The sequence below is a fragment of the Mesorhizobium sp. WSM4813 genome, assembly GCF_055811555.1.
In genome coordinates this window covers 1-57671 of record NZ_JBVVQU010000010.1, presented here as the reverse complement: position 1 = coordinate 57671, position 57671 = coordinate 1, and the positions used below count along the sequence as shown (strand labels likewise).

Here is a 57671-nt window from a genome sequence, read left to right as displayed (position 1 = left end):
GATACGGCGCTGTGGGGCTGAACGCGCCGCAAGTGCAATCAACGCAAGGCCGATAAGGGCGATCGGGATCATGGCAAAAAAGCCGTCCACGCCGAAGCGGTCATACAGCGGGCCGGACATCAGCGTCACCACAGCCGTGAAAAAGCCGTTGGAGAAATAGGCGATGCCTTGCGCGGCTCCGGTGCGTTCCTCCGCGACCGTCTCACCGATCATTTTCTGCAGGCCGATCAGCACCAGCGCCACGGAAACCGCATGCAGCGTCTGGACTGCGAAAAATCCGGTGACGCCAAGGCCGAGCGGCCAGATCATCGGGAAGGCAATCCATCGCACGATCGCGCCTATCCCGGCCATCACCATGATCGACACGACCGAGAAGGAGCCGAAAACCCGGGTAAAGACCATGAACATGCCGATCTCGGCCACCACACCCCACCCCCAAAGCAGCCCGATGACCTGATCGCCGATGTCGATCGATTTCCAGTAGATCGACACGAAGCCGTAGAGAAACGCATGGCTGGCGGTGATGACGCCGACGCCGATGGAGAAGTACAGGAAATAGGCGTTGAGGAGTTTTGGCGCCGATTGCTGGATGTCGGCCGCCGAAAGCGGCGAGGCACGGCGGGGGCGGCCGAGCCGCGGCGCGATCAGTGCGACGACAAGCGCCGCGCCAAACGCCACGAAGATGATCATCGGAACAGCCTGGGCGCCGGTCGCCGACAGGATGAAGCCGCCCACAAGATTTGCGCACAGATAGGAGATCGATCCCCATTTGCGCATGCTTGCATAATTCGAGCCGAAGCGGCGTACCCCCGATAGCGCCAGCGAATCGGCAATCGGCGAATGTGGCGTCCAAACCACGGCGAGCGCCAGCGAAACGGCGAGCACCATGGCGTAGGTCGGCGTCAGGAAATAACCGGCGGACGCAGCGACAGATGCGGCCATTAGCGCGACATAGACGTGGGCGCGGTCGCTCGCCCTGTCGGCCAGCGCTGTAAGCAATGGCGTCGTCACCACGCGCAGGAACATTGGTGCTGCGAGAATGACGGCTATCTGCTCGGCATCGAAACCCTCTGACTGCAGCCACAGCGGGAAATATGGCAAATGTATCCCCAGCGGCACGAAAAGCGTCAAGAAAATCAGGCCCATGCGCAGTTCGAAATGACGCGGCTTGACGAGTTGTTCGGGGGAAAGCGGCGGCAGGGAGGACATCAGCAGGCAATCCGTCGGCGCGGCGTTCGGCCGAGTCGGCTGCAGCGCACGCCAATTCCATAACACGCTAAAAAAGTCGGTGGAACCGCTTGGACTAATCGATTAAAGCCGAGGTGAGGTCGCGTTCGGTCAGGCAGCCCGGACTGCCCTGCCCGTGATGTCGATCGGGACCAGCACTTCGCTGCCCGCCGGAGCCTCCGGCAGGACATGCGCCCAGTGCAGGATCTCCATCCGGCCGTCGAAATGCTCGACCACCGCGGTGCAGCTCTCCACCCAGTCGCCGGTATTGATGTATTGCACGTCCTCATAATTTTCGATCGCGGCATGGTGGATGTGACCACAGATCACGCCGTCGACATGCGAGCGGCGCGCTTCCTCGGTCAGCATGGTCTGGAACGAGCCGATGAAATTCACCGCCTTTTTGACGTTGACCTTGGCCCAGGACGAAAACGACCAGTATGGCAGGCCAAGCAGTTGGCGAAGCCGCGTCACCCCGCGGTTGACGAGCATGGCCGCGTCATAGGCGTAGTCGCCAAGATAGGCCAGCCAGCGCGCATTGTGGACGACAGTGTCGAACTGGTCGCCATGGATGACAAGAAGACGTTTGCCGTCGGCGGTCTCGTGAATGGCGCGGTCGGCGACGACGATGCCGCCGAAATGCACGCCTTGGAACTGGCGCGCGAACTCGTCGTGATTGCCGGCAATGTAGGTGATGCTGGCGCCCTTGCGCGCCTTACGCAGCAACTTCTGGACGACGTCGTTGTGGCTCTGCGGCCAGTGCCAGTTCCGTCTCAGCCGCCAGCCGTCGACGATGTCGCCGACCAGATAGATGATATCGGCGTCGTGATGGCGCAGGAAATCGATCAGGAACTCGGCCTTCGCCGCCTTCGATCCGAGATGGACGTCGGAGATGAACACGCTGCGGAAAGTGCGGGGCTCTGCGCCAGGCATTGGATTCTCACCGTTGCTCTCGTGCAGCCTATGCCCCGATTCATGCAACAGCCGTATGACGGTTGCGATTGGTCCAGCCTCAAGAGTAGGTTGCCGCGCCAATCAGAGGAGAAATCGCTATGGATCTCGGTATTCGCGGAAAAAAGGCCATCGTCTGTGCTTCGAGCAAGGGCCTTGGGCGCGGTTGCGCCATGGCGCTGGCCGAGGCCGGCTGTGATCTGGTCGTCAACGGGCGCAATGCCGACCAATTGGCGAAGACCGCCGCCGAACTGCGCGAAAGATTTGGCGTCGAGGTGACCGAGATCGTCGGCGACGTGTCGAAGCCCGAGGTACAGAAGGCGCTGCTTGCCGCCTGTCCCGATCCCGATATCCTCGTCAACAACAACGGCGGACCGCCGCTTCGCGATTTCCGCGAGCTCAACCGCGAAAAGATCCTCGAAGGCGTCACCCAGAACATGGTGACCCCAGTCGAACTGGTCCAGGCTGTCATCGACGGCATGGCGGAGCGCGGCTTCGGCCGCATCGTCAACATCACCTCGTTATCGGTCTATGTTCCAATTCCCGGCCTCGATCTGTCGTCCGGCGCGCGCGCCGGCCTGACTTCGTTCCTGGCCGGCGTCGCGCGGACGGTGATCGACCGCAACGTGACGATCAACAACATGCTGCCGGGCAAGATCGACACCGACAGGCTGCGCCCCCCACACGAGGCCGGGACCCCCGAAGATCCGGCCGCCGCGGCCGCGCGCAAGTCCCAGGCAGCAGCCAACGTCCCGGCCAAGCGGCTCGGCACGCCGGAGGAATTCGGCCAGATCTGCGCCTTCCTGTGCTCGGTTCATGCCGGCTACCTGACCGGGCAGAACATACCGGTCGACGGCGGCGCCTATGTCAGCGCGTTCTAGTGGTGGAATCCAAGGTTTGGCACCCGCTGGGAACGGCGGGGAACGACATTGCGAACGTTGGAGCCCGTAGGCATAAGGTCCGCAATGCAACACTCGTCTCTCATAGCCTTCCTCAACGGCGAGAAACCGCCCGACGAGCTTTGGCAGGAGATTGAAACCGAAGTGACCGAGTGCGTGACCGCCACGACTACGCTTGGCTGCGTGGGGCATGTCATCATCACTGACGGGCCAGATACGATAATTAATCGTCGACATGTGGATGTGCTGGTTAGTCGGCTGGCGGACGGCATCCTACCGGTCCAAGCAGCCGCTTACATTGCCGATGCACTGATCATGAGCGACGACTTTACCTTTGCGGACGATGGCGTCTCGGAGGTTCTGTTCTTCCTGTCAGACGAGAGCGCGCGCCTTTCGCGAGAAGATGTGCGAGCCCTGCGGAGCCGCCTTTCGACGGGAGCGTAGCGTCTTTATCGGAAGAGCATGGATCATAACTGTGGGTACGGAATACGCCTCTGAAGAGATTTGGCGCACGTCGCTTGCGGCAGCGCATAGCTTATCTTCGTCACCTGCAAGCTCCTGAAAACCTGCCATATGCGGCGAAATCAATTTGTCACGCCATCCGCCGTATCGAGCGGATAAGAGCGGCCGGACTTCTTGAATGGCAGGAGCGAGACAAAAATACGCGTTTCCCCTGACCGCTTTCGACCCGTTACGGGCGCCCTCAGGCCAGCCGAGACACGACGACATTATGCTCAAAACGGCGCTCAGTTCACAAGGACTAGGCTTAATCCGCATGCTATGTCCTGCCTCGCAACCGAAAATGAGACCGGCGGATGGCGTCTTCTATCTATCGCTTTGTTAAGCAACAACTGCTGTCACACGGTGTTCGAAACACGGCCGACGGCAACTTTGCAATTACCGACAGGAGATTGTTCCTTGACTTCGTTCGTCTAGAACGAGCGGTTAGGCTAGAGGATTTTGCGACAGTCCAGTCTGCCGTGGTGGCGATTGAAAATTGTTGCTTATCAATGGGTAAACGTCACATTGCGGTGTTTGCATATATGTATCTCAGGTTTTCGGATGCGACCCCAAAGCTAACCCATCTGGACATCGAACTTGAGGAAGGAGGTGTCCGCCGAACAGTCGACTACCGGCGCAGGGTGTCGTCGACAGAGCGACTTGTCGGTGAGTGGGCTGCCGTGTGGTACGACCGCTATTCAAAGAGTTTCTTTCGTGCACTTTATGAGAGCAACAGCGCCACAGCGGACTAGCGAAAGAATACTTAATCGTCCGCAAACCAACCGACGCAGACATTCGGCGTCGCAGCTCGCCGCAGCACCCGCCCCCTCATCCCAACATTTCAATGGCAGACCACACAGCGGGACAGCGATGCGAAGCCATAAGCGTCGCACTTTGCGACTTATCACCTCTCGAAAAGCCACGGCTGCATGCTAAGAGACTCAAAACAGCAAACGGACTGAGGAGCGGCCGGCATGCAAGGCGAAAACAAAAAAGCAGCCCGGTCGGACCTCGACGAAGCCGCACTTTATTTCCACAAGCATCCACGGCCTGGAAAGCTTGAAATCCAGGCAACCAAGCCGCTCGGCAACCAGCGCGACCTGGCGCTCGCCTATTCGCCCGGCGTCGCGGCGCCCTGTCTGGAAATCCGCGACAATCCGGCGGCGGCCGCCGACTACACGGCGCGCGCCAATCTGGTTGGCGTCGTCTCCAATGGTTCGGCGGTGCTCGGCCTCGGCAATATCGGACCATTGGCCTCCAAGCCGGTGATGGAAGGCAAGGCGGTGCTGTTCAAGAAGTTCGCCGGAATCGACGTCTTCGACATCGAGATCGACGCGCCTGACATCGAGCGTATGGTCGAGACGATTTCGGCGCTGGAGCCGACCTTCGGCGGCATCAACCTCGAGGACATCAAGGCGCCCGAATGTTTTGAAGTCGAGGAACGGCTGAAAGCCCGCATGGCCATACCGGTCTTCCACGACGACCAGCACGGCACCGCGATCATCGTCGCCGCCGCCGTGCTCAACGGGCTGGAATTTGCCGGCAAGACGATCTCCGACATCAAGATCGTCACCTCCGGCGCAGGAGCTGCGGCCCTTGCTTGCCTCAACTTGCTGGTTTTGCTCGGCGCGCGCGTCGAAAACATCTGGGTCACCGACCGTTTCGGCGTCGCCTACAAGGGCCGCGTCGATGAGATGGACCGCTGGAAGGACCCTTATGTGAAGGACACCGAGGCGCGCACGCTGGCCGATGTGCTGCCGGGCGCCGACGTGTTCCTGGGGCTTTCGGCCGCCGGCGTGCTGAAACCGGAATTGCTCCAGCATATGGCGCCAAAACCGTTGATTCTGGCGTTGGCCAATCCCAATCCCGAGATCATGCCGGAAGCGGCACGGGCGGCGCGACCCGACGCGATGATCTGCACCGGCCGTTCCGATTTCCCCAATCAGGTCAACAACGTACTTTGTTTTCCTTACATTTTCCGTGGCGCCCTGGACTGCGGCGCCAGCGCCATCAACGAAGAGATGAAGATGGCCGCGGTGCGGGCGATCGCAGCCCTTGCCCGCGAGGAACCGTCGGATGTCGCCGCCCGCGCCTATTCCGGCGAAACGCCGATCTTCGGGCCCGACTTCCTGATCCCCTCGCCCTTCGATCCAAGGCTGATCCTGCGCATCGCGCCGGCGGTGGCCAAGGCCGCCTGCGACACCGGCGTCGCGACACGGCCGATCACCGACTTTGCCGCTTATATCGACACGCTCAACCGCTTCGTCTTTCGCTCCGGCCTGGTCATGAAGCCGGTGTTCACGATGGCCAAGACATCGAGCGCCAAGCGCGTCATCTATGCCGACGGCGAGGACGAGCGGGTGCTGCGCGCCGCCCAGGTGGTGCTGGAGGAAGGCATCGCCGAGCCGATCCTGATCGGCCGGCCGCATGTCATCGAAGTCAGGCTGAAACGCTACGGATTGCGCATCAAGCCGGGCGTCGATTTCGGCCTGATCAACCCCGAGGACGATCCCCGCTACCGCCACTATGTCGACCTTTTGATCGAACTCGCCGGCCGGCGCGGCGTCACGACGGAGGCCGCGCGAACCATGGTGCGCACCGACAACACCGTGATTGCCGCACTTGCCCTCAAGCGTGGCGATGCCGACGCCATGGTTTGCGGCCTGGAAGGACGTTTTGAGCGGCATTTGCGCAATGTCACCCTGATCATCGGCCCGCGCGCCGGTATCAAGGATCACGACCTGTCGACGCTCTCCATGCTGATCTCGCAGCGCGGCATCATTTTCCTCACCGATACCCATGTCACCGTCGATCCGACGGCCGAAGAGATCGCCGAGATGACGGTGCTGGCGGCCGAAGAAATCCAGCGCTTCGGCATCGAGCCCAAGGCCGCCCTGCTGTCGCATTCGGATTTCGGCTCACGCGATTCGCCAAGCGCGCTCAAGATGCGGCAGGCAGCGGCGATCCTGGCGCGCATCGCGCCAGACCTGCAATGCGACGGCGAGATGCATGCCGACTCGGCTCTGTCGGAGCCGCTGCGCCAACGGGTCTATCCGCATTCGCGGCTGAAGGGCGAAGCCAATCTGCTGGTCTTCCCCAATCTCGATTCGGCGAACATCACGCTCACCGCGCTGCGCGCGATGATGGACGCGCTGCATGTCGGCCCGATCCTGCTCGGCACCGACAGACCGGCGCATATATTGACGCCGTCGGTGACGTCGCGCGGCGTCGTCAACATGACCGCGCTTGCCGTGGTCGAAGCGGCCCACAAGGCGCAGGCGGTCGTGAATCTGGGCTAGAACGGCCTTTCGCGGTAAGCTAAGTAATAACTGCAAAGCGGTAGCTTTCGCGACGGGCGCTTAAACGGAGTTCACGGCGAATGACGGGCGGAGGGTGGAAGCTGACGCGTGCCGCAGCGCTGCTCGGTGCCCTGGCATTATCAGGCTTTGCCGTCACTGAGCCGAAGGCCGCCTCCGGTGTTTGCCGCCAGTTGCAGGCCGATCTCGCGACCGCTTCGCGCGGTGGCGGCGGCAAGCCGGCCCTGCTCCGGAAATACGAGGACGCGATCGTGCGGCAGCGCGAGCAGATTTCAAAGGCAGGCCGCCAGTCCGATAGCGCCGGCTGCGGCTTTTCGCTGCTCGGCCGCAATCGCAACGCTTGCGCCGCACTCGAGGCCACGCTCAAGCGCATGAACGCCAATCTCGATGACTTGCAGGCCAAGCGCGCGCAGCTCGCCGGCGGCGGCTCGCGCCGCGATCGCGCGCGCATATTGGCTTCGCTCGATGCGAACGGCTGCCGCGACAACACTATAGTTCCGAGGCGTGCGCCTGTCCTGGAAGCAAACCGTGAAAACGGCAAAGGAAGTCTGCTCGATCGGCTTTTGGGCGACGCCAGAAGTCAGCCCGATGCGCTGGACGAGCCGAGCGATCCCGACCAAGAACGCGGTGTCCGCGCCATGATCAATCAGCCCGATGGCATGATCAATCAGCCCGACGGTATGGACCTGCCACGCCTTGGCGGCGAATTCCGCACCATGTGCGTGCGCACCTGCGACGGCTATTTCTTCCCGATGTCGAATGCCGCCTCGCTGGGCGATTTCGAGCGCGACCAGAAGAACTGCGATTCAAGCTGCCCCGGCACCGAGATGCAGGTGTTTTATACGCGCGGCATTGGCGACGACTCGGCTCACATGACGTCTTCGGTAACCGGCAGGCCCTACAGCGAACTGCCGACCGCCTATCTCTACAAGCAGCCCGAAACGTCGCGTCCGCCGGCCTGCGGCTGCAACGCTGCACAGAATTTCGAGATCATTGCCGGCAATCCGCCAAGCCCGGAACAGACCGAGGCCGATGTAGAGACCACGCCGCTCAATCCGGTGCCTGTCGCCGATCCCGAGAATTTGGCTAATGTCGAAGGCGGGCTCGACCGCGAAGCCATCAAGCGCCTCGCCGACAAGCCCTCGCCGACGACCTTACCGCCTCCGGAACAGCGCAAGGTCAGGGTCGTCGGGCCAACGTTCCTTCCCGACCCAGCAGCGGCAACAGATCTGCAAGCTCCGGCCCCGAAGGCTGCCCCGTAAGCGCCAGCCTGAGCGGCATGAACAGCGCCTTGCCCTTGCGGCCGGTCGCTTCCTTGATCCTGCCCGTCCACTCCTTCCACACCGACCCGTTCCAGGGGTCTTCCGGCAAAAGGTCGAACGCCTGGCGAAGGAAATCGCGGTCGACGTCGGAAAAGTCCGGCTGCTCCTGCGGGCCGTCGCGAAGTGTGCGCCACCAGATTGCCGCATCGGCCAGCCTGTCGAGATTGCCGCGCACCGCCAGCCAGAAAGGCTCGGCCTGTTCGCCGGAAACGCCGAGCACGATCAGTCGGTCGCGCGCCTCGGAAAACGGCATATGGTGCAGCAGCGTGCGGTTGAGCACGAAGAGCTCGTCCGGGTCGAATTTGGCGGCGGATTTCGAGGTCGCGGCCGGATCGAAGCGCTCGGCAAGCTCAGCCATCGTCGGCACCGCCACGACGTTTTCCGAGGTGCCGACAAGCACCGCCAGCGAGGCGACGGCCATCGGCTCGATGCCGGTCTCCCGCAGGCTTTCGATGGACAGCGCGCCGCTCCTCTTCGACAGGCCCTCGCCCGATGCGGTGGTCAATAGATTGTGGTGGCCAAACACTGGGGGCTCGGCACCCAGTGCTTGGAACAGGGCGATCTGCACGCCGGTATTGGTGACGTGGTCGTCGCCACGGATGACATGGCTGACGCCCATCTCGATGTCGTCGACTACCGAGGGCAGAGTATAGAGATAGGTCCCGTCCTCGCGCATTAGAACCGGGTCGGAAAGCGAGGCAAGGTCGACGGTTTCCTCGCCGCGCACCAGATCGTTCCAGTGGATTTCGGTGCGCTCCGGCTGCAGCGGGTCGCTGGTGAAATTGGGCAGGAGGAAGCGCCAATGCGGCCGGCGGCCATCGGACTGGTATTCGGCGATCTGCTCAGGCGTCAGCGTCAGCGCTTCGCGGCCGTAGACCGGCGGCAGGCCGCGCGTGCGGCGCACCTTGCGCCTGAGATCGAGCTCTTCCGGTGTTTCGTAGCAAGCATAGAGAAGGCGCGCCGCCTTCAATTTCTCCATCGCCGCATCGTAGATCTCGAAGCGCCGTGACTGGTACTCCGTGGCGTCCGGAAAGATGCCCAGCCAATGCAGGTCGTATAGGATGGCGTCGGAGAATTCCTGCGTCGACCGCGCGACGTCGGTGTCGTCGAAGCGCTGGATGAAGCGGCCCTTGTTGTTCATGGCGAACAGCCAGTTGAACAGCGCAGTGCGCGCATTGCCGATATGAATGCGGCCGGTGGGTGATGGGGCGAAACGGACGGTAACTGTCATGGGCGGGGCGTACCGGATGGTTTTGCTGTTGACAAGACACGCCCCCGCGCTCTGCGGCAGACATAGAACATGACGAAGGCGATGAAAAGGCGGCAGCGCCGCGCGTCCATAAGACACACGGCGGCGCTGTAAGTGTCAGATCGCCAGCCCCTTGGTCAATTCGAGCGCCTGGCGCTCGAACAGCCGGCGGTAGATGCCGCCTTGCAGCCGGATCAGTTGATCGTGCGAACCCTCCTCGACGATGCGGCCGCGATCGAACACTAGAAGCCTGTCCAGCGCCCGCACCGTCGAAAGCCGGTGCGCGATGACCAGCGTCGTGCGGCCGACCATCAATCGCTCCATCGCCTGCTGGATCAGCACCTCCGATTCCGAATCGAGGCTGGATGTCGCCTCGTCCAGAATGAGTATCCGCGCATCGGCAAGGAAAGCCCGCGCGATCGCCACGCGCTGGCGCTCGCCGCCCGACAGTTTCACGCCGCGCTCGCCGACCAGCGTGCCATAGCCTTTCGGCAGGCCGACGATGAAGTCGTGCGCGCTTGCCAGCCGTGCCGCGTGCTCGATCTCGGCCTGCGTGGCGCTCGGCCGGGCATAGGCGATGTTTTCGGCCAGCGACCGGTGAAACAGGATCGGCTCCTGCTGGACGATGGCGATCTGCCCGCGCAGCGACGCCTGCGTCACCCCGGCAATATCCTGGCCGTCGATCAGGATCGTTCCCGCGTTCACGTCGTAAAGGCGCTGGATCAGCTTGACGAAGGTCGTCTTGCCCGAGCCCGAATGGCCGACCAGCCCGACGCGTTCGCCCGGCGCGATGTCCACCGAAAAGTCGCGATAGAGCGGCAGTCGGTGGCTGCCATAATGGAAGGTGACGTTGTCGAAGCTGATGCGGCCGTTGGTGATACGGATCGGCTTGACGCCGGGCACATCCTCGATGCCGAGTGGCTCGGACTGGAAGTCGACCAATTCCTCCATGTCGTTGATCGAGCGCTGCAAATTGCGGATATGTGTGCCGATGTCGCGCAAATAGCCTTGCAGCACGAAGAACGAGGTCAGCACAAAGGCGACGTCGCCGGCGCTCGCCTGTCCCCACGACCACAAAAGCAGCGAAAGTCCGATCACCGCTGTTCTCAGAAGCAGCAGCATCGACCCTTGCGTGGTGCCGTTGATGGTGCCGCGCACCCAGGTGCGGCGCGTACGCGCGCGCCATCTGGCGACGACTTTGGCAAGGCGCGTCTCCTCGCGTTCCTCGGCGCCAAAACCCTTGACCACGGCGTTGCAACTCACCGCATCGGCCAGCGAGCCGCCCAGGCGTGTGTCCCATGCGTTGGCGAGCCTTGCCGCAGGCGCGACATAGCCAAGCGACAGCAGCGCCGTCACCGCGATAAACAGCACCGAACCTGCGGCGACGACAGCACCCATCAGCGGCCAGAACCAGCCGAGCAGCAGCGTCGAGCCGACGAGCATAACGACGGACGGCAGCAGCGCGATCAGGATCGTGTCGTTGAGCAGGTCGAGCGCCCACATGCCGCGGGTTATCTTGCGCACGGTCGATCCGGCGAAGCTGTTGGCGTGCCAGTCGGTGGAGAAGCGCTGGACGCGATGGAACGCGTCGGCGGCGATATCTGCCATCATCTTCAGGGTCAGTTCGACGATGGCCATGAAGGCGAGGTTGCGCAGCACAACACCGGTGAGCGCCAGCGCCGCCAGCATCGAAAACGCCGCCATCGCCGCATTCCACGCGACAGCGTCGGCCGCAGCACTGCTGGCAACAGCGTCAACCAGCCGGCCGGAATAGAGCGGCGTCAGCACGTCGGCCAAGGTCGACAGCAGGAACGTGCCCATGATGAGCGAAAGCCGCCACGGCTGGCGCCGCCAATGGCTGAGCGTGAAGCCAAGGACGCTGCGAAAGGCGCCCGCGCGCAAATCTATCTGATAACGAGCCATGATGTCATTCGGGCGCAAACGAGCCCGGTCCCGGTAAGGTCGAAAATTGAAGAAACCGCGTGGGGCGAGTTAGCGCCCAGGAATGCGGAGGTTCGGCATTATTTGGCGGCTCGCCCGAAGGGCGGCGACCGGCATCGACGAAGGCCTGTTGTCAGATGGGCTTGGCCATGAAGATGAAAACCTTCCGGCGCGCCGTCTGAGACCTAGGCTTCGCGGCCTCGCATAACGATGTCAAATCCTGCCATTCGGTCCTCCCGTTAGAGCGACGTGCGTCCATTCGGACGCACAAAGTACGCTCTAACTTTGAATCTGCGCATCGTGCTTTCCGAAAATCGATGCCGATTTTCGGGCCGATGCGTAGGAATCGCGGAACCGTTTTTATAGAGATGCCTCAACGCGTCGCCAAGCCAGAGAGCGACCGAAAGCGCATCTGGTCCAACCAGTGAGACGATTTTGCAACAATCGCGGGTTGTGCGCCGTCGTCGTCCGCTCAGGCTGCTGGAGTACGATCGAGCCGCATGTAGCGGCCATCGGTGGACGGCCTGAAGCCAAGTTTTTCGTAAACCGCGTGGGCATCGTTGGTCGACAGGCCCCAGTGCGTCACTGTCTTGCAATCAGGATGATCGATAAGAGCCTGGACAAGCCGCGTGCCGATGCCTCGCCCGCGATATTCCGGCCAGATGATGACGTCGGCCAAATAGGCAAACACCGTGCGGTCGGTGATCGCCCGGCCGAAGCCGATCTGCTTGCCGTCGGCATAGGCGCCGACGCAAAGCGAGTTGGCAAAGGCGCGGCGGTGGAGTTCGTCGCTGCGCCCGCTGCCCCAGTAGCTTGCCATCAACAGGTCGGAGGTCGCCCGGAAGTCGATCCGTGACACGTCGAAGCTGATTTCACAGTCAGGCATGGCTGTCCCACTGATCGTCCGGCCGCAGCCATTTCACAGGAGCGAGAAACGGCGCTTACCCGCTATCCCTGAACCGGTTGGTGATGGGATAACGGCGGTCGCGGCCGAAATTCTTTTTGGTGATCTTCACGCCGGGCGCTGCCTGCCGGCGCTTGTATTCGGCGATGTAGAGCAGGTGCTCGACGCGCGTCACCGTTGCCCGGTCATGGCCGCGGGCAACGATCTCGTCGACCCCCATCTCGTTTTCGACCAGACACTCCAAGATGTCGTCCAGCACCGGATAGGGCGGCAGCGAATCCTGATCCGTCTGGTTCTCGCGCAGTTCCGCCGACGGCGCCTTGTCGATGATGTTGTTCGGGATCACCTCGCCGGATGGGCCCAGCGCCCCCGGCGGCACATGCGTATTGCGCCAGCGCGACAACGCATAAACCTGCATCTTGTAGAGGTCTTTTATCGGGTTGAAGCCGCCATTCATGTCGCCGTAGAGCGTGGCGTAACCGACCGACATCTCGCTCTTGTTGCCGGTGGTGACCACCATCGAGCCGAACTTGTTGGAGATCGCCATCAAAATGGTGCCGCGCGCGCGGCTCTGCAGGTTTTCCTCGGTGATGCCTTCCTTGGTGCCCTCGAAGAGCTGCGTCAGCGTATGCAGGAATCCCTCGACCGGCTCGAAGATCGGCACGATGTCGTAACGGCAGCCGAGCGCACGGGCGCAATCCTCGGCGTCTTTGAGCGAGTCCTTCGAGGTGTAGCGATAAGGCATCATCACGGCGCGCAGCCTCTCCTCGCCGAGCGCATCGACGGCAAGTGCTGCGCAGATCGCCGAATCGATGCCGCCGGAAAGGCCGAGCACAACGTTCTTGAAGCCGTTCTTGTTGACGTAGTCGCGCAGGCCCAGCATGCAGGCGCGATAATCGGCCTCCTCCTTTTCCGGGATTTTCGATATCGGCCCTTCGGAGCAGACCCAGCCGTCGGGATCATTTCCCTTTTGCGCGCCTGCGGCGACGCGGCTTCTCTTCCAGGTGGTGACGTTGACCGTCTCCTCGAATTGGCTCATCTGGAAAGCCAGCGTCTTGTCAGAACCTATGCCAAACGACGCACCATCGAAGATCAGCTCGTCCTGGCCGCCAAGCTGGTTGGCGTAGATGATCGGCAGTCCGCATTCGATGACCTGGCGGATGACAACCTGGTGGCGGACATCGACCTTGCCGCGATAATAGGGCGAGCCGTTCGGCACCAGCAGGATCTCCGCCCCGCTTTCGGCCAGCGTCTCGCAGATGCCTACATCGCCCCAAATGTCTTCGCAGATCGGAATTCCCAGGCGCACACCGCGGAAATTGACCGGCCCCTGCATTTCCGGGCCGGCCTGGAAGACGCGCTTCTCGTCGAATTCACCGTAGTTCGGCAAGTCGAGCTTGTAGCGCTCGGCAAGGATCTTGCCGCCATCGGCGAAAATGATCGAATTGTGCGTGCCGCTCTTGCGCTTCAGCGGCGTGCCGATGATGACGCCCGGCCCGCCATCGGCAGTATCGCCGGCGAAATCCTGCGCCGCCCGCTCGCAGGCCTTGAGGAACGCCGGCTTCAGCACCAGGTCTTCGGGCGGATAACCGGCGAGGAAAAGCTCGGTGAACAGCACGAGGTCGGCGCCCTGGCGGGCGGCATCCGCCCTCGCCTCGCGCGCCTTGGCGAGATTGCCGGCGATGTCACCAACCGTCGGATTGAGCTGGGCGACGGCGATGCGCAATATATCGGAAGCGGTGTTGTCGGTCATGCCAGCTGACTTAGCGCGACAGAATTCGCCGGGCAATGGCGTTCATTTGAACCACCCCAGACCGGATGACACATGTCATTCGTGTCAGACCGATCGGACCGATCGACATACCGATCAGGCCTATTCGCCCATATATTGGCGCAGCGCCTCCGGCGAATGGTTCTCGCCGATCGACATCGCCAGAATGCGCGAAATATGCCGGCGCGGCAGGCTGGTTTGCGCCGCCCAGGCGTTGATCTGGCTCTGGATCTTGTCGAGATCCCTCTTGGAGGTCGGGCTTTCGGCGATGTCGAGGCCGGCGTCGCGCAGCGCAGCCGCCATGTCGGTTGAGACGATGAAGGCGTCCCATTCCAGCCAACGCAAAAAATACTGGCCGGTGTTGCCGCCGAGCCGGCTGCCATGCTTGGCGAGATAGGCCATCAGCCCGACCTGGTCGTCTTCAGGCCAATCGGCGAGGAACTTGCCGAAGCCGCCATGCTCCTTCGACACCCGCTCGACGAAAGCCGCGTTGTCGCGGACGGATTTGATCTTCTGCGGATTGCGCACGATTCGCTCATCGGCTGTCAGACCGTGCCAGAAATCATCGGGCTGGAACAACAGCCGTATTGGCTCGAAGCGGAGGAACGCTTCTTCGAAGCCAGGCCATTTCTGCTCGATGACGCTCCAACAGTCAATTGAACACCCTTTCGCCACTGAACTTTTCAGAACTTTCAGAGGGGCATTCAGAATGATATGGATGTTCATATAACGGAGGGATTTTTATGGGTATTCAAATCAAAGGCGCTTTGATCGTTGTCGCTGCCATAGTGGTTGCAACGATCAAAGCGGCTGTGATCGTTGCCGCTGCCATAGTGGTTGCAACTGTGATGTACATCTATTTCAGTCAGGATGACCGGAACGCTTCAACTGTTCCATTTCCACCCATGCTTAGCTCTGGTTCGGAAAGGACGTTCGATACACCGGGACAGATCATTCAGCACGAGGTTGATAGAGAAAACGCCTTGAAGGGATATCAGTGATGTTCCCTTGTTGATTTAAATCCGGTAAGAGGATTCATCGGTAGCCAACAAAGCGTGAGGGAATTGAAATGGCAATCTCGTACATTGACGAACTGAAGAAGCTGGAAAAGGAAGAAGCAGCGCTTGCTGAAAAGCGGGCAAAGCTTCGTGAATCCGCCAAGGCAGAAGCGATGAAGAAGGTTGAAGAAGCTATTGGCGATTTGAATTCGCTTGGCTTCAATTATCGCATCACCGATGTTTCTGGATTGGCTTCACGGGTAACACGTGGTCCTGCCAAGGCCAAAGGAACCGGAACAGGCAAAGGCGCTATGGCGGCTGATAAGGTTTGCCCAATCTGTGAATTCCGTACCGATCCACCGCATGATGCAAGGCGTCATCGTCATCAGCCGGAAGGCCAGAAGAAGCCATTCAGTGCCGATGAACTGGCAGAGCTTGGTTTGAAACGGGTTGGGTGAAACCACCTTACACACTTCGCACAGAACCCGGATTACCGGGGTTTTTTGTGTCTTGTGCATATCATCCAAGCGCTAGGCTGCGAGCGTATTCCGTGAATATGCCCTTGCAATACAATTCGTTGCTAATGTTGACTTCCGTGTAATTGGCGGGACACAATTTCTCCAACTCAACCTCCACCAAAGCGGTATCCCGCTTCGACAAACCCTTTGCCGTGGCGTAGTAAACCTTTCGGGAATTTCCATCCGGGCCGAACTTGTCGGGTCGCAGTAGTTCCATGTTCAGGGGTATGAACCCGAACCCTAAGAAGACCACTGTCGTTGCAGACCTCACGGCTTCCCTGATAGCTACGATTTCACTGGAGTCAGGGTCGACTCCTTCCGTGAAGGTCTTGATACCCTTCGAAAACTCCAAGAGCACTTCACCGCTAACGTCAGCACCAAAGGCGCACGACGGGGTATTGTCCATCCAAGGCAATGCGCCAACGGTTCCGTATGGGTGATAAATCTTGATCGACTTCACCAACTTGGCCGCTTCGGTGCCCGATATACGATAATAATCCATGATGGCGTGATACATGAAATGTTCAAAGCACCGGTCATAGTTGAAGATGATGACCGTCAGCGCATCTAGCTTTGAAGGTAAGTTCGCAAGCGAGCAATTGAGTATGAGAGCGGCAATCTTGTTGTACCAAGTTTGAGCCAGCTTGTTGAAATCGAATTTGATGAGCCGATCCGGTAAAAACATTAGGCTATGGCGTTCGGCGATGAGAATTTCATGCACGATAGCCAGCTTACCGCACAACTCGGTTTCCTTCGAATCGTTGTGCGAATTCAGGAATTCGTCAATCGAACGGGCAAGCGGGATGGCACGGCTAATGTGTTCTGCTGCAATCGTGTAGAGCTTCATAGCCATTTTGTTGTTTGACATGCTCCGACTGGCGAACCTCAAGGCGTCGGAGATTGTCTCATTGGCAATACTCTTGGTTCGGTTAAAATCGTTGTGGTTCTCCACTTGCAAGGTACGGGAAATGCAGCTTTTTAGATCGTCACCAGTCGGCAACTCCGCTTCCTTGCTGGCACCTGCCCCAAGGATCAAGAGTGTTTTGTCTGCGAACATCGCTGATCCTTCGGCGGTTTAATGGGCATTCAAGTTAGCCCACCGGACTTCAGGGCAGTTTTCGACCAATCGATTTCGAGCATCCGCCGCTCTATTGGCTGAATTCTCTCACCTTTTTCGGGTCAGATACTAACTTCCAATACCAGAGGGCGCACGTCAGAGCTGGGGGCGCATCAGGATTCTTCTCACGTGCAACGGGTTCTAATATTCTTCCATCACTCATCGATGTCGCCAATCCTGAAAGTAATGCTGTAGTGGTATTCAACTCGGCTGATCCGACTGAAGCTGCTGCCTTCTTCTCGACCGCATGACATGACGAATTCGCATTCTCAGCCCACTGTGGGTAAATACATAACCCAACCCCAAGCACTAGGCACGCCAAGGTAATGCCCACGCTACCCTTTAAATAGAATAGCCAAGATGGAATTATCTTCCGTCGATTTGTGTCGGCGTCCACGATCCCCTCCCAAATGAAACCCCGCCACTCTGTTAATTCCGATTAGAGAAACGGGCAATGGATTCTGAAACTGATGTGGCAAGAAATGCCAATGGGTCCGTGAAAAGCAGCGTTACGCTCCCTTTTCCCAACTCCTCATCGAGTCGGGCTTCGGCGGCACAAACCAAGTATCCGCTACAAGGCAGGAACAAACAGCCGCTTCGGTTCCAAGCCGAGGAACGGCCTTCCTCTCCTTCACAGGTTCTAATCTGGCGGCCTATCCCCCGTCGCAAATTCCTGCTTGGATGGCCAACCAGCGAGGGAAATCCATGTCAAAGCTCTCAAATTTTGAGATTGAAGGCCTTTTCGGTCATAAAAGCGTATCGTTGCCGATTGACGACGATGCACTAATAATCGTCGGACCAAACGGAATTGGGAAGAGCTCTGTTGCAATAATATTCTACTTATTTATGTCCCGGCAGTGGAGCCGGCTTCTCAGTTATCAATTTTCAAGCGTCTCAGTGACGATCAGCGGTGAAAAAATCACAGCTAAACGTGACGACATCAGCGGGATAGTGGACTTTAAACAAGCACTTTCATCGATACCGCCCCAATCGAGATATAGACTACTTTATGATCGGCTTTCGAGCACCAATCTCGTTGAGGAATTCATTTCCGCAAAGTGGACGTCAGAGACTCGCCGACAGTTTTCTGAGATTCTTAACGTGGCTCCAGCAGAGCTAAACACAACTCGTCGGATGCTAATCAACCGCTTTGCTTCTGACAGCGACATATTCAACGGCGCTCGGATACAGCTCGAACAGCAGATCTCCAATCTGTTCCGGTCTCGGTTATTGTTCTTGCCAACCTATCGCAGAATCGAAAAGGATATTAAGGAAATATTCCCTGACTTCGAGCAGCGAATTAGGCAATATGATCTGAATGAAATGACAAGATCTGGAACACATTTTGTTGAGCTAGTGAGCTTTGGAATGGAAGATGTGAGAAGGAATATTGAGAAGACAATGCAGTCACTCCGAGACTACTCACTTGCTCAGTACAACAATTTGTCGGGAAGCTATCTTGGTGACGTTATTCGTGAGAGGGCTGATCGATTCGATAGCAAAGAGATCGACAAATTAACTGAGTCGGGTATCTCCTCTATATTGAATCGGGTGAGCGAGAACGCTCTTTCCAGAGACGACAAGCGCCTACTGCTCCAGAAGATAAAAGGCATACAGGGAAAAAAGAAGTCGAAGTTAAGTGTTAACGATAGGTATCTTGCTCACTATTTTACAAAATTGGAAGCAGCCACTGACGACATTAGACATAGAGAGAGCAACGTTTCAACATTTGTGGACGTATGCACGAGATATCTTTCCCCAGATAAGCATATCGAGTACGACGAAGTAAGCTTTACGTTGTCCGTTGTGAACGAGAACCAAACCGAGATCGGGCTGGGCTTGTTGTCATCAGGTGAGAAGCAAATCATTTCTATTTTCGCCCATTTGTTCCTTGACGATACAACTGACCAGATAATCATAATCGATGAGCCAGAGCTGTCCCTATCTGTTCCATGGCAGAAGACTTTTCTTCCGGACATCGTGGATAGCGGACGATGCGATTTCCTTCTTGCCGTCACTCATAGCCCGTTCATCTATGACAATGGTCTTAGGAGCAAGGCAATAGATCTGAGGAAGCACACACTTAACCGGGGGTAGTAGATGGAGTCGGTGGGGGACTTTGCCGAACTGCTAATTGCAGAGGCACGCAAAGGCGTTGCTATTTTCCATGAATTTAGGGTCAGCGCCAACGAGAATGAGGAGACAATGCACGCCTTTTTTGAGGGCGACGATGACAAGCATTTCTACCTTGCGGAAATTCGGCGTCGGCTCAAAGGACGGATTCTGCGGATCTACATCTGTGACGGGAAGCGCACTGTCTTAGAAGTCCATGGCGATATCATTGAGAGTGGAACCGGTAAGATCGAAGATTGCCTATTTTTCGTTGATCGGGACTACGATGATTGGGAGGGCGGGATTGGCAATCCTGCAACCGAACTCATTTACGTTACGGATACGTACTCGGTAGAGAATTGGGTGGCCGGCGCTGAAGGATTGGAAATTCTATTGGCGGATTTCGCAAGGCTGACCGCTAGAGACACCAATCGACTGTTGCAAAGATACAAATCAAGCTTTGCCAAGTTTGCGAGTCTCCTTCAGCCGATTATCGCATGCGCCTTAGCAATTAGGACTGGTGGGACGAAGCCCAATTTCAACAATGTTAAACTGCAGAGGGTTTTTCAAATCGTCCCACCGGATGGGATCGAAACTCGACCGCAGGGGGCAGATGACTTCAAGCGCTCTGCGGGGATCGACGGGATAGAGGTTCCCGCTGGCGAGTTAGAAAAATGGCGGCTTCTGTTGGAGCAGGCTGGAGAGCACCTTTGGATCCGAGGGAAGTTTGCGCTTTGGTTTTTCGAGGCGGCGATTTCGAGTGCTCTGAGTGAATTCCCTGCCAGCCAGCGAGTGGGTCCTGCGTTACAGATCGTCGCTCAGAAGCGGTCTTTCGAAGCGTTGGCACCTAGGGTTACAAAACCTGCGACTCTGATCGACTATTTGGAGCGCCGAATGGGCTAGATGGCCCATGTGCCAAATGACCCTGCTCTTATGGGAATGACTGTATCCGACGATCCGTGTCCCACAAGAGTTCCATTGACATTTTAGGAATAATGTCTCATAGACTCTTAGAGTTTATTGGGAAGGATTTCGCATGTTTGTGGGCTACGCCAGAACCAGCACCGTTGAGCAGCAGGCTGGCTACGAAGCGCAACTTCGGGATTTGAAATCGCAGGGATGCGATAAGGTTTTCAGCGAGCAGGTTTCTTCCGTTAATTCCAATCGTCCGGAATTGGAGCGGGCAATCGAGTTCGTGCGAGAGAACGATGTTCTCGTTGTTACCCGACTTGATCGCCTTGCCCGTTCCGTAGCGGACCTAAGCCAGATTGTTGCCAGACTCGAAGCCAAGCATGTCGGTCTGAAAATCCTAGACATGGCCATAGATACCACGTCGCCTACTGGCAGACTTTTGATGAACCTCGTCGGATCAATTGCGCAGTTTGAACGAGAAATTATGCTGGCACGTCAGCGTGAAGGCATCGCCAAGGCGAAGGCCGAAAACAAGTTCAAGGGGAGAGCGCCCACTGCCCGTCGAAAGTCGGATACTATCTGGTCAATGCATCAGGCAGGCAAGAAGCCAGCTGAAATTGGCAAGGAACTCGGCATTGGACGGTCATCCGTCTATCGGATTTTGGCAGAAGCCGCTTAGCAAGGAGATTTTCCCAATTTGCCTGAAAATCGGCTGATGCATCGTCGCCTTAAAACCCAAAAGAAGACATTTCGAATCATCGAGATGCATCTGGCGGAAAAGAGTCCGAACAAAATTGCAGCCGTGACAGGGTTGAGCCGATCCACGGTGCGCAGGGTCATTTCCGACATAATGGACAATCAGCGATTTGGATCGAAGGCCAATTGAACAGCCAATCGACTAAGGCAAAAAGGAAGGCTATCCCCGGATTCACGCTGGCTGAACTTGACGAAAGGGATGGCGTCGAGCGTTTCGAATATCTGATGGACGCTTTCGACAAATATTTCGCCAGCGAGGAACGCAGGGCATCACGGGCAATGCCTCCCCACGGTGTAAATGACAATCAAAACCGCTGATGAAGTCAGGAACTGCGGCAATTGCCGGCATTTGGCTTGGTTGGTGGCGATGGGATTGGGCGCTCGATGTGCTCACCTTGCCTGCCGGTCCTGCCGTCGAGGATGTTTGTTTGCCGGCACCATGAGCCTGTCAATCGGTTGTGACGGGAGCTCCACGATCTCGAAGTGCCTCATAGAGCTGCGCTGGTCCAAGCAGCACATCCTTCAAACCGTCCCTGACTTTCTTTGACTCGAGCGCCTGCTTGCTCATGGCCGTATGCGCAGCAAGAGCGTCCATGATGGCGTTCATAATCTCGTCCGAAAGCGTCGGCGAATTGGCGAACTGCGCCTTCGTGTTGTTGCTGGCCTGCAAAACCAATTCCTTGGATTCCAGCAGTTTCCCCTTGATCACGTTGTTCACGTAAACCAGTTGATCATCGTCGGACAGATCACCCTCGAACAGGTCATTCACCTTAGCAATGATTTCGGCAAGGAGCGCTTTTTCCTTGTCCTGAACGGCGCCTGAACCGGCCTCGGAAAGCGGCACAAGTTTCCCCTTCTCGCCCTCGCTGACCGACAGCGGCAGTCGGCCCTGAGACTTCAGATTGTGGTGGGTCAGGATCACTTTTGAGAGGTCGATGCCTTCCCGTTCCCGGCCAAATTCCAGCAGCGGAACCAGCCGCCGGTAGAAGATGAAACGCTTCTCGATGGCGGTGTTGCCGTAGTCGAATATCTGCGACAGGAAGCTATAGAGCCGCTGATAGGCTCCCATGTCGCCTTTGAACAGGATCAGCGAATTGGTTTCGTCACGAGCGCCGGCAGTTGCCTTGTCGTCTCCCTTGTCCAAGGCAGTTTGCAGGCCCTCCCGAGCGTTTTTGAATTTCTTGAGCAATCGGTCGGCCACCTGCTCCAAAGCTGCTACCAGGTCGCCCTGCTGGCTTTTGGGGTCCATTTCGACCCTAACAACTCGATCAACCTCGTAATCGTCATAGTGGCCGCTGGCATCCAGCTTGGCCCGGAGGTTGAACACCAGGTTCGGATCGGTAACGGCCTCCAGTGCCGCCGTGTCGTAGTAGGTTCGGAAGGCCGCAAGGATCTCGTCCGAACTGTTCACGAAATCGAGGATGTAGGTCGTGTCTTTGCGGGGATAAGATCGATTCAGCCGGGAAAGGGTTTGCACCGCTTGAATCCCGGCAAGCCGTCGGTCGATATACATGCCACAGAGGAGCGGCTGATCGAAACCAGTCTGGAATTTGTTGGCCACCAGCAGCAGCTGGTATTCCTCGCCGGCAAAGGCTTCCCGGATATCCCGTCCCTTCAGGTTCGGATTTAGCTCCTTGCTGTTTTCCGTGAGTGGGTCGGGGCCGCTTTCCTTGTCATCAACCTCGCCGGAAAACGCTACCAACGCTCCGATCTTATAGCCCTTGGATTTGATGTATTTCTCGATGGCTATTTGCCAGCGGACTGCCTCTTTCCGGCTCGCCAAGACCACCATCGCCTTGGCTTTGCCATCGAGCAGAGGAGCAACGTTCTCTCGGAAATGCTCAACGACAATCTGAACCTTCTGGCTGATGTTGTAGGGGTGAAGCCGAACCCATTGCATGATGCCCTTCAGGGCTGCATCACGTTCAACTTCCTTGTCGTCCCATTCCTTACCGCCGTTGGCCAGTTTGAACGCCAGCCGATACGGAGTGTAGTTCTTCAGGACATCGAGAATGAACTCCTCCTCGATAGCCTGCCGCATCGAATAGACATGAAAAGGCGCAGGCAGATTGCCGGGACCAACGGGTTCATCCGGCTTCGGAAGCCTCCCGAACAACTGCATCGTTTTTGATTTCGGGGTGGCGGTGAAGGCAACATAGGTGATGCCTTTTTCATTCGCCCGTACCGCCATTTGGGCCGCCAGCAAATCTTCTGTGCTGACCTCGCCGCCGTCACCCAATTCGGCCATTTCCTCTGGCGAAAGAACTTGCTTCAGCATCGAGGCCGCTTGACCGGTCTGCGACGAATGCGCCTCATCGGCAATGACGGCAAATTTCTTGCCTTGAGTTGCGGCCAATTCCCGAACCGCCTCCAACGCAAACGGAAAAGTCTGGATGGTGCAGACTATGATTTTCTTGCCTTCATTCAGCGCCTTGGCCAATTGCCCGCTTTTGCTTTCTCCTTCGCTCTTGATGGTGACCACCACGCCGGTGGTCCGTTGAAAATCGAACAGGGCTTCCTGCAACTGTGAATCAATGACGTTGCGGTCGGAAACCACGATGATGGTGGAAAAAAGCTTCTCATTCTTGTCGTCATGCAGATCGGCTAGAAAATGAGCCGACCACGAGATCGAATTCGTTTTTCCAGACCCTGCCGAATGTTGAATCAGGAACTTGCCGCCGGCCCCTTCGGACAACACGGCTTGCTGTAGTTTTCTGGTAGCGTCCAATTGATGGTACCGGGGGAATATCACACCGATGATCTGCTTTTTCGAATCCCGCTTCGTGACCAGATATCGGCCAATGATTTCGAGCCAGCTTTCTCGCTGCCAAACCTGCTCCCATAGATAGCTGGTGCGATGGCCATGCGGGTTGACCGGATTGCCCTTGGCACCGTCGTTACCCAAGTTAAAGGGCAGGAAGCGGGTCACCGGCCCTGCCAGTTGCGAGGTCATGTGAACTTCGCTGTTGCTGACAGCAAAGTGCACCAATGCACCGCTCGGAAAATTCAAAAGGGGTTCCGGCGATTGGCCTTTTGGCTTCGGATTTCGGTCAAACCGGTATTGGTCGATGGCATCGCCAATGATCTGTGTGAAGTCGGTTTTCAGCTCTGCCGTGGCGACAGGGATGCCGTTGAGAAACAGCACCAGATCAAGGCAATTCTCATTGGATTTGGAGTATCGGACCTGCCGAACGACACGAAGTCTGTTGGCCTGATATTTGGCGACGATCTCCGGATTCATCGCCATTGCCGGCTTGAACTGAGCCAGTGACAAAGGCTGTCTCAGGCCGATCAGTTCAACGCCATGGCGCAGCACATCCAATGTGCCACGATCATCCAGCTGTTTACGAATGCGATCAAACAGGACGGATTCGGCAGAAGCGCCATGGTTCTTGACGAGAGTTTCCCATGCCCTTGGCTGCGTTTCCTGAATCCAAGCTACGAGATCCGGCGGAAACAGCGCACATCTTCGATCATACAAACTGGCGCTGCCACTATCGTAGAGCCATCCATGAGCAGAAAGGTGTCTGCAGATTTCGTCTTCGAAGCTGATTTCTTTGTGAATGCTCATTCCGCAGCCACCTGCTGCTGCACCCTATCACGCACATCAATTTTTCCGGTGACGGCTGCGGAAATCAAAGCGCTGCGGCGCTCTTGAAGAAGATCGATTGCAGTTGTGGCTTCATCTACTAGGGCATCAGATTTGCCATTTTCCGACTCGAGGAATTCAGCGATCAGATGTTGCTCATGCAAAGGAGGAACCGGAACAATAATATTGCGTATGTCTTCGACATTCATTCGTTTGAACGTGGAGCCAATCATCCGGAGAGCCAATTGATTAATGACACTGCTGGACCGCATGACATATTGAAGAAAATCTGTTGACGACCCACAGTCTTTTTTTCGTAGGAGGCATACATCCTGCCCCATAGCAAATGGCGGGTGCCACTCAGCGACCTGAGCGACTTCGCCGACTGTAGCGTTTCTCGTAAATATTAAGTCGCCGACCTGTGGCCGACGGTTTCCTTCAATAAGCTGCTCATAAAAACCATCGGTTGTCTGTCTGGCACTCGAAAGATCAACAAAGCGCCCCTGCACTTCTTTTATGCTGACCAAGGGAATGCCGTCATCAACAAACTCTGCGGTCAAGTGCTTGCAGTCTGTAACGTTCCACGTTCGTTTTAGGGGACTAACATGCCAATGCGCCGGAACCTCTCCCAACCACTCAACCCCGGAATCCTTCATCGGCACGTTGGGATTGAGGCCCTTTGTGACCGCATGGGAAATGACCGCTAGCCGCTTTTCCTTCACCAATTTGATTAGCCGTTTTTGTTCCTCAACTAGCGCATCGATTTTGGCCGTTTCTCGGTCAAGGAAGGCGGCGATGTTGGCTTGTTCTTGCGGAGGCGGGAACGGGAACACGAAATCGTTGAAGCTTTCGGTCGGCATGCGCCAACGGCCAAGCTGGGACGATCCTTGGCCAAAGGCGTAAAAAACCTTCCGCCTGTACCCGTTTTGAAAGAGATAAAGAAAGAACCCATCAAACATCCCATCCGATTTCGAGGTAAATACCCGATAGTCAGGACTCGTAACGCCACGACTGGTAGAGATATCAACATATCCGGTGAGCAAGTCCATATGGTTCATGACGAAATCATTAGGCTCAACGATTTGATACTTGGAGTAATCCATCGAAAGTTGCCCATCGTTACTTTCAATGTCTTTGATTTTTATCCCCCTCTGCGTAACGGAGAGAACGTCAATGCCATCCGTGTTTGCGATGCGTTTTTTGATCTCAAATAACGATTTGATCCTACGTGCCTGCCAATGGCTCGGCACTTTTCCTAGCCATTCAGCGCCAGATTCCTTGTAGCTCTCATATTCCGGAAAACTCATGCCGCCAGACCTTCGATCATGGTCTTGACTCGGTCCGTGACCAGCTTCAGATCAGTGTCGATTTCGGCCAATGAGCGTGGCGGCTCGAAAACATAGAAATGCCGGTTGAATGGGATTTCATAACCAATCCTCGTCTTCTCGTGGTCGATCCACGCATCTGGTGCATGGGACAAAACTTCTCGCTTGAAATAGCTTGCAATTTCCTCCGACAGCGGCACGTTTTCCGTGTCCCGCAGAGACGAATCCGCCTGTGGCTTGCCTTTCTGCTTACCTCTTTCTCCCAGAACGATTTTCCCAGCTTCATCCCTTAGAGGGCGCTCGACCGTGATGGTGCGATAGCCAAAAGCGTCATTTGGAAAGATGAGTGAAAATGGAGCGAGCCTGACCTTGCCGCCTTCGGGAGTCTTCGGAATAGCCGCTCCACTCGGTACCACCACAGTGGTGCCAACTTCCTTGTCTTCGCTGTCAAACACGGTCGCCAACTGCGCCTCGGCAAATTCACCGAACAATTTGGTCACGGTAGCGATATGTTCCTCGCCCATTTCTCGGCGCTTGGATCCAAGACTTTTCCGCATTTTTCGCCACATGGAGGATGCGTCGATCAGCTGAACCTTGCCTTTGCGATGGTCAGGCTTCCGGTTCGACACGATCCAGACATAGGTGGAAATGCCGGTGTTGTAGAACATGTCGGTCGGCAGTCCGATGATGGCTTCGACCAGATCGTTTTCCAGCAGATGACGGCGGATTTCGCTTTCGCCGCTACCAGCCCCGCCCGTGAACAACGGCGAACCGTTCAGGACGATGCCGAACCTGCAACCGCCTTCCGACGCTGGGCGCATCTTCGAAAGCAGGTGCATCATGAACAAAAGCGAGCCGTCCGAAACTCTAGGAAGCCCGGGACCAAATCGGCCATTATGGCCCTGGCTTTTATGTTCTCGGCGAACTTCCTTTTCGACCTTTTTCCATTCAACGCCAAAAGGCGGATTGGACAGCATGTAGTCGAATTTCTTGCCATGGTGACCGTCATCGGAGAGCGTGTTGCCGGCGACGATGTTGGCGACGTTCTGCCCTTTGATGAGCATGTCTGCTTTGCAGATCGCATAGGACTCATCATTGAGTTCCTGCCCGAACATGGTCAGTCGGGCCTGCGGGTTCATGTCCTCCAGATGTTCGCCTGCAACCGACAACATGCCCCCGGTGCCGGCAGTGGGATCATAGATGGTGCGAACGACTCCCGGCTTCGACAATGCGTCGTCATCCTCAACGAAGATCAGGTTGACCATCAACCGGATCACCTCACGGGGTGTGAAATGCTCACCAGCCGTCTCGTTGGAGATTTCCGCAAATTTCCGGATTAGTTCTTCAAAAACATGCCCCATCTGGCTATTGCTGACCCGCTCTGGATGCAGGTCGATGCCGGCGAATTTCTCGGCCACCAGATAAAGCAGTCCGTTCTTCGCTAGACGCTCGACCTGAGTGGCGAAGTCGAACCGCTCAAAGATGTCTCGGACTTCCGGTGAAAAGGCTTGGATGTAAGCAAATAGGTTTTCACGGATGTGATCCTGATCACCCAGCAGCCGTTTCATGTCCATTTCGGACGTGTTGTAAAAACTCTGTCCCGACTTCCTGAGCAGGAACGGATCGGGATTCAGCCCGGCCTTCGTCTTTTCCGCAAACTCGGCCAGAACCGCCACCTTGGTCGACTCGAGAACGCAATCCAGACGCCGCAGAACTGTGAACGGCAGGATCACCTTTCCATAGTCTGACTGTCGATAGTCCCCCCGGAGAAGATCCGCTACGGACCAGATGAAGGACGAAAGGACGTGTTGATTCATGGTGACTCCGGATCAGTCCAGCAAAACGGCTATTGAACCAGCAGCAATTCATCGCAGCAAGCCGATCCAGCATGAATGATACCGACTGAAACTGACCCGGAGGTTACCACTACGCCATACCAACTGCGACTGCGCCACAATTGAGGGAGGCATCATTGCAGGACCGTTTTGCAATAGCCGGCTCACAAAATCTCCGAAGCGCCTCGTTATGAGGCAAAATGCTGAAATTCATAAATACCTTTGTATCACATTCGGTACGGCTCTAATCAAAGGTATACCAATAATGAAAACTCCCAACATCAAATCCGGCGCTGGCTCATATCGCCTCGTCAGATCCAACATATTCGAACACATGGTTTCAACTTTAGAACTTTACGGCGAGAAAAGTGAGCACCCACTTATGTCAATGCTGTTAGAGCAGGCTCACGATTCTGAACAAATTGAATTGGAGGACAACGAAATTGGCTAAATCACACAAACGGCTTTCGGCAACTCTGCTTCAGGGCGACCTTCAGCGATTGACTGAGCTTTCCGAAACGTCCGGCGTTTCAATTTCATGCATTGCTCGACAAGCGATTCGAAAGTACCTCGCTTCCTTTGAGTGAAAGCTGCTTAATGGCGAGAGCGCCAATCCGTTTTTGGTACTTTGGCTGATTAGGGCGTAATTACAGCAATACTTTTTATGTAACAATTCGTGATCATTGACGGAGAGAAATCACTTCAACTCGACTGATACATAGAACAAATATCATCGACTATTGAACATATGTTCTACATCATCCCTGTGGAAACGTAGATGCATATACACATATGGATTACTATTGAATTTTGAAAACATTGACGATCTCGAACCCATCCACCAGCCGGTCAATTAAGTTTCCGGTCGTGCATACGAAATGTGGAAATGCCTTCGCAATCGAACTTTTGAGAATGGAATATCGGAACTACCAGCAAAGCAAGAAGGGCTGCTCAAACTCGCTTGCAAGAGCCGGCAATGTGAACCTCACAACCGGCAACTTTCATGATCTTGGGTTCTAACGGGTTCATGAGGTCCGACTAAAAAGTCTGGCATAAAGGGGAAAAACGGCGTCCTTTCCCTTCCAATCAAATGGTTGCCTTATAGAACGTGTCTGATGGCCATAGTGCAAAACTGGCAGCAGGAACACACCTTTCCCTTCCACTTTAGAATTGGTTCTTCCCTGCACATTTTGGAAAACCGATTCTAATGGCAGGGAAAAGTGTGTCCTTCAACCAGTGCAACATTAAAATCTTCTTTCAACACATTCTAACGAAAACAATTGGAATATTGAGCGAAGCGAAATTGCCGAAGGCAACCAATTGAATGAGCCAATAACCCATTTCGCCTTCTTCAAAGGCTTCATTGCTTCGCATTGTTCTAGAAATCGCCCTAACCGAATCCATAAAGATCCGGTTTGATATCATTCCCGATCACCACTTTTCCAATATATGAAAACTGTTGAATATTACAGAAGATGTGATTTGACAGATTGTTTGACCGTTCCTAGATGCATCGAAGATTTAATTACGAGCAAAATAAATGGCGTTCGGATTCACCAAAGATGTTTATGTTGCTGACGAGCGAGGAATTAAATCCCTGCCGGTAGAACAGAAACGATTTTGGGAAAAAGTTGCCAAAGTCTTGAACGCTCGCAATTCCAATCTTGGCGATGGTGAAGTAGCCACCGCCATGGCTGACAGAATGCTGAGAGACAATCCGTGGGGCTATATTCCCCCATGGATTGAACGTGAGTTTCCCGGAACTGGGGAACGATATTACAAAAAGCCAATTAAAAAGGAAACAAAGACAATGCCGAGGTATAGCAATCAAACTCTTGCCAAAAATGCATTGCGGGATATCCGCAATTCTATCAAATGGCTGAATGATAGCCTCGAATGCATCGAGGAACGGAATGTCATCGAACTATCACCAGATGATTATACAGATTTGATGGAAGGCGGACTAAGGGTGTTGAATAATCTTTCAGATTTTCCGAAAGCCACAGGCGATGATGGCTGTTTTCAGGAGCGTTGGATTGAAGTTAAAGAGAAGACTGCCAAACCCTCCAATGGTCACCGATAAATTAGCCACAATTCCAACCTTGACAGCCGCCAAACGTCACAACTATTTGGATGAGCGTACAGGCATGAGAAAGAACGATTCTGGATAAAGAACATTGCCACCAATTTTTGAATAGTTCCAATTTTCAGGAAACAGCTTGTCCCACCAATCTACCATCTGCGCCTGATGGAAACTCAGTACGAACAACGCCATAAGACCAGACAAAGCGCCAGCCAGAACAAAGCCGGTGACTGACAAGATGGACGTGTGCAGATTTGCAGCCCAATTTACGACACGCAAATCTGTCAACCCCGGATTTCCGATTTTGTTGAATCCCTCACAGCAACCAGTGCCGCTGCACCTATCCACTGATATGTCCGCTGGTGTAAGGGCTGTCCTGATCAATGAGGGGCAGCGTTATGAACATCAGGCAGGGTTTCAAGCGGATTTACATTATCGGCGTGGTAGCAGCCGAATTGGCGCTGGTGATACGGCCACTGCTCACCATTGGCATGACAGCACCAACGAGGGAAATGCGGGCAAGTGCCATGAAAATTGCGACCATGGAGTTTCTGTTGCTTCTGTTTGCTGCGGCAGTCGTTTGGGTAATAATTGACTGGATTTGGCGTGGGTTCAGCGAACCCGGCGCATAGGATATGTCTTCCTATGCTTGCCCCTGCCCTACTTCTGCCTACCAATGATACCCCGCACCGTGATACGTGCCATGTCGAGTTGTGCACCGATCCTGCGAGGCGATAGCCCTTCACTGTTTAGCTGCATGATGTTGGCAATCACTGCCTGTTCATCAGCACGTTCCATCAACCGGCCACCTTCCGCTATCTCGTAGCCAAATGGCCTTGTGCGGAACACTTGATTCAAAAGGATTCGCACTGAAACGGCGCTATAGCGTTGGGAAAGCGTGTCGAACGAGGGAACGCCTACAGAACGGCCCTCTCGTTAGCTGACGTTAGGAATGCATTCCTATCAAATTGTCCCACGCTTTGCAGTTCACCAATCATGCCATCAATGGCTTCCCGGTCTGCTTCATCCCCATTGGCAACCAACCACTCCAATTCCTTACCGACATGCTGCACAATGTGGTTCAGCAATCCCACTGCCGTTTCACTATCGCTTGGAAAAGAATCCGGCTTGTCAGAGTCGACATGGGTTACTGCGAATGCCTTCCTTGGATTGGTGCAATCAACATGAACCATACGGGAACCACCGCCTTTGAATGTCACGGTGAACGATGCACCAAACTTGCTGGATACATCACGGATCAATGTCACTCGTTCTACCAATGTGCGGATATGTGACGCTGCCTTGGTCCGAAGGTTACACAGTGCGTCGGTGCTGATGTCGGTAGGGAAGTTAATGGTGTTGGTTTCACTGGATGCTTTCCGTTCCAACTGGATTTGATGCCGTTCATTTTCCAGAGATTTTATCTGTTCTGAAATCAAATTCAGCTTGGCTTGGTCTGCATCAATGCCCGTTTGCAGGGTAGCGGCAAGGCTATTGTTTTTGCGTACCATGCCAGCAATCGCCAGAATGTTTTTTTGTGTCTCTTGGCGCTGCCCTTCCAACTGCTGAAGCTCTTTGGTGATTTCATCGGCACGTGAAGCCGTTCCACCATGAATGATGGTCTGCATGTCAATCTCATTCACGAATGACAAGAAGGCTTCTTCAAAAACTTTATAGCTCCACGGTCTGGCGTGACAGTTCCCGGTTCTGGTTCCCTTGCAATAGAACTGTGTGGCCCTGCCCGGCTTTGGCGTAACAATCGTCATCGGTTCACCGCAATGGTGACACTTGGCGATACCCTGAAACAGATTGGTGTAGGCTAGCCCCTTCCTGCCTTTAGAATGCCTCTGACGGGATGCCATGCCAGCCTGTGCCCGGTAATAATCTTCCTTGGAAACGATCACGGGAAACAGCCCCGGAATTGGGTCTGACTTGTTAGGATGATAGTCACCATAGACGGCCTTGGACTTCAAAATGTATGCGACGTTCGCAACGGTCCAATATTCTGCCCTGCCCTTCCTACGCTTATCCATGGCAAAGGGCTTCACTCCGGCATTGTTCAGGGTCTTGGCGATCTTGGGCAAACCACACCCGTTCAGGCACAAATCAAAAATCCACCGGACAATCTCTGCCTTGTATTCATCAGCGGCGGCTTTCCCATTGGCATCTTTGTAAAGCCAACCCGGAAGATTGCCGGAAACTACCTGACCAGTTGCGACAGCCCTTACATTGCGGCTTTCGTAGCTTCTTTTGACACGACCACCTTTTGTTACGGATTCCTCTTTTGCCCGCATGGCGACAAGCACGAGGTACAAGGCGTCCATGTCGTTGCAATCGGGCTGATAGGTCTTGTTATCGGTCAAGGTGACGATGGAAATCCCGGCTGACCAAATGTCCTGAACAATGGCCGCCGTTTTGAAGGCACCTTGGCGGCTTACACGGTCGATGGATTCCACCAGAAGATATGAACCTTTTGGAATCTTCCCTTCTTTGGCGGCTGTCATAAATGCGCCAAGGGCACCATCGGAAATATTCTTTCCCTTGAAGGCGGAAACACCGGCATCAAGCATGATCCTATCATCAGCAAGCATGACTCCATTGGCTTCAGACCACTCATCCGCCAAATGTTTTTGTCTGCGGTACGAGTCACCGGAACCTTGAATGGCTGTTGACCAGCGGATGTAGGAATATGCAATTTTCGTACATTCTGGATTTGTAGAAAAAGTCAATGAATTCATTAGTTTGGACCTGTTTGAACCGATATGGGAAACCGAACTTGAATAAACAAGGCTTCCCGGTGTTCAAACAACTACTGCATCACACGCCAGACGAAACCAGCGGCGAAAACACGCTCGGCTATGGTCGAGAGGATGCGGTCGTCGGTAATGTCAGCCACTGCGGCGTTGTCGGGCATAGGTCCGAGCAGCGACGCCAGCGCCGCTTCCCCGCCCTTGCGTTTGGCCGCGCGGGCGCGGATTGTCTGAAAATCCATCATTGTTCCTCACCTTTATCGCGTCAATCTACCACTTCCCGTGCGAACCAGTAGCCTCTACCTCTATCGCTGACGACGGAGGCGACGATGAGCAAGACGATCGAGGAACTGGCGAACCGTTGGCTGAAGCGAAAGCCGGACGGCCTCAGCGCACCTGAAAACCGGGTGCTGCAATCAACGCTCGAGCGCACCACGATCTCCAAGGATACCAACAAGGCTATCGCCTTTCATCAGACGTTTGGCGACCGCCTGGCCGACACCATCGCCCGGATCGGCGGTTCGTGGTCCTTCATCCTGACATTCGTTACCTTCCTGATCCTGTGGGCGGCGGGCAATGTCTGGCTTTTGACGCGCGACGCCTTCGATCCCTATCCCTTCATCTTCCTCAACCTCGTGCTTTCCATGGTCGCTGCCCTGCAGGCGCCGGTGATCATGATGGCGCAGAACCGCCAGACCGAGCGCGATCGTATCGATGCCGCGCACGACTACGAGGTCAATTTCAAGGCCGAGATCGAGATCATGGCGCTGCATGAAAAGCTCGATGAACTGCGCCACAGCCAGATCATCGGCATGCGCGACGAGATCGCCCGGCTAGCCGAGCAGGTGAAGCGCATCGACGAGATTCTGTCGAAGCAGCGGACGCGTCCATGACGGATGCCATCCATAATCTCATCGCACAATATGGGCTGATTGCCGTCTTTCTGGGCTGTGTCGCCGAGGGCGAAAGTGCCGCCCTCCTTGGCGGGTTTTTCGCCCATCAGCATGTCTTCGTCCTGTGGCAGGCGTTTCTGGCGGCCTCGATCGGCGCCTTTGTCGGCGACACTTTCTTCTTCACCCTCGGACGGAGCTTCGCCGATCATCCGCTCGTGATCAAATTGAGATGTCGGCCAGGCTTCAGTCACGCCTATCGTCTCGTCTCCAACCATCCCGATATTTTCGTGCTGTCGAACCGCTTCATTTACGGCCTGCGCCTTGTCGGCGGCATCGCGGCCGGATTGTCCGGCATTGCCGTGACGCGCTTTGTCATTCTCAACGTCATTTCATCCATAGTCTGGGCCGGATTGTTCACCACCATCGGCTATGTGTTCGGGCTGGGCGCGGAACGCATCGTCGGCCAGGCGTTGGCTCGTCACGAGCGATTGCTGATCGCTCTGGCCATCGGCCTGGCAGCGGCGATCCTCGCTTGGTTCATCGCCCGCCATGTCGCCAAGAAAGAACGTGCCAGGGACACTAAGGAGAGTTGAGGATCAGCCGACACCGAGCGCCCGGTCGCCACGATCGAGGATCAGCGGAATGATCAGGTCTTCCTCATCGGCAAGATGCCGGGTCAGCATGGCGATCAACCGGCTGTTCTCGTCGGCATAGGCGTCGGCGGCAAAGCGCTGCTTGTCCTCGCTGTCCTGAAGCGTGCGGATGAAGGCGTTCGCGGTCTCGGCATTGCGCTCCAGCCCCTCATGGATCGTGTGATGATCGGCATCGAGAATTTCGAAGCCGCGCTTCAGCCTTGTCTCCGCCTTGGCGAAGACCGGAAAATAATGATGGTCCTCGACATTGTGGTGGCCGTCGAGATTCCCGAGAAAATGGTTGAGGCGCGGCGCGAACCAGCGCGCAAACTCCTGCCCCGTCAGCCTGCCCTCGCGATAGTCGCCGATACCGTTAGTGAGCATGCCGCCGAGCTCGCGGAACATGTCGTGCCGCTGCAGCCACATAGTGGCGATGCCATGAATGTTGGTATGGCCCTGCCACGTCTCGCGCGGATATTTCTCAGTCAGCCAGCGCATATCGTCCGGCAGGCCTGCCCGCTCGAGCAGAAGAAAATCAGTAGCGTCCGACATGACGGTCTCCTTTGGTAACCGCCATATAAGAGGTAAGGTATTAGATCGGTAGCCCCAAGATTCGCTCGATGATGGCGATGCCCCAGACGCCGGCAACGATCACCACCGAAATCAGCACCGCCAGCGAACCGCAGTCCTTGGCGAGCTGGATATCGACGTTGAACTCCCGGCTGAACGCATCGCATGCGGCCTCTATGCCGGTGTTCAGCACTTCGACCATGATCAGCAGCAGCACCGCGCCGATCAGCAGGGCATAGCCGCGCCATGACACGGAAACAAACCAGCCGAGCGGTAGAGCCAGCACAAGCAGCATCAGCTCCTGCTGGAAGGCTCTTTCGCTGGAAGCCAATTTGCGAAATGCCCGCACTGAATTGAAGAAAGCATCGATCAGCCGCTGCATGCCAAACCTTTTCCGAATCACCGGCAGGGGATAGCGCAATGGCCGGATCAAGGGAATAAGGCGGCCTCTGCAAAAATCATTCGTCGGCGACCTTGTCACTCATCCGCGACCTTGATCGACGGCGTCGACTTCTCGAACCGCGGCAGCCCATCGTCGATCGTGTAGTAGTCGCCCTTGTCGCCGACGAAGATGTGACATTGCCCCTGAAGTCCCGTGGGCTCGTCGAATAGTCCCGCCAGAACCGAGATGTAGGCATCTTGCCGTGGCTTCCAGAACAGCAGCGAGCCGCATGTCTTACAGAAACCGCGTCTGGCAAACGAAGACGCTTCGTACCAGGTGATGCTCTCGGCACCTGATATTGTGATGTTCCCATCGGAGACATTGGTTGCAGCGTAGAAGTGACCACTCTGCTTCCGGCATTGCGAGCAGTGACAATAGATCACGCCGCGCAATGGCCCCCGCGTCCTGAAGCGCACGGCTCCGCACAGGCATGACCCGGTATGAGTGTCGTCCATCTCGCCCTCCCAACGCAGCATTGCGGCAGGATTCCAGTTTTATAGCCACCGCGCACGAGCAAATGCGACATAAAGCGGGCGTGTTCGAACTGCAGCTTTGGAACCGACCGCGACCCGATGGCGACCGAAATCAGCCGTTGACGGCCTGCTTGTGCTGGACCAAGTGGCTCTTCTTGAGCAGATCCGACACCAGGAATGCCAGTTCGATCGCCTGATCGGCGTTGAGGCGCGGGTCGCAATGGGTGTGGTAGCGATCCTGCAACTCTTCGGCGGTGATGGCGCGGGCGCCACCGGTGCATTCGGTGACGTTCTTGCCGGTCATTTCGATATGGATGCCGCCCGGATGCGTGCCTTCGGCGCGATGCACCTCGAAGAAGGTCTGAACTTCCTTCAGGATGCGATCGAACGGCCGCGTCTTGTAGCCGGCAGCCTCGATCGTGTTGCCATGCATCGGATCCGACGACCACACCACGCTGCGGCCTTCCTTCTTCACTGTGCGCACCAGCTTCGGCAGATGTTCGGCGACCTTGTCGGAGCCGAAGCGGGCGATCAGCGTCAGCCGGCCGGGCTCGTTCTCCGGGTTGAGCAGGTCGATGAGCTGCAACAGACCGTCCGGCGTCAGCGACGGGCCACATTTCAGGCCCAGCGGATTCTTGATGCCACGGCAGTATTCGACATGAGCATGGTCGGGCTGGCGCGTGCGATCGCCGATCCAGATCATATGGCCGGAGGTTGCGTACCAGTCACCTGAGGTCGAATCGACGCGGGTCAGCGCCTCCTCGTAGCCGAGCAGCAGCGCCTCGTGGCTGGTGTAGAAGTCGGTCTCGCGCAGCGCGTAATTGGTCTCCGAGGTGATGCCGACGGCCTTCATGAAGTCCATCGTCTCGGTGATGCGGTTGGCGAGCGACTCGTATTTCTCGCCCTGCGGGCTGTCGGACACGAAGCCCAGCATCCATTGATGCACGTTTTCCAGGCTGGCGTAGCCGCCCTGGGCGAAAGCGCGCAACAGGTTGAGCGTCGCCGCCGACTGGCGATAGGCCATCTCCTGGCGTGCAGGATCGGGAATGCGCGATTTGGCGTCGAACTCGATCCCGTTGATGATGTCGCCGCGATAGCTGGGCAGCGTCACGCCACCCTTGGTCTCGTTGTCGGACGAACGCGGCTTGGCGAACTGGCCGGCAACACGGCCGACCTTCACCACCGGCTGCGCGCCGGCGAAGGTCAGCACCACAGACATCTGCAGGAAGACGCGGAAGAAGTCGCGGATGTTGTCCGCGCCATGCTCGGCGAAGCTCTCGGCACAATCGCCGCCCTGCAGAAGGAATGCGTCACCGGCAGCGACCGTCGCAAGCTGCTTCTTCAGCTTGCGTGCCTCACCTGCAAAAACCAGCGGCGGAAACGTGGCGAGCTGGGCTTCCGTGTTCTTCAGCGCGGCAAGATCCGGATAGGCAGGAACCTGCTGGATCGGCTTTGCTCTCCACGAATTCGGCGACCATTTCGTCATCGTTGCACCCAACGTTCTTTCCAGCGGGTGCTATCGCCCGCCATTTCGCCCCAATATGGGGATCGCGGCTCCATACACGAAGCCGATTTCCTATTCTAGACCGGATTTGGACGTGTGGCGAACGGCCGTGATGCGCCAGAACTGCCGGCGTAGTCGTCGACCGAAGCACCAGCAACGCCTTGCTACGCAGCCTTCTCCACCAGCCGAGCCAGTTGCGTCATGACGACGGCCGCCCCTGCCAGACGCTTTTCAGGTGTTGGCCAGTCGCGGCTGAAGACGACGCTCTGGTCGGGCCGGATCTTGGCCAGCGAGCCCTGCTCGCCGATCAACTTGACCAGCCCGACAGGATTGGAAAACTCGCGCTTGCGGAAGTGGATGACGACACCCTTTGGTCCGGCATCGAGCTTTTCGACATTGGCCTTGCGGCAGAGCGCCTTGATGAAGACGATCTTCAGCAGATGCTTCACCTCCTCCGGCAACGGTCCGAAACGGTCGATCAGTTCGGCACCGAAGGCATCGATCTCCTCGGTGTTTTCGAGATCGCCGAGGCGGCGGTAGAGCGCCAGCCGCAGCTGCAAATCCGGAACATAGCTCTCCGGGATCATCACCGCCGTGCCGACGGCAATTTGCGGCGACCAGCCGCCGTCCTGCACCTCGCCGGAATCCTTCACCTCGGCGACCGCTTCTTCCAGCATCTGCTGGTAAAGCTCGAAGCCGACCTCCTTGATGTGGCCGGACTGCTCTTCGCCGAGAAGATTGCCGGCGCCGCGGATGTCGAGATCATGGCTGGCGAGCTGGAACCCTGCGCCCAGCGTGTCGAGCGACTGCAGCACCTTCAGCCGGCGCTCGGCGGTATCGGTCAGCTTGCGGTTGGCCGGCAGCGTGAACAGCGCATAGGCGCGCACCTTCGAGCGGCCGACGCGGCCGCGCAACTGGTAGAGCTGCGATAGGCCGAACATATCGGCGCGATGCACGATCAGCGTGTTGGCGGTCGGGATATCAAGACCGGATTCGACAATGGTGGTTGACAGCAGCACATCGTACTGGCCGTCGTAGAAGGCATTCATGATGTCATCGAGCTCGCCGGGCGGCATCTGGCCGTGAGCGACAGCCACTTTCAGCTCTGGAACGGATTCACGCAGGAAATCATGGATTTCCGCCAGATCGCTGATGCGTGGGACGACATAGAAGGAATGACCGCCGCGGTAGCGTTCCCTGAGCAGGGTCTCGCGGATGACCAGCGGGTCGAAGGGCGAGATGAAGGTGCGCACCGCCAGGCGGTCGACCGGCGGCGTGGCGATCAGCGACAGTTCGCGCACGCCGGTCAATGCCAGTTGCAGCGTGCGCGGGATTGGCGTCGCCGACAGCGTCAGCACGTGCACGTCGCTCTTCAGATCCTTCAGTCGTTCCTTGTGCTTGACGCCAAAGTGCTGCTCCTCGTCGATGATCAAAAGGCCGAGATTCTTGAATGAGATCGAGGCGCCGAGCAACGCGTGAGTGCCGACGACGATGTCGACCGTGCCCTCGGCGATGCCCTTTTTCGTCTCGGCCAGATCCTTGGCGCCAACCAGCCGCGAGGCCTGGGCGACGCGGATCGGCAGGCCGGAGAAGCGTTGCGAAAAAGTCTTGAAATGCTGGCGTGACAAAAGCGTCGTCGGCACCACCACCGCGACCTGAAACCCTTCCATCGCCGCGATGAAGGCGGCGCGAAGTGCCACCTCTGTCTTGCCGAAGCCGACATCGCCGCAGATCAGCCGGTCCATCGGCTTTCCGGCGCCCAGATCGCCCATGACCGAATCGATCGCCGTCTGCTGGTCGTCGGTTTCCTCATAGGGAAATCGCGCGGAGAATTCGCCATAGAGACCGTCCGCCGGCACCAGCGAAGGAGCGGCGCGCATCTGCCGCTCTGCGGCGATGCGGATCAACTGGCCGGCCATGTCGAGCAGCCGCCGCTTCAGCCGCGCCTTGCGCGACTGCCAGGCGCCGCCGCCGAGCTTGTCCAATGTCGCTTCGGCCGAATCCGACCCATAGCGCGACAGAAGCTCGATGTTCTCAACCGGCAGGAACAGCCGGTCGTCGCCGGCATAGTGGATTTCGAGGCAATCATGCGGCGCGCCGACCGCCTCGATGGTACGCAGCCCGATGAAGCGGCCGATGCCGTGGTCGGTGTGGACGACGATGTCGCCGGAGGACAACGCCGAGGCCTCGGCGATGAAGTCGGAAGGACGCTTCTTGCGCTTCGAACGACGGATCAGCCGGTCGCCCAGAATGTCCTGCTCGGCGACGACGACCAGTTTCTCGGTCTCGAAGCCGGATTCGAGCGGCAGCACGGCAAGTGCCGCCTGCCCCGGTTCGAGATTTTCCGCCTCGGCCAGTGTGGCGATCGGCTTGAGATTGCCGAGATGATGTTCAGCCAGGATCTGGCCGAGCCGGTCGAGCGAACCTTCGGTCCAGCCGGCGATGACGACGCGGCGGCGGGCGGCCCGCTCATCGGCAATGTGTTTTACGACGACGTCGAAGACGTTGATGTTAGGGTCGGCGCGTTCCTCGACGAAGCTGCGGCCATGCCGCGAGCCGGCATGGAAGATTTTCTTAGCGCCGGCATCCGGCGCATCGAACGGCGTGAAATCGATCGCTTCGCGCGGCCCAAGCGAAGCGATCAGGTTTTCGGGCGACAAATAAAGCAGGTCCGGCGGCACCGGCTTGTAAGGCACGGCGTCCTTCAGCGCGCCGTCGGCCTGCTTCCTGCGCGCCTCGTAGTGGTCGAGGATCAGCGCATGGCGTTCCGCCAGCGCTTCGTGCGCCAGATGGTCGAACACGACAGGCGTGTCCGGCAGATAGTCGAACACCGTCTCCAGCCGCTCGTAGAAGAACGGCAGCCAGTGCTCCATGCCGGCAAAACGCCGCCCCTCGCTGACGGCCGCATAGAGCCCGTCGTCGCGCGAGGGTGCGCCAAAGGCTTCGATGTAGGAGCGGCGGAAACGGCTGATGGTCTCCGGCGTCAGCGCCACTTCACTCATCGCCTGCAGCGCCATCGACTTGCGCTGGCCGGTGGTGCGTTGCGTGGCGGCATCGAAGACGCGGATCGATTCCAGCGTGTCGCCGAAGAAATCGAGCCGCAGCGCTTCCGACCAGCCCGGTGCGAACAGGTCCAGAATGCCGCCACGCACGGCAAACTCGCCAACGCCGCGCACGGTCGGCACCCGCTCGAAGCCTGACGTCTCCAGCCGCGACACCAGCGCATTCATGTCGATCTGGTTGCCGGGTTCGGCGTGAAACATCTGCGCCTCGACGAGGCTTGCCGGCGGGATGCGCTGCAGTAGCGCATTGGCTGTGGTGAGGATGACGGAGCGATGCGGTTTTTTCGCCAGCGCGATCATCGCGGTGAGTGCATCGAGCCGCCTGGCGGCAGCATCCGCCCCGGGCGAGACGCGGTCGTAGGGCAGACAGTCCCAAGCCGGCAGTTCGAGCACCGGCAGGCCAGGCGCGGCGAATGAAAGCGCCTCGACGATCGAAGGCAGGCGCTGGCCGTCGCGCGCCACGAACAGCACCGGCTTGTCAGGCGCGATCTCGTGTGCCGCCTGCACCAGCGCAAAGGCTTCGTAACCGTCGGCGACACCGTCTACGATGAACTGACCGGCGCGGCCTTTTGGCAGGCCGATCGAGGGAATGAGGTTCATGGGTTACACGTCGTTCAGAATGTCATCGCCTGGCGCGACACCAGGATTTTTTGCAGGACGGCACAGTCGATATTTGCGGGGACCGGGCGCTCGCCAGTGATCAGGGGCAGGAATTCGGTGTCGGGAATGTCGAGGAGCCTCTCATATTGGTCGAGTTCGTCGCCGGTCAAGGCGCCGACCTCGGCGTCTGCGAAACTGCCGAGAATGAGGTCCATTTCGCGCATGCCTCGATGCCAGGACCGAAACAGAAGCTTGCGGCGGCGGGCGTCGAGCCCCTCGCTTGATCGTCTCGTTCCCGTCATTGTCCAGCATCCTTGCCCGAAGCGGCGCATATAGCGTGGATGGAAGGCGGTGTCAGCCTTGCGCTGCGGCTGTCTCGACATAAGCTGACATCATGCGCCCTTCCCTCCTCGATCCCCTGTTTGTCCCGATCACCTCGCTTGCCGGCGTCGGGCCGAAGGTCGGCGCGTTGATCGAGAAAATCGTGCCGGCCGATATCGGCGACCGACCGGCGCGCGCCGGCGATCTTCTGTTCGTGCTGCCCCATACGGTGATCGACCGCCGCAACCGGCCGGGCATCGCCGGTTCGGCCGAAGGCGCGATCGTCACCCTCGAAGTGCGCATCGACCGCCACCAGCCGCCGCCGCGCGGCAACAGATCGGTGCCGTACCGGGTCTACGCCCATGACGACACCGGCGAGATCGCGCTGACCTTCTTCCATGCGCATGCTGCTTATCTTGAAAAGGCGATGCCCGAGGGCGAGCATGTCGTGGTCTCCGGGCGCATGGAATGGTTCAACGGCCGGCCGACCATGGTCCACCCAGACCACATCGCGCTGGCCAGCGAAGCGGAAAACCTGCCGCTGGTCGAGCCGGTCTATCCGCTCACCGCCGGGCTCTCGGGAAAAGTGCTGCGCCGGGCAATCGGCCAGGCGCTCGCTCGCTTGCCGGTGCTGCCGGAATGGCAGGATGGCGAGTTTCTGCGCCGCCGGACCTTTCCTGCCTTCGGCGACGCGCTCGCCTGCATCCACAATCCCGCCGACCCGATCGACGTGTCCGTCGACGGCGCGGCCTGGCGGCGTCTCGCCTACGACGAGTTTCTAGCAGGCCAGGTGTCGCTGGCGCTGGTGCGCGCAAAAGTCCGCCGCCTGTCCGGACGACCATTGGTCGGCGACGGTCGCATCGTCGAAAAGCTGCGCGCCGCCCTTCCCTATTCGCTGACTTCCAGCCAGGAATTCGCGCTGGCCGAAATCAACGCCGATCTCGCCGATCCCGAACGCATGCTGCGGCTTTTGCAGGGCGATGTCGGCTCCGGCAAGACGGTGGTGGCGCTGCTCGCCATGGCCCGCGCCGTCGAGGCCGGCGGCCAGGCGGCCTTGATGGCGCCGACCGAAATCCTGGCGCGCCAGCATCTTGCGACGATTGCGCCTTTGGCAGAACAAGCGGGCCTCCGTATCGCCGTTCTCACTGGCCGCGAAAAGGGCCGCGAGCGCACCGAGACGCTGGCCGGTCTGGCCAATGGCGAGATCGACATCGTTATCGGCACCCACGCCCTGTTCCAGGAAACGGTGATGTTCCACGACCTCGTCCTTGCCGTCATCGACGAGCAGCACCGTTTTGGCGTCCACCAGCGGCTGGCCATCACCGCCAAAGGCGACGCGCCCGACATGCTGGTGATGACGGCGACGCCGATCCCGCGCACGCTGGTGCTGACCGCTTTCGGCGACATGGACGTGTCGAAGCTCACGGAAAAACCAGCCGGTCGCCAGCCGATCCGCACCGTCACCCTGCCGCTCGAGCGGCTGGACGAACTGGTCGGCCGCATGCGCGACGCCATCGCGGACGGCCAGAAGATCTACTGGATCTGTCCGCTAGTCGAGGAATCCGAAGAGATCAAGCTGATGTCGGCGGAGGACCGTTTTGCCTCGCTAAAGCCGCTGTTCGGCGACCGGATCGGCCTGGTGCACGGGCGCATGAAGGGCGCTGACAAGGACGAGGCGATGCGCGCCTTTAAGGCCGGCGAGACTCGCATCCTGATCGCCACCACGGTCATCGAGGTCGGCGTCGATGTGCCGGATGCCACGATCATGGTCATCGAGCATGCCGAGCGCTTCGGCCTCGCCCAGCTGCACCAGTTGCGCGGTCGGGTCGGGCGCGGCGAAAAACCGTCCTCCTGCGTGCTGCTCTACAAGGATCCGCTGGGCGAGACTGCAACGCGCCGGCTGTCGGTGATGCGCGAGACCGAGGACGGGTTCCGCATCGCCGAGGAGGATCTGAAACTGCGTGGCGAGGGCGAGCTGCTGGGCACCCGCCAGTCCGGCACGCCTGGCTTCCAGGTAGCGCGCATCGAGGCGCATGCCGACCTGCTCGAAGCCGCCCGTGACGACGCGCGGCTGATCCTGTCGCGCGATCCGGAATTGCAATCCGAACGCGGCGCCGCTCTTCGCATGCTGCTTTATTTGTTCGGCCGCGACGAGGCGGTGCGGCTCTTGCGCGCCGGCTGAGGCCCTGCGTCGACCGGCGGATTGCCGATCTGGCTACCGATCGGCTTGCCGTTGAACGTCACCATTTTCGTCTTGACCGCCGGCGTCACCAGGCCTGCCGAAACGATCAGCTTGGCGCCGTCCTCGACTGTCATGTCGAGCAGCACGATGTCGGATTTCGGCACATACATGAGAAAGCCGGTGGTCGGGTTGGGCGTGCACGGCATGAAAACCGCGATCAGCGGATCACCTCCCTGGTCGAGCTTCTGGTTGATCTCGGTTTCCTTCTCGCTGGCGACGAAGACCAGTGACCAGACGCCCTTGCGCGGGTATTCGACCAGCCCGACCTGGCGAAACATGTCGCCCTTGTTAGACAGCACGGTCTCGAAGATCTGCTTCAGCGAGCCGTAGATGCCGCGCACCAGCGGCATGCGGCCGAGCAGCCGTTCGCCGAACAGGACGATGGCGCGTCCGACGATATTGGCGGTCAGGAAACCGATCAGGGTGATCAGGATCAAGGCGACGATCAGGCCGAATCCCGGAACCGGCGCCGGCAGATAGCTATCGGGATTATAACGCGCCGGAATATAGGGTTTCACCCAGGAATCGACCCAGCCGATGAACGACCAGGCGATGTAGGCGGTGATCGCCAGCGGCGCGCAGACGACAAAGCCTGTCAGGAAGTAATTCCGCAGCCGGGTCATGCCTGAGGTCTTGGTAGCATCGGACATGGTTCACCGCAGCACTGGTTGCGGCGCAACATTAATGAACCGCAATCGGCTTTGGAACTGCGAATTTTTAAAAAATAAACTATGCCGCGACTTCCAGCGGTTCGATCTTCTCGAGCTCCGGCGCGAGTTTCCGTGCCTCGGTTTCGAGCGCATAGGCCTGCTGAAAATTCATCCAGAATTCGGGCGTGGTGTTGAAGAACCTGGCGAGGCGGAGAGCGGTATCGGGAGTCAAGCCGATCTCTTCCTTAGCAACGCGTTCGATACGAGTGCGCGGAAGATTGAGCTTCTTCGCCAGCGCGCCAGCACTCATGCCAAGCGGGACGAGATATTCCTCGCGCAGGAATTCTCCGGGGTGAATTGGACGTGCGAACTTGAGCATATTTCAGGGACCTCAAAGGATTAGGGCAAGTGCCCGCTCAATGGTAGTCGACGATCTCCACATCCTCGGCGCCAGCATCAGTCCATTTGAAGCAGATGCGCCACTGGTCGTTGATACGAATAGAATGCTGCCCAGCTCTACTCCCTTTCAGGGCTTCAAGGTGGTTTCCGGGTGGCGATCTAAGGTCATTCAATTGGGCGGCATTGGTGATGGCACGAAGACGACGTTCGCCACGGGAACCAGATCGGGTGGAAAACCCTTCGGCGCCTTCCCCTCGGCAACCGCTTCCACCGCCTGCCTTTGAACGAAACGATCAACTTCTGCCCCTCGTCACGTATCATACATTGATACAGGAGGGCGCGCAAGAACTATGTATCAATAACCGATACTAACTGTCACCGACCCTATCGGTAGCTGGTCGAAACTTGCCGGCCCTTTATTCCACAGTCACCGATTTTGCCAGGTTGCGCGGCTGGTCGACGTCGGTGCCCATGAACACCGCGGTGAAATAGGCCAGCATCTGGATCGGCAGCGCGTAGATGATCGGCGAGATGATTTCCGGCACGTCCGGCAGCACGATCGTCTCCATCGTCTTCACCGTGGCGTGCGCGGCACCCTTACTGTCGGTGATCAGGATGATCTTGCCGCCGCGCGCCGCCACTTCCTGCATGTTCGATACGGTCTTTTCGAAGATCCGGTCATGCGGGGCAATGACGATGACAGGCATGTTCTCGTCGATCAGCGCGATCGGCCCGTGCTTCAGTTCGCCGGCGGCATAGCCCTCGGCATGGATGTAGGAGATTTCCTTGAGCTTCAGCGCGCCTTCCATGGCCAGCGGGAAATTGGTATCGCGGCCGAGATAGAGCACGTTCTTGTAGTGGGCGAGGTCGCGCGCGACCTTTTCGATCTGACCGTCGAGCTTCAAGACCTGGTTGGCATAGCGCGGCGCTTCCGACAGTTGACGTACCAGCGTCGTTTCCTGCTCCCGCGAAATCGTTCCACGCGCCACGCCGGCCCGCACGGCAAGCGACGCCAGCACCGACAATTGACAGGTGAAGGCCTTGGTCGAGGCGACACCGATCTCCGGCCCGGCCAGCGTCGGCAGGATGACGTCGGACTCGCGCGCCATCGTCGATTCGCGGACATTGACGACCGCGCCGATCTTCATCCCCGCCTTGCGGCAATAGCGCAGCGAGGCCAGCGTGTCGGCGGTCTCGCCCGATTGCGAGATGAAGAACGCAGCGTCGGTCTTCGACAGCGGCATTTCGCGGTAGCGGAATTCCGAAGCGACATCGATGTCGACCGGCAGCCGCGCATATCGCTCGAACCAATATTTGCTGATCAGGCCGGCCAGGTAGGCGGTGCCGCAGGCTGAAATCGCCAACCGATTGATCTCAGCGAAATTGAACGGCAGGTCGAGCGGCTTCGAGACGCCGCCCACAAAATCCACATAATGCGCCAGCGTGTGCGAGATCACTTCGGGCTGTTCATGGATTTCCTTCTCCATGAAATGGCGCCGATTGCCCTTGTCGACCATGAAGCTGGTGCTGAGCGACTGCTGGCGCTTGCGGTCGACCTTGTTGCCGCCCATGTCGAAGATGGCGACCTCGTTGCGGCGCACCACCGCCCAGTCGCCGTCTTCCAGATAGGTGATCGAATTGGTGAAGGGGGCCAGCGCGATGGCGTCGGAGCCCAGGAACATCTCGCCATCGCCATGGCCGACGGCCAGCGGCGGGCCGTTGCGCGCGCCGACGATCAGGTCCTCGTCTCCCCTAAACATGATGGCCAGCGCAAAGGCGCCTTCAAGCCGCTTTAGCGCCTGGTACGCGGCCTCGACCGGCTTCAGGCCCCTGGCCAATTCGCGCCCCACCAGATGTGCGACGACCTCGGTGTCGGTCTGCGATGAAAATGTGTAGCCGTCGCGCATCAGCTCGTCGCGCAATTCGGCGAAATTCTCGATGATGCCGTTATGGACGATGGCGACGCCGTCGGAAAAATGCGGATGCGCATTGGTCTCGTTGGGCACGCCATGCGTTGCCCAGCGCGTGTGGCCGATGCCGATCATGCCGTCGAGCGGTTCATCCTTTAGCCGACGCTCGAGATTGATCAGCTTGCCCTCGGCGCGGCGACGCGCAAGCTTGCCGCGCTCGACGGTGGCGACGCCGGCCGAATCATAGCCGCGATATTCGAGCCTTTTCAGCGCATCGACGATGAGTGGCGCGACCGGCGAGTGACTGACAATTCCGACGATACCGCACATAGACGTTTGTCCCCGATTCCGGCATGAACCCAGCGTCATTAGGATTGGCCGGGCTGCCGCGAAAATCACATTGCGTTTCGTTCCATATCAGCCGGAACGGTTCTGCACAGATGCACCATGACAGAGCGCTCTTGCAATCCGGTTACCGCAATCGCTCGGTTTCTCCGAGCATGCATCTTACCTCGCCTCGGTGGTTCCTGAAATCCATCAAAGATATGATGCGGTCATGAACAACGAATCGACACAGTGACGCTTTGGCGTCCGGTTGGGCCTAAAGAGCTGAAACTGATCGAGAAGTCGGGCATGCGGGCGTTTTCGCCGCCTTCCCGAGCAACCCATTTTCTACCCCGTTCTGTCTGAAGCCTATGCCGTGCAAATCGCGCGTGACTGGAACGTACCGGCCAGCGGCTCGGGCTTTGTTACTCGGTTTGACGTTTTGAAGAGTTTTCTCGACCGGTACCAGGTCGAACATGCCGGCAGCAAGGCACATCTGGAATACTGGATTCCTGCCGAAGACCTTCCCGAATTCAACAGGGCAATTGTCGGCATGATCGAGGTGACGGCTGCTTTCGGCACAGATGCGAACCTTGCCGGCTGACGCCGAATGATCATCCTCCGACCTTCTTCGCCGCCGCGGCCGAAGCAAAACGTTCGCGCAATTCCTTGCCCTTGCCGGCCAGCGTCCTCTGGCGGGCGCGGCCGAAGGCCAGCGCATCGTCGGGCACGCTTTCGGTGATCACGCTGCCCGAAGCGATGTAGCCGCCCCTGCCGATTGTAACTGGCGCCACCAGCGAGGAATTCGAGCCGACGAAGGCGCCCTCGCCGATGTCGGTGAAGAACTTCGAGTAGCCGTCATAGTTGCAGGTGATGGTTCCAGCGCCGATGTTGGCGCCGGCGCCGACGCGGGCATCGCCGATATAGGTCAGGTGATTGACCTTGGCCCCCTCCTCGATCGTCGCCTGCTTGACCTCGCAGAAATTGCCGACCTTGGCCTTTTGCTTGAGATCGGCGCCCGGCCGCAGCCGCGCGTACGGGCCAACATCGCAGTTCGAGGCGATGGTGGCGCCTTCAATATGGCTGAAGGCATGGATCTTGGCGCCAGTGGCGATCTTCACGCCCGGCCCGAACCAGACATTCGGTTCGACGACCGTATCCGCGCCGATCTCGGTATCGTGCGAAAAAAACACGGTTTCCGGCGCAATCAATGTGACGCCGGAGAGCATGGCCTCGCGCCGCCGGCGCGTCTGCCAGATGCCTTCGGCCTCGGCGAGTTCGGCACGGTTGTTGATGCCGAGCACATTCTCGAAGCCGGCTTCTGCCGCAACGACATCAAAACCCTGCCCGCCGGCGATCTCGACGACGTCGGTGAGATAATACTCGCCCTTGGCATTGTTGTTGCCGACTTGCTCGAGCAGCTTGAGCGCATGCTTGCCGGCGACCGCCATCAGCCCGCCATTGCAGAAGGTGATTTTCCTCTCCTCGTCGGTGCAGTCCTTTTCCTCGCGGATGGCGATGAGCTTGCCGCCCTTTTCGATCAGCCGGCCATAGCCGGAAGGATTGGATGTGCGGAAGCCGACCACAACGACCGCAGCGCCTTCAGCCAGCCTCAGGCGCGCTGCGGTCAGCACCTCTGGATCGATCAGCGGCGTATCGCCGAACATCACTAAGACATCGTCGTAACCTTTTGATATTGCGTCGCGAGCGGCCAGAACGGCATGCGCGGTGCCGAGCCGCTTGTCCTGGACGAAGCTCTCCGCGTTCGGCGCGAACTTTTGCGTGGCCTTGCGCATCTCGTCCGCGCCATGGCCGATCACCAGCGCCAGATCACCGCTGCCTGCTGCTTCCGCAGCCCTGACGACATGGGCGACCATCGGCAGGCCGGCAATCGGGTGCAGCACTTTTGGCACAGCGCTTTTCATGCGCGTGCCTTCGCCGGCGGCGAGGATGACGGACAGGCAGGTTCTCTGGCTCATGGAATGGCAACCATATGAAAAGGGTTGGGAATCAAGGCATGTCTAGCATTGGCGCCATGCTGCACCAATGCGGTTAAATTCCGGTGAGATGGTGGAGCAGCTGACTCTTAATCAGCGGGTCCGCAGTCAACCCTGTGCGCACATTTCCGGCTTTTATGGGCAACAACCTATCCCAACTGCCCCAGCACAGGGAAATTTTCCAGCAGCCAGTAAGACGCGGCCTGCACCCCGCCGGTCAGGAAAAACACGCCGGCGACGACCAGCAGAGCGCCCATGGCCTTTTCGACCCGGCCGAGATGGACGCGGAATTTCGCGAGAAAGCGCATGAAGGCGCCGGAAAACAGCGCCGCGATCAGGAACGGGATGCCGAGGCCGAGCGAATAGGCGGCAAGCAGAGCCGCGCCCTCGCCCACCGTCTCGCGGCCGCCGGCCAGCGTCAGGATCGGCCCCAGCACCGGTCCGATGCAGGGTGTCCAGCCGAAGGCGAAGGCCAATCCCATGACATAGGCGGCAACAATACTGGCCGGCTTGCCCTGCGACTGGAAGCGCGCCTCACGCGACAGCAGCGGGATGCGCAATATGCCGAGGAAGTTCAACCCCATCAGGATGATCAGCACGCCGGCAGCCATCGCCAGCGGCTCCTGCCAGACGCGCAGCAGCCGGCCGATGGTCGAGGCACCGGCGCCCAACGCCACGAAGACGGTGGAGAAGCCGAGAACGAAGGCGATCGAGGCATAAAGCAGCGCGCTGCGTGCGTCGGCCTTGGCCGTGACGCCGGCATTGCCGCGGAAATCATCGACCGATACGCCGGCCATGTAGCAGAGATAGGGCGGCACCAGCGGCAGCACGCAAGGCGACAGGAACGAGATCGCCCCTGCCCCGACCGCGCTGACATAGCCGATATCCAATGCCATTCCCGAACTCCTGATGGTTTGCGCTGCCATATAGCCGTGACCGCGCCGATCCGCCAATCACCATCGCGTTGCAAGTCGCTCAAGCGGGCGATCGAGATCAATTTGCCATCCAAAGCTGTGCCTTTTCATCGCCCTATCTAGCACGTCGTCAAGGCCGACTGAGCCGAACCTAGTCCCATGGACACACGAGCCCCACTCGCCACGCCGATCTCGCCCGCCAGCATCGCATCATGTCGGTGTCTCTCCGGCTTGGGCTGGCGCATGACCGATGTTTCTCTTATATCCGCGGAAGAATTTGTCCCGTTCTCGCGGATTCATTGCCGGCTTGTCCACGATAGGGCAGCCGCTCCCTCTATCCGGGATTGCGGATATCACATGACTCGCTCTTGGGTTGTGCACTCAATGCGGGACTGCATTTTGGGCGCTTCCCCTTGACCGGATGCAAAAGCGCGGCCATGTGAGCGACAATTGTACGAGATTTCGTCGCGCGCAGCGGAATTCTTCTGCCGCACCACAGCTGATATGAGACCTCATGGACGTCGTCGTCGTCGAATCGCCGGCCAAAGCGAAGACAATCAACAAGTATCTTGGAAAGAACTATAAGGTCCTGGCCTCGTTCGGCCACGTCCGCGATCTGCCGGCCAAGGATGGCTCGGTGCGTCCGGACGAAGATTTTGCCATGTCCTGGGCTGTCGACACCGCCTCGAGCAAACGTCTTGCCGACATCGCCAAGGCGGTCAAGGACGCCGACGGCTTGATCCTCGCCACCGATCCGGATCGCGAAGGCGAAGCCATTTCCTGGCATGTCCTGGAAGTGCTGAAGCAGAAGCGAGCGCTGAAGGACAAGCCGGTCAGCCGCGTCGTCTTCAACGCCATCACCAAGTCGTCGGTGCTGGAAGCGATGGCCAATCCGCGCCAGATCGATGCGCCGCTGGTCGATGCCTATCTCGCCCGCCGCGCGCTCGACTATCTCGTCGGCTTCACGCTGTCGCCTGTTCTGTGGCGCAAGCTGCCCGGCGCCCGCTCCGCCGGCCGCGTGCAGTCGGTGGCACTGCGTCTCGTCTGCGACCGCGAATTGGAGATCGAGCGCTTCATCCGCGAAGAATACTGGCAGGTATCAGCTATCCTCGGCACGCCGCGCAAGGAAAATTTCGAAGCGCGGCTGACCGCCTTCGACCGCAAGAAGCTGCAAAAACTCGACATTTCCAACAAGGCGCAAGCCGACCACATCAAGGCGATGCTCGAAGGCGCGACCTTCAAGGCGCTGTCGGTCGAAGCCAAGCCGACCAAGCGCAATCCGGGTCCGCCCTTCACCACCTCGACGCTGCAGCAGGCCGCCTCCTCGCGTCTCGGTTTTTCGGCAAACCGAACTATGCAAGTGGCGCAGCGGCTCTATGAAGGCATGGACATCGGCGGCGAGACCACCGGCCTGATCACCTATATGCGAACCGACGGCGTGCAGATGGCGCCCGAGGCGATCACTGCCGCGCGCGATGCGATCGCCAAGGAGTTCGGCCCAAAATACCTGCCCGAAAAGCCGCGCAACTACACGACCAAGGCCAAGAATGCTCAGGAAGCGCACGAAGCGATCCGCCCGACCGATTTCATGCGCACGCCGGCTTCGGTCAGGCAATATCTCGATGCCGACCAGGCACGGCTCTACGAAATAATTTGGAAACGCGCCATCGCCAGCCAGATGCAGCCGGCCGAGATCGAGCGTACCACGGCCGAGATCGTGGCGGTCAACGGCGCCCGCACCGCGGAGCTCCGCGCCATCGGTTCGGTCGTTCGTTTCGACGGCTTCCTTGCCGCTTATACCGACCAGAAGGATGAGGATTCGGAAGACGAGGAAGACCGCCGTCTGCCCGAGATCCGAGCCGGCGAACAGCTCGACCGCGAGGCGATCAACGCCACCCAGCACACCACCGAACCGCCGCCGCGCTATTCGGAAGCCTCGCTGATCAAGAAGCTGGAAGAGCTCGGCATCGGCCGGCCGTCGACCTACACGGCGATCCTGAAGACGCTGGAGGATCGCGACTACGTCAGCATGGACAAGCGCAAGCTGTTGCCGCAGGCCAAGGGCCGGCTGTTGTCGGCCTTCCTCGAAAGCTTCTTCGAGCGCTATGTCGAGTATGATTTCACCGCCTCGCTCGAGGAAAAGCTCGACGAAATTTCCGACGGCAAGCTCGCCTGGAAGGATGTGCTGCGCGATTTCTGGAAGGATTTTTCGGGCGCCGTCGCCGACATCAAGGAATTGCGCGTCACCGACGTGCTCGACGCGCTCAACGAGGAACTGGCGCCCCTGGTGTTTCCCGCGCGGGAAGACGGTTCGAACCCCCGGATATGCCCGAAATGCGGCACCGGCAACCTGTCGCTGAAGCTCGGCAAGTTCGGCGCCTTTGTCGGCTGTTCCAACTATCCCGAATGCTCCTTCACCCGCCAGCTCGGCGACGCCGCCAACCCCAATGGCGAAAACGCCAATGGCGAAGACGGCACCAAGGTGCTTGGCAAGGACCCCTACACGGCGGAGGAAATCACGCTGCGCAACGGTCGTTTCGGCCCTTATATCCAGCGCGGCGACGGCAAGGAAGCCAAGCGCTCCAGCCTGCCCAAGGGCTGGACAGTCGATTCGATCGACCACGAAAAGGCCCTCGCCCTGCTGTCGCTGCCGCGCGACGTCGGCAAGCATCCGGAATCCGGCAGGATGATCTCGGCGGGTCTGGGGCGCTACGGCCCGTTCATTCTGCATGACGGCACCTACGCCAATCTCGACAGCATCGAGGACGTGTTCTCGATCGGCCTCAACCGCGCCGTGTCGGTGATCGCCGAGAAGCAGTTGAAGGGCCCGGGCGGCCGCAATGGCGGCACGCCCGCCGCCTTGAAGGAGCTTGGCGAGCATCCGGCTGGCGGCGGCAAGATCGTCGTGCGTGACGGCAAATACGGGCCTTATGTTAATTTCGGTAAGGTCAATGCGACGCTGCCGAAGGGCAAGGACCCGCAGTCGGTGACAATCGAGGACGCGGTGGCGCTGATTGCCGAGAAAGAAGCCAAGGGTGGCAACGGCGGCAGAAAGCCCTTCCGCAAAGCGGCCGCACCTGCCAAAAAGCCTGCGGCGGCCAAAAAACCGGCGGCCCAAAAACCGGTGGCCCAAAAACCGCCGGCCAAGAAAGCGGCCAACAAAAAGGGATAGTGCATCGTGGCGCGCAGGGTATCCGGAAGAAGTCATGGCGATCTGCGCACCGCCGACACCAGGGCCAAGGTTAGGGATAACTACCGGCCGTCCCGCGACGAGATCCTGCGCTACATCGCCGAAAATCCGGATCGTTCCGGCAAACGCGACATCGCTAAGGCGTTTGCGCTGCGCGGCGAAGACCGTATCTGGCTGAAGGACATTTTGCGCGACCTGCAGGACGAAGGCCTGCTGACCAAGCAGCGCAAGCGGCTCGCCGGTGTCGGCGCCCTGGCCCATGTCGCCGTGCTCGACATCTTTGGCCGCGACGCCGACGGCGTGCTGCTGGCGCATCCAACCGAAGCCGTGGGCAACGGCGAGCCGCCTGTCATAGCGATCCGCGTATCGCGCGGCGGCGGCGGACCGACACCGGGCATCGGCGACCGCGTGCTGGCCAAGACCTTTCCGACCGACGATGTGACGGGCCCTGCCTATACCGGGCGGGTGATGAAGATCTTCGAGAAGCGCACCGAGGCCGTTCTCGGCGTCTTCCGCGTGCTGCAGGACGGCACGTTCCGCATCGAGCCCGTCGAAAGACGCCAGCCGGAATTGGTCGTCGACAAGGAATTCCAGAACGGCGCCAAGAACGGCGATCTGGTCGAGGTCGAGCCGGCGCGGGCCTCCCGCTATGGGCTGCCCAGAGCCAAGGTGCTGGCGGTGCTCGGTTCGCTGACCAGCGAAAAAGCGGTCTCGATGATCGCCATCCACGCGCATGACATTCCGCATATTTTCCCGGCAGACGTCATTGCCGAGGCGGAGGCGGTCAAACCGGCGACGCTGGCCGGCCGCGAGGACTGGCGCGAGCTGCCGCTGGTCACCATCGATCCGGCCGACGCCAAGGACCATGACGATGCGGTGTTCGCCATATCGGATCCGGACGAAAAGAATCCCGGCGGCGTGGTGGTTGCCGTGGCGATTGCCGATGTCGCCGCTTATGTGCACTATGGCACCGCGCTCGACCGCGAAGCGCTGAAGCGCGGCAATTCCGTTTATTTCCCGGACCGCGTCGTGCCGATGTTGCCGGAGCGCATCTCCAACGACCTTTGTTCGCTGCGCGAAGGCCAGGATCGCCCGGCGCTGGCGGTCCGCATGACCTTCTCGGCCGATGGCCGCAAGCTCAGGCATTCGTTCCACCGCGTCATGATGAAATCGGCGGCGAAACTCGCCTATCGCCAAGCGCAGGCCGCGATCGACGGCGCGCCGGACGACAAGACCGGCCCGATCCTCGACACGGTGCTGAAGCCGCTCTGGGATGCCTACGCCGTCGTCAAGCGCGGCCGTGAGACGCGCCAGCCGCTCGAGCTTGAACTGCCGGAGCGGAAAATCCTGCTCAAGGAGGACGGCACCGTCGACCGGGTCGTCGTGCCGGAGCGGCTCGACGCGCACAAGCTGATCGAAGAATTCATGATCCAGGCCAATGTCGCGGCCGCCGAGACGCTGGAGGCGAAACGACAGGCACTGGTCTACCGCATCCATGACGCGCCTTCGCTTGCCAAGCAGGAATCGCTGCGCGAGTTCCTGCAGACGCTTGGCCTGTCGCTGGCGCGCGGCGCGCAGATGCGGCCGAACCAGTTCAACGGCATTCTGGATCGCGTCCGCGGCGCCGACCATGAGGGACTGGTCAACGAGGTGGTGCTGCGCACGCAGATGCAGGCCGAATATTCGCCCAGCAACATCGGCCATTTCGGCCTCAATCTGAAACGCTACGCACATTTCACCTCGCCGATCCGCAGATATGCCGACCTGATCGTGCATCGCGGGCTGATTGCCGCACTCGGCTTCGGTGCGGGCGGACTGACGCAGGATGAGGCGGAGCGGCTGGAAGAAGTTTCTGCGCTGATCTCAGCCACCGAGCGCCGCGCCATGGCCGCCGAGCGCGATACGGTCGACCGGCTGATCGCCGCCTATCTGGCCGAGCGTGTCGACGATCGTTTCGATGCACGCATTTCGGGTGTCACTAAATCGGGACTATTTGTCCAATTGCCGCAGTATGGCGCAGATGGTTTCATCCCGGTGTCAAGTCTGGACGGCGATTACTACATATACGACGAAACTGCCCGATCGCTTTTCGGAGAACGCACCGGCAAGGGCTATCAGCTTGCCGACCGCGTCGAGGTTCGCCTGATCGAGGTGGCGCCTATGGCCGGCGCGATGCGTTTCGAGATGCTGACCGACCCAAAGCCGCTGCCCGGCTCCAAACGGTCGTTTCACAAGGCCAAAGGCCGCGCCCGCGCGTCGCAATCGCGTCCAGGCTCGCGCGGCAGGAGACGATAATGCCAAGCGATTTGAACATGAACCAACAGGTTTTCGGCGGCGAACATCATTCGGGCCGCATCGCCCGTCCGCTGTGGACGGCGATGAAGCGTGGCGCGCTTGGCCGCTGCCCGCATTGCGGCGAGGGAAAGCTGTTTCGCGCCTTCGTCAAGACTGTCGATAAATGCGATCATTGCGGCGAGGAGCTTCATCACCATCGCGCCGACGACCTGCCGGCCTATCTGGTGGTGGTCATCGTCGGCCACGTCGTGCTCGGCGCCTTCATGGGCGTCGAAGCGACCTCCACTCTGTCCACCTGGCAGCACATCGCCATCTGGGTGCCGCTGACCATCCTCATGGCGGTCGTCTTGCTGCAGCCGGTCAAGGGCGCCGTCATCGGCCTGCAATGGGCGTTCTATATGCATGGCTTCGGCGGAGAAGAAGATCTGATCGAGTCGCATCCCGAGGCTTGAAACCGAGGCTGGCGCAAATCGGCATGGCTGGACGCCACTTTCACATCGGAGAAGATTCCGCTAGGTCGTGCGCATGGACGTTATGACCAAGGCGGAAGTCGACAAGGTTGAGCGGATCGCGCTCGACGCCAAGCCTATACGCCCGCGCGACGCCGCGACGCTGATCCTGCTCGACCGCAAAGGCGACGAGTTCCTGGTGCTGATGGGCCGGCGCCACGCCCGTCACGCCTTCATGCCGGGGAAATTCGTCTTTCCCGGCGGTCGCACCGATCCGGCCGACAGCCGAATCCCCGTCGCCACCGCGTTGCACCCTGAGGAAGAAGCGAGGCTGACCGCCGGCGTCGGCCGCACCAGCCGGACGCGCGCCCGCGACATCGCCCTGTCGGCGATCCGCGAGACCTATGAAGAGGCCGGCCTGCTGATCGGCCGGAAAGGCGCCTTCGCGACGACCAAACGCGATTGGCGGGGTTTTGCCGAGCACGGCGTAAGACCCTCGCTGGAAGCGCTGCGCTTTATCGCGCGCGCCATCACGCCGCCAAACCGGGTGCGGCGGTTCGATACGCGCTTCTTCGGCGCCTGGCGCGAAGATGTCGCCGTGGAGTTGCCGGACGGCGGTCCGACCAACGAGCTGGAGGAACTGGTCTGGCTGCCGCTCGCCAAGGCCAGACAAGCTGATATTCCCGACATTACCAGGGCTATCCTCGAGGAGCTGGAAAAGCGGCTCGTCGATGATCCGCTGCTGCGCCCCGGTGGTTCCGTGCCGTTCTACCGGCTTGTCGGCAATCGCTTCGTTCGCGAAATTCTGTAGAGCATAGAGCATTCACATCCCATGACAGTCGATACCCAGCAAGAGGTCGAGGAACGCGTACATTGGCTGCCGATGATCGCGGCGATCTCGTCGATCAGCGTCGTCGGCATAGCCATCGGCCTCGGCATGCCGCTGCTCAGCGTCATCCTCGAAACGCGCGGCCATTCGGCGTCGATGATCGGCTTCAACACCGCTGTCGCCGGTCTCGCCTCGATCGTCGGCGCACCGCTCGCCACCCCCCTCGCCATGCGGTTCGGCGTCGCCAGGACGATGCTCGCCATGATCGCCACGGGAGTGCTGGCCTTTGTCGGCTTCCACTTCGCGCCGGACTTCTGGATGTGGTTTCCGCTGCGCGTCCTGCTGCACATCGCGCTGACGGTGCTGTTTATCCTGTCGGAATTCTGGATCAGCACATCGGCGCCGCCGCACCGGCGCGGTCTCGTGCTCGGCATCTACGCCACCGTGCTGTCGCTCGGCTTTGCCGCCGGGCCGTGGCTGTTCGCCCATCTCGGCAGCACCGGCTTCCTGCCCTTCGGCGTCATCATGGCACTGGTGACGCTGGCCGCCATTCCAGTTCTGGCGGCACGCAACGAGAGCCCGACGATCGTCTCCAATGGCGAAACCAGCAACTTCTTGCGTTACATCTGGTTGGTGCCGACCGCGACCGCCGCGGTGCTGGTGTTCGGCGCGGTCGAGACCGGCGGCTTTGCGTTGTTCCCCGTTTATGGCAACCGCATCGGCTACTCCGAGGCCGATGCCGCCCTGCTGCTCACCATGATCGGCCTCGGCAACGTGCTGTTGCAGATCCCGCTCGGCATGATCAGCGACCGTGTCAGCGACCGCCGCTATCTGCTTCTGGCTTGCGCAACCATCGGCCTTGCCGGCACCATCTTCATGCCGCACTTCGCGCAGAACTGGCACCTGATGGCGGCGCTTTTGTTCGTCTGGGGCGGTGTGGTCGCGGCCATGTACACGATCGGCCTGGCCCATCTCGGCTCGCAGCTGTCCGGCCACGACCTGGCTTCGGCCAACGCTGCCTTCGTGCTCTGCTACGGTGTCGGTATGGTGCTCGGCCCGCAGGCGATCGGCATCGGCATGGACCTTTTCGGACCCTCGGGCTTCGGCTGGGCGCTCGGCATGTTCTTCGCCTTCTATATCGCGCTAGTCGGCGCCAGGCTCGCCCGAAAAATCCTGTAGAAGGACCCGATCGATGCCTCGCGGGGTGAGGCTGCTGACATAACCGTGTCAGCAGCACCTGGGTAGATTGTCAGCAACACGCCACGAATGTGAGGATGCTGTCATGATCGACTCCGGGTTTGAAACGAAATCAGTACGGATGGAATTGCTGCTGCTCGTGACCTTCCAGGCGCCGGCCTCCGATGTCGACCGCATCATGCAAGCGGTGGTCGCGATTGCCCCGCTGACCATGGGCAAGTACGACAGCAATGCCTACCAGTCGGCGCACGGCGTCGAGCGCTATCGGCCGCTCGAAGGTGCGGCCGCCGGCGCCGAAACGGAATTGCGCAGACGGCATGGCACGGTGGAAGTGTCGTTTGAGCTGCCCGACGACCAGGCGTTGGCGGCCCGCATTGTCGAAGCGATATTCCAGGCCCACAGCTATCAGGAGCCGGTGATCCGCATTCAGCCGATCCTCGCCAGCCGCTCCAAGGGCCTCGACGACCGCTCCAACCCGAACCGCTGGTGGAACACCACGGGAGACTGGAAGAAGGTGGCTCCGCCGGTCAGGGAAGACGCATAGTCAGGAACATTGCCGGATGCCGGCTGGCTCTGATATTTGACCACAACTTGCACAAGCGACTGCACCGAAGCCTCACGGGGTGTCGGTAGCTTTTCAAGTTGTCCGGTTTTGGTAGCACGTCACATGTCCGCTTCTGTTTCTGTCCGGTGGGCCGCTG

Annotated in this window: 47 protein-coding genes and 4 pseudogenes (2 of these 51 only partly in view); 25 read left to right on the top strand and 26 right to left on the bottom strand. The window is 58.8% G+C overall.

Annotation, left to right across the window (positions count from 1 at the left end; translation table 11 throughout):
- Positions 1–21 carry the final stretch of an N-acetyl-D-Glu racemase DgcA gene (dgcA, locus tag AC0L25_RS07875; protein ID WP_473594971.1) on the top strand. It extends 963 nt beyond the left edge of the window, so the window shows 21 of its 984 coding nt (coding positions 964–984); its start codon lies beyond the left edge, outside the window; its stop codon occupies positions 19–21.
- Here dgcA and AC0L25_RS07870 read toward each other — a convergent pair.
- Together AC0L25_RS07870 and AC0L25_RS07865 are read right to left on the bottom strand one after the other, a co-directional pair.
- Positions 1–1209 carry the 5' portion of an MFS transporter gene (locus tag AC0L25_RS07870; RefSeq protein WP_473594970.1) on the bottom strand. The gene continues 9 nt to the left of window position 1, outside the view, so 1209 of the gene's 1218 nt are visible here — the first part of the coding sequence; it begins with the start codon at positions 1207–1209; its stop codon lies off the left edge, out of view. The genes dgcA and AC0L25_RS07870 overlap by 30 nt on opposite strands.
- Positions 1210–1338: 129 nt before the next feature.
- Positions 1339–2160, bottom strand: coding sequence for a UDP-2,3-diacylglucosamine diphosphatase (locus AC0L25_RS07865; RefSeq protein WP_473594969.1), 822 nt, complete (start codon positions 2158–2160; stop codon positions 1339–1341).
- A gap of 119 nt (positions 2161–2279) precedes the next feature.
- Between AC0L25_RS07865 and AC0L25_RS07860 the strand changes: the two genes are divergently transcribed.
- From AC0L25_RS07860 to AC0L25_RS07840, 5 genes are all read left to right on the top strand, one after another.
- The gene (locus AC0L25_RS07860) at positions 2280–3059 is read left to right on the top strand and encodes an SDR family oxidoreductase (protein WP_473594968.1); all 780 of its coding nucleotides are present in this window, start codon (positions 2280–2282) and stop codon (positions 3057–3059) included.
- 84 nt (positions 3060–3143) lie between these two features.
- Positions 3144–3521: a hypothetical protein gene (locus AC0L25_RS07855; RefSeq protein WP_473594967.1), complete on the top strand. Its 378-nt coding sequence runs from the start codon at positions 3144–3146 to the stop codon at positions 3519–3521.
- A 371-nt stretch (positions 3522–3892) separates the two neighbouring features.
- Complete coding sequence (locus AC0L25_RS07850) at positions 3893–4330, top strand: hypothetical protein (RefSeq protein WP_473594966.1); 438 nt, start codon at positions 3893–3895, stop codon at positions 4328–4330.
- A 222-nt stretch (positions 4331–4552) separates the two neighbouring features.
- A complete protein-coding gene (locus AC0L25_RS07845; RefSeq protein ID WP_473594965.1) occupies positions 4553–6877 on the top strand; it encodes an NADP-dependent malic enzyme in 2325 nt (774 codons plus the stop codon).
- A gap of 80 nt (positions 6878–6957) precedes the next feature.
- Positions 6958–8157 carry a DUF2865 domain-containing protein gene (locus tag AC0L25_RS07840; protein WP_473594964.1) on the top strand — a complete coding sequence of 400 codons (1200 nt, stop codon included), beginning with the start codon at positions 6958–6960 and terminating at the stop codon, positions 8155–8157.
- Here the strand turns inward: AC0L25_RS07840 and gltX are convergent.
- The 5 genes and pseudogenes from gltX to AC0L25_RS07815 all read right to left on the bottom strand — a co-directional run.
- Positions 8075–9448, bottom strand: a complete 1374-nt coding sequence (gene gltX, locus AC0L25_RS07835) for a glutamate--tRNA ligase (protein ID WP_473594963.1) — start codon at positions 9446–9448, stop codon at positions 8075–8077. The two genes, AC0L25_RS07840 and gltX, sit on opposite strands and share 83 nt — an antisense overlap.
- A gap of 135 nt (positions 9449–9583) precedes the next feature.
- Entirely contained in the window at positions 9584–11389 is a 1806-nt protein-coding gene (locus AC0L25_RS07830; protein WP_473594962.1) for an ABC transporter ATP-binding protein, read from the bottom strand.
- A gap of 490 nt (positions 11390–11879) precedes the next feature.
- The gene (locus AC0L25_RS07825) at positions 11880–12293 is read right to left on the bottom strand and encodes a GNAT family N-acetyltransferase (protein ID WP_473594961.1); all 414 of its coding nucleotides are present in this window, start codon (positions 12291–12293) and stop codon (positions 11880–11882) included.
- 55 nt (positions 12294–12348) lie between these two features.
- A complete protein-coding gene (locus AC0L25_RS07820) occupies positions 12349–14064 on the bottom strand; it encodes an NAD+ synthase (RefSeq protein ID WP_473594960.1) in 1716 nt (571 codons plus the stop codon).
- Between the two features lie 120 nt (positions 14065–14184).
- Positions 14185–14730: pseudogene (locus AC0L25_RS07815) on the bottom strand (DNA-3-methyladenine glycosylase I); the annotation flags it as partial.
- 95 nt (positions 14731–14825) lie between these two features.
- Between AC0L25_RS07815 and AC0L25_RS07810 the strand changes: the two are divergent.
- Both AC0L25_RS07810 and AC0L25_RS07805 read left to right on the top strand, forming a co-directional pair.
- Positions 14826–15083, top strand: a complete 258-nt coding sequence (locus AC0L25_RS07810; protein ID WP_473594959.1) for a hypothetical protein — start codon at positions 14826–14828, stop codon at positions 15081–15083.
- A gap of 68 nt (positions 15084–15151) precedes the next feature.
- A complete protein-coding gene (locus AC0L25_RS07805; RefSeq protein WP_473594958.1) occupies positions 15152–15538 on the top strand; it encodes a hypothetical protein in 387 nt (128 codons plus the stop codon).
- A gap of 61 nt (positions 15539–15599) precedes the next feature.
- Here the strand turns inward: AC0L25_RS07805 and AC0L25_RS07800 are convergent, their stop codons facing one another.
- A complete protein-coding gene (locus AC0L25_RS07800; protein WP_473594957.1) occupies positions 15600–16655 on the bottom strand; it encodes a hypothetical protein in 1056 nt (351 codons plus the stop codon).
- 765 nt (positions 16656–17420) lie between these two features.
- On the opposite strand from AC0L25_RS07800, the gene AC0L25_RS07795 reads away from it, so the two are divergent.
- The 4 genes from AC0L25_RS07795 (at position 17421) to AC0L25_RS07780 (ending at position 20813) form a co-directional block, all read left to right on the top strand.
- Positions 17421–18812 (top strand): AAA family ATPase, encoded by a 1392-nt coding sequence (locus tag AC0L25_RS07795; protein ID WP_473594956.1) that lies wholly within the window; start codon positions 17421–17423, stop codon positions 18810–18812.
- Between the two features lie 3 nt (positions 18813–18815).
- Entirely contained in the window at positions 18816–19730 is a 915-nt protein-coding gene (locus tag AC0L25_RS07790; RefSeq protein ID WP_473594955.1) for a DUF4435 domain-containing protein, read from the top strand.
- 133 nt (positions 19731–19863) lie between these two features.
- A complete protein-coding gene (locus AC0L25_RS07785; RefSeq protein ID WP_473594954.1) occupies positions 19864–20418 on the top strand; it encodes a recombinase family protein in 555 nt (184 codons plus the stop codon).
- A gap of 203 nt (positions 20419–20621) precedes the next feature.
- A complete protein-coding gene (locus tag AC0L25_RS07780; RefSeq protein ID WP_473594953.1) occupies positions 20622–20813 on the top strand; it encodes a hypothetical protein in 192 nt (63 codons plus the stop codon).
- A 130-nt stretch (positions 20814–20943) separates the two neighbouring features.
- Here AC0L25_RS07780 and AC0L25_RS07775 read toward each other — a convergent pair whose 3' ends face one another.
- The 3 genes from AC0L25_RS07775 to AC0L25_RS07765 are packed head-to-tail and all read right to left on the bottom strand — an operon-like array spanning position 20944 to position 27226.
- Positions 20944–24066, bottom strand: a complete 3123-nt coding sequence (locus tag AC0L25_RS07775) for a type I restriction endonuclease subunit R (protein ID WP_473594952.1) — start codon at positions 24064–24066, stop codon at positions 20944–20946.
- Positions 24063–25391, bottom strand: coding sequence for a restriction endonuclease subunit S (locus AC0L25_RS07770; RefSeq protein ID WP_473594951.1), 1329 nt, complete (start codon positions 25389–25391; stop codon positions 24063–24065). The genes AC0L25_RS07775 and AC0L25_RS07770 overlap by 4 nt, the downstream gene beginning before the upstream one ends.
- Complete coding sequence (locus AC0L25_RS07765) at positions 25388–27226, bottom strand: type I restriction-modification system subunit M (protein WP_473594950.1); 1839 nt, start codon at positions 27224–27226, stop codon at positions 25388–25390. Before AC0L25_RS07765 ends, AC0L25_RS07770 begins: the two co-directional genes overlap by 4 nt.
- A 440-nt stretch (positions 27227–27666) precedes the next feature.
- Between AC0L25_RS07765 and AC0L25_RS07760 the strand changes: the two genes are divergently transcribed.
- Positions 27667–27831, top strand: a complete 165-nt coding sequence (locus tag AC0L25_RS07760) for a ribbon-helix-helix domain-containing protein (RefSeq protein ID WP_473594949.1) — start codon at positions 27667–27669, stop codon at positions 27829–27831.
- Between the two features lie 953 nt (positions 27832–28784).
- Positions 28785–29327 (top strand): hypothetical protein, encoded by a 543-nt coding sequence (locus tag AC0L25_RS07755; RefSeq protein WP_473594948.1) that lies wholly within the window; start codon positions 28785–28787, stop codon positions 29325–29327.
- Between the two features lie 42 nt (positions 29328–29369).
- On the opposite strand, the gene AC0L25_RS07750 is transcribed toward AC0L25_RS07755, so the two are convergent.
- Complete coding sequence (locus tag AC0L25_RS07750) at positions 29370–29615, bottom strand: hypothetical protein (RefSeq protein ID WP_473594947.1); 246 nt, start codon at positions 29613–29615, stop codon at positions 29370–29372.
- Between the two features lie 110 nt (positions 29616–29725).
- On the opposite strand from AC0L25_RS07750, the gene AC0L25_RS07745 reads away from it, so the two are divergent.
- On the top strand, positions 29726–29959 hold the full coding sequence (locus tag AC0L25_RS07745) for a hypothetical protein (RefSeq protein ID WP_473594946.1): 234 nt from the start codon (positions 29726–29728) through the stop codon (positions 29957–29959).
- Between the two features lie 285 nt (positions 29960–30244).
- On the opposite strand, the gene AC0L25_RS07740 is transcribed toward AC0L25_RS07745, so the two are convergent.
- Positions 30245–32065, bottom strand: coding sequence for a recombinase family protein (locus AC0L25_RS07740; RefSeq protein WP_473594945.1), 1821 nt, complete (start codon positions 32063–32065; stop codon positions 30245–30247).
- A gap of 74 nt (positions 32066–32139) precedes the next feature.
- Positions 32140–32322 (bottom strand): annotated as a pseudogene (locus AC0L25_RS07735) (DNA-3-methyladenine glycosylase I); the annotation flags it as partial.
- Between the two features lie 84 nt (positions 32323–32406).
- Here AC0L25_RS07735 and AC0L25_RS07730 point away from each other — a divergent pair.
- Positions 32407–32970 carry a DUF1003 domain-containing protein gene (locus AC0L25_RS07730; RefSeq protein WP_473594944.1) on the top strand — a complete coding sequence of 188 codons (564 nt, stop codon included), beginning with the start codon at positions 32407–32409 and terminating at the stop codon, positions 32968–32970.
- The gene (locus AC0L25_RS07725) at positions 32967–33563 is read left to right on the top strand and encodes a DedA family protein (RefSeq protein ID WP_473594943.1); all 597 of its coding nucleotides are present in this window, start codon (positions 32967–32969) and stop codon (positions 33561–33563) included. The genes AC0L25_RS07730 and AC0L25_RS07725 overlap by 4 nt, the downstream gene beginning before the upstream one ends.
- A gap of 3 nt (positions 33564–33566) precedes the next feature.
- Here the strand turns inward: AC0L25_RS07725 and AC0L25_RS07720 are convergent, their stop codons facing one another.
- The 6 genes from AC0L25_RS07720 to AC0L25_RS07695 all read right to left on the bottom strand — a co-directional run bounded on the left by AC0L25_RS07720 (position 33567) and on the right by AC0L25_RS07695 (position 40555).
- Positions 33567–34154, bottom strand: a complete 588-nt coding sequence (locus AC0L25_RS07720; RefSeq protein ID WP_473594942.1) for a hemerythrin domain-containing protein — start codon at positions 34152–34154, stop codon at positions 33567–33569.
- Positions 34155–34194: 40 nt separating this feature from the next.
- Entirely contained in the window at positions 34195–34554 is a 360-nt protein-coding gene (locus AC0L25_RS07715) for a diacylglycerol kinase (RefSeq protein WP_455841411.1), read from the bottom strand.
- A 95-nt stretch (positions 34555–34649) separates the two neighbouring features.
- Positions 34650–35069 (bottom strand): GFA family protein, encoded by a 420-nt coding sequence (locus AC0L25_RS07710; protein ID WP_473594941.1) that lies wholly within the window; start codon positions 35067–35069, stop codon positions 34650–34652.
- A gap of 130 nt (positions 35070–35199) precedes the next feature.
- Complete coding sequence (locus AC0L25_RS07705; protein ID WP_473595038.1) at positions 35200–36573, bottom strand: class II 3-deoxy-7-phosphoheptulonate synthase; 1374 nt, start codon at positions 36571–36573, stop codon at positions 35200–35202.
- 182 nt (positions 36574–36755) lie between these two features.
- The gene (gene mfd, locus AC0L25_RS07700; protein WP_473594940.1) at positions 36756–40253 is read right to left on the bottom strand and encodes a transcription-repair coupling factor; all 3498 of its coding nucleotides are present in this window, start codon (positions 40251–40253) and stop codon (positions 36756–36758) included.
- A gap of 14 nt (positions 40254–40267) precedes the next feature.
- Positions 40268–40555: an FAD assembly factor SdhE gene (locus AC0L25_RS07695; protein WP_473594939.1), complete on the bottom strand. Its 288-nt coding sequence runs from the start codon at positions 40553–40555 to the stop codon at positions 40268–40270.
- A gap of 92 nt (positions 40556–40647) precedes the next feature.
- Between AC0L25_RS07695 and recG the strand changes: the two genes are divergently transcribed.
- Positions 40648–42756: an ATP-dependent DNA helicase RecG gene (recG, locus tag AC0L25_RS07690; RefSeq protein ID WP_473594938.1), complete on the top strand. Its 2109-nt coding sequence runs from the start codon at positions 40648–40650 to the stop codon at positions 42754–42756.
- Here the strand turns inward: recG and AC0L25_RS07685 are convergent.
- The 4 genes and pseudogenes from AC0L25_RS07685 to glmS form a co-directional block, all read right to left on the bottom strand.
- On the bottom strand, positions 42708–43466 hold the full coding sequence (locus AC0L25_RS07685) for a DUF502 domain-containing protein (protein WP_473594937.1): 759 nt from the start codon (positions 43464–43466) through the stop codon (positions 42708–42710). The genes recG and AC0L25_RS07685 overlap by 49 nt on opposite strands.
- A 79-nt stretch (positions 43467–43545) precedes the next feature.
- Positions 43546–43845, bottom strand: coding sequence for a HigA family addiction module antitoxin (locus tag AC0L25_RS07680; protein ID WP_473594936.1), 300 nt, complete (start codon positions 43843–43845; stop codon positions 43546–43548).
- A gap of 37 nt (positions 43846–43882) precedes the next feature.
- Positions 43883–44136, bottom strand: a pseudogene (locus tag AC0L25_RS07675) (type II toxin-antitoxin system RelE/ParE family toxin).
- 145 nt (positions 44137–44281) lie between these two features.
- Complete coding sequence (gene glmS, locus AC0L25_RS07670; RefSeq protein ID WP_473594935.1) at positions 44282–46105, bottom strand: glutamine--fructose-6-phosphate transaminase (isomerizing); 1824 nt, start codon at positions 46103–46105, stop codon at positions 44282–44284.
- A gap of 285 nt (positions 46106–46390) precedes the next feature.
- Here glmS and AC0L25_RS07665 point away from each other — a divergent pair.
- Positions 46391–46703, top strand: a pseudogene (locus AC0L25_RS07665) (hypothetical protein).
- Positions 46704–46713: 10 nt separating this feature from the next.
- Here AC0L25_RS07665 and glmU read toward each other — a convergent pair.
- The gene (gene glmU / locus AC0L25_RS07660; RefSeq protein ID WP_473594934.1) at positions 46714–48078 is read right to left on the bottom strand and encodes a bifunctional UDP-N-acetylglucosamine diphosphorylase/glucosamine-1-phosphate N-acetyltransferase GlmU; all 1365 of its coding nucleotides are present in this window, start codon (positions 48076–48078) and stop codon (positions 46714–46716) included.
- Positions 48079–48245: 167 nt separating this feature from the next.
- On the bottom strand, positions 48246–48992 hold the full coding sequence (locus AC0L25_RS07655) for a cytochrome c biogenesis CcdA family protein (RefSeq protein ID WP_292409384.1): 747 nt from the start codon (positions 48990–48992) through the stop codon (positions 48246–48248).
- 532 nt (positions 48993–49524) lie between these two features.
- On the opposite strand from AC0L25_RS07655, the gene topA reads away from it, so the two are divergent.
- The 6 genes from topA to AC0L25_RS07625 all read left to right on the top strand — a co-directional run bounded on the left by topA (position 49525) and on the right by AC0L25_RS07625 (position 57514).
- Positions 49525–52182 (top strand): type I DNA topoisomerase, encoded by a 2658-nt coding sequence (gene topA, locus AC0L25_RS07650; protein WP_473594933.1) that lies wholly within the window; start codon positions 49525–49527, stop codon positions 52180–52182.
- Positions 52183–52188: 6 nt separating this feature from the next.
- Complete coding sequence (gene rnr / locus AC0L25_RS07645) at positions 52189–54495, top strand: ribonuclease R (protein ID WP_473594932.1); 2307 nt, start codon at positions 52189–52191, stop codon at positions 54493–54495.
- Complete coding sequence (locus AC0L25_RS07640; RefSeq protein WP_473594931.1) at positions 54495–54947, top strand: DUF983 domain-containing protein; 453 nt, start codon at positions 54495–54497, stop codon at positions 54945–54947. Before rnr ends, AC0L25_RS07640 begins: the two co-directional genes overlap by 1 nt.
- Before the next feature lie 73 nt (positions 54948–55020).
- On the top strand, positions 55021–55755 hold the full coding sequence (locus AC0L25_RS07635) for an NUDIX hydrolase (protein WP_473594930.1): 735 nt from the start codon (positions 55021–55023) through the stop codon (positions 55753–55755).
- Between the two features lie 21 nt (positions 55756–55776).
- Complete coding sequence (locus tag AC0L25_RS07630) at positions 55777–56952, top strand: MFS transporter (RefSeq protein WP_473594929.1); 1176 nt, start codon at positions 55777–55779, stop codon at positions 56950–56952.
- Between the two features lie 103 nt (positions 56953–57055).
- A complete protein-coding gene (locus tag AC0L25_RS07625) occupies positions 57056–57514 on the top strand; it encodes a YqfO family protein (RefSeq protein ID WP_473594928.1) in 459 nt (152 codons plus the stop codon).
- Positions 57515–57671: the final 157 nt, after the last annotated feature.

Coding starts and splice junctions, on each gene's coding strand:
- AC0L25_RS07865 (WP_473594969.1), bottom strand. CDS start 2,160: ATGCCTGGCGCAGAGCCCCGCACTTTCCGCAGCGTGTTCATCTCCGAC.
- AC0L25_RS07860 (WP_473594968.1), top strand. CDS start 2,280: ATGGATCTCGGTATTCGCGGAAAAAAGGCCATCGTCTGTGCTTCGAGC.
- AC0L25_RS07855 (WP_473594967.1), top strand. CDS start 3,144: ATGCAACACTCGTCTCTCATAGCCTTCCTCAACGGCGAGAAACCGCCC.
- AC0L25_RS07850 (WP_473594966.1), top strand. CDS start 3,893: ATGGCGTCTTCTATCTATCGCTTTGTTAAGCAACAACTGCTGTCACAC.
- AC0L25_RS07845 (WP_473594965.1), top strand. CDS start 4,553: ATGCAAGGCGAAAACAAAAAAGCAGCCCGGTCGGACCTCGACGAAGCC.
- AC0L25_RS07840 (WP_473594964.1), top strand. CDS start 6,958: ATGACGGGCGGAGGGTGGAAGCTGACGCGTGCCGCAGCGCTGCTCGGT.
- gltX (WP_473594963.1), bottom strand. CDS start 9,448: ATGACAGTTACCGTCCGTTTCGCCCCATCACCCACCGGCCGCATTCAT.
- AC0L25_RS07830 (WP_473594962.1), bottom strand. CDS start 11,389: ATGGCTCGTTATCAGATAGATTTGCGCGCGGGCGCCTTTCGCAGCGTC.
- AC0L25_RS07825 (WP_473594961.1), bottom strand. CDS start 12,293: ATGCCTGACTGTGAAATCAGCTTCGACGTGTCACGGATCGACTTCCGG.
- AC0L25_RS07820 (WP_473594960.1), bottom strand. CDS start 14,064: ATGACCGACAACACCGCTTCCGATATATTGCGCATCGCCGTCGCCCAG.
- AC0L25_RS07810 (WP_473594959.1), top strand. CDS start 14,826: ATGGGTATTCAAATCAAAGGCGCTTTGATCGTTGTCGCTGCCATAGTG.
- AC0L25_RS07805 (WP_473594958.1), top strand. CDS start 15,152: ATGGCAATCTCGTACATTGACGAACTGAAGAAGCTGGAAAAGGAAGAA.
- AC0L25_RS07800 (WP_473594957.1), bottom strand. CDS start 16,655: ATGTTCGCAGACAAAACACTCTTGATCCTTGGGGCAGGTGCCAGCAAG.
- AC0L25_RS07795 (WP_473594956.1), top strand. CDS start 17,421: ATGTCAAAGCTCTCAAATTTTGAGATTGAAGGCCTTTTCGGTCATAAA.
- AC0L25_RS07790 (WP_473594955.1), top strand. CDS start 18,816: ATGGAGTCGGTGGGGGACTTTGCCGAACTGCTAATTGCAGAGGCACGC.
- AC0L25_RS07785 (WP_473594954.1), top strand. CDS start 19,864: ATGTTTGTGGGCTACGCCAGAACCAGCACCGTTGAGCAGCAGGCTGGC.
- AC0L25_RS07775 (WP_473594952.1), bottom strand. CDS start 24,066: ATGAGCATTCACAAAGAAATCAGCTTCGAAGACGAAATCTGCAGACAC.
- AC0L25_RS07770 (WP_473594951.1), bottom strand. CDS start 25,391: ATGAGTTTTCCGGAATATGAGAGCTACAAGGAATCTGGCGCTGAATGG.
- AC0L25_RS07765 (WP_473594950.1), bottom strand. CDS start 27,226: ATGAATCAACACGTCCTTTCGTCCTTCATCTGGTCCGTAGCGGATCTT.
- AC0L25_RS07755 (WP_473594948.1), top strand. CDS start 28,785: ATGGCGTTCGGATTCACCAAAGATGTTTATGTTGCTGACGAGCGAGGA.
- AC0L25_RS07745 (WP_473594946.1), top strand. CDS start 29,726: ATGAACATCAGGCAGGGTTTCAAGCGGATTTACATTATCGGCGTGGTA.
- AC0L25_RS07740 (WP_473594945.1), bottom strand. CDS start 32,065: ATGAATTCATTGACTTTTTCTACAAATCCAGAATGTACGAAAATTGCA.
- AC0L25_RS07730 (WP_473594944.1), top strand. CDS start 32,407: ATGAGCAAGACGATCGAGGAACTGGCGAACCGTTGGCTGAAGCGAAAG.
- AC0L25_RS07725 (WP_473594943.1), top strand. CDS start 32,967: ATGACGGATGCCATCCATAATCTCATCGCACAATATGGGCTGATTGCC.
- AC0L25_RS07720 (WP_473594942.1), bottom strand. CDS start 34,154: ATGTCGGACGCTACTGATTTTCTTCTGCTCGAGCGGGCAGGCCTGCCG.
- AC0L25_RS07715 (WP_455841411.1), bottom strand. CDS start 34,554: ATGCAGCGGCTGATCGATGCTTTCTTCAATTCAGTGCGGGCATTTCGC.
- AC0L25_RS07710 (WP_473594941.1), bottom strand. CDS start 35,069: ATGGACGACACTCATACCGGGTCATGCCTGTGCGGAGCCGTGCGCTTC.
- AC0L25_RS07705 (WP_473595038.1), bottom strand. CDS start 36,573: ATGACGAAATGGTCGCCGAATTCGTGGAGAGCAAAGCCGATCCAGCAG.
- mfd (WP_473594940.1), bottom strand. CDS start 40,253: ATGAACCTCATTCCCTCGATCGGCCTGCCAAAAGGCCGCGCCGGTCAG.
- AC0L25_RS07695 (WP_473594939.1), bottom strand. CDS start 40,555: ATGACGGGAACGAGACGATCAAGCGAGGGGCTCGACGCCCGCCGCCGC.
- recG (WP_473594938.1), top strand. CDS start 40,648: ATGCGCCCTTCCCTCCTCGATCCCCTGTTTGTCCCGATCACCTCGCTT.
- AC0L25_RS07685 (WP_473594937.1), bottom strand. CDS start 43,466: ATGTCCGATGCTACCAAGACCTCAGGCATGACCCGGCTGCGGAATTAC.
- AC0L25_RS07680 (WP_473594936.1), bottom strand. CDS start 43,845: ATGCTCAAGTTCGCACGTCCAATTCACCCCGGAGAATTCCTGCGCGAG.
- glmS (WP_473594935.1), bottom strand. CDS start 46,105: ATGTGCGGTATCGTCGGAATTGTCAGTCACTCGCCGGTCGCGCCACTC.
- glmU (WP_473594934.1), bottom strand. CDS start 48,078: ATGAGCCAGAGAACCTGCCTGTCCGTCATCCTCGCCGCCGGCGAAGGC.
- AC0L25_RS07655 (WP_292409384.1), bottom strand. CDS start 48,992: ATGGCATTGGATATCGGCTATGTCAGCGCGGTCGGGGCAGGGGCGATC.
- topA (WP_473594933.1), top strand. CDS start 49,525: ATGGACGTCGTCGTCGTCGAATCGCCGGCCAAAGCGAAGACAATCAAC.
- AC0L25_RS07640 (WP_473594931.1), top strand. CDS start 54,495: ATGCCAAGCGATTTGAACATGAACCAACAGGTTTTCGGCGGCGAACAT.
- AC0L25_RS07635 (WP_473594930.1), top strand. CDS start 55,021: ATGGACGTTATGACCAAGGCGGAAGTCGACAAGGTTGAGCGGATCGCG.
- AC0L25_RS07630 (WP_473594929.1), top strand. CDS start 55,777: ATGACAGTCGATACCCAGCAAGAGGTCGAGGAACGCGTACATTGGCTG.
- AC0L25_RS07625 (WP_473594928.1), top strand. CDS start 57,056: ATGATCGACTCCGGGTTTGAAACGAAATCAGTACGGATGGAATTGCTG.